Raw genomic sequence first — 55,357 nt, forward strand, 5'->3', positions numbered from 1 at the left:
GGCCCCTCGGTCCTCTTCGAGGGAGGCCCCGTCCAGACCGACAGCGCCCTCGCCCTCGCCGTCGTCATGAGCGGCGCCGAACCCCTCGGCTGGCGCCGCCTCCACACCGGCCGCCGGGGCGTCTCCCGCCTCGGCACCGTCGACCTCGACGCGCCCCCCGAGATCCTGGCCGGCGAGATCTCCCAGATGCGGATCTTCGCCGGCTACGCCGGCTGGACCCACGGCCAATTGGCGGGTGAGATCGCCCAGGGCGCCTGGTACATCGTCGACTCCGAACCGGGCGACACCTTCCACCCGCATCCGTCGTCGTTGTGGCGAACGGTCCTCAGAAGACAACCGGGCGAACTGGCCTTCGTAGCCAGCTACCCCGACGACCCCTCGCAGAACTGACCACGGAAGCCGGTCGAGGCTGCCGCCCTACGACCCGATGGCGCCCGAACACCCTGCCCAGGTCGACGGCCACGGAATCGCGGTGCCCAAGCTGCAGCCAGAGCGCACTGCTTGAGCCGAAGGCCGTGTCCGAGCCGAAGGCTGGAACGCCGTGCCGGAGCGGCGGCCAGAACATAATCCTCAAGCCGAAGGCCGTCACCGAGCCGAACACCGGAACGGGGTGCCCGAGCCGAAGGCCGAAACGCTGTGCCAGAGCTGCGGGCCAGAACGCGGTGCCCAAGCCGAAAGCCGGAACGCCGTGCATGAGCCGAACCCGGCCCGCCCGCCCTGGGTAGCCGCATCGTCGCTCATCCGACCGACGTTTCCGAAGCCCGCCTCGCCTCCTGTGGAAATCGTCAGCGGTCCCAGTTCGCCACCATCAGCTGGTCGACCAGGGTGAAGGTGTCTTCCAGGCGTCGGGTCATGCCGTCGATGTCGCTCAGTTCCTCCACGGTGCAGTTCTCCAAGCCGACCCGGATCGTGCTGGTGAACGTCGCCGTCACGAACTGGCTGCGGAGGTCGTCGGCGCCGCGGCGGCGGGCGACCTCTTCTAAGATGCGCTGCTCGTTGGCGAGCATCAGCCGCATCTGCCCCGCGAAGATGGTCGGGGTCGCCTCCACGACCTGGCGGGCCTTGAGGAAACGCTGCTTGTCCTCCGGTTCGCCGTCGCGCAGGACGGCCACCGCTCCCCGCATGGCCTGGGCGAGTGCGGTAAAGGGGGACTCGGCTTCGGGACGGGCGTGCAGCTCCGATAGAAATACGTCCTGCGCGTCGGTGGCGGGGGCCAGTGCCACCTCCTCCTTCGAGCCGAAGTAGCGGAAGAACGTGCGGGGTGACACGTCGACCGCCGCGGCGATCTGGTCGATCGTCGTCGACTCGTAGCCGTGCTCCAGGAACAGGTCGAGGGCCGCGTCGATGAGCGCGACGCGTGTCTTGAGCTTTTTGCGCTCACGCAGACCCATCCCTGTCACCTCCTCGAAACATCCAGTTCACCATCTGCCACTTGTCAGGATATGTCGGATAAAACACTTTGTCATCTGTCATGGACTGACATAATCTACGTCGCGTTGACTTTCTATCCGGGGGAGAACCCGTTATGTCACAGACCACCGCCCTGCCGAAGGAGGCGCAAGGCGAAGCCGGTCCGGCTCGGCCGTGGCTGACCCTCCTGGCCGTCTCGCTCGGCGTGATCATGGTGATGCTCGACGGCACCGTCGTCGCCATCGCCAACCCGGTCATCGGGGCCGAGCTCCAGGCCTCGCTCGCCGACCTCCAGTGGGTCACCAGCGGATATCTGCTGGCCCTGGCGGTCTTCCTCATCACCGCCGGCAAGCTCGGTGACATCTTCGGGCACAAGCGGGTGTTCCTGATCGGCGTCGTCGGCTTCGCGCTGACCTCGCTGGCGATCGGCCTCACCTCCTCGATCGGCCCGCTGATCGCCTTCCGCGTGCTCCAGGGTCTCTTCGGCGCGCTGCTCCAGCCCGCCGCGCTGGCGCTGCTGCGCATGGCCTTCCCCGGCGACCGGCTGAACATGGCGATGGGCGCGTGGGGTGGCATCATCGGCCTGTCGTCGGCGGCCGGCCCGATCGTGGGCGGCCTGCTGGTCGAGCACGTCAGCTGGCAGTCGGTGTTCTTCATCAACGTGCCCGTCGGCGTCGTCGCCCTCGCGGTCGGCTGGTGGGCGCTGAGCGAGAGCAAGGCCAAGTTCCTCTCGAAGGTCGACTGGCTGGGCGTCGTACTGCTGTCGATCATGATGTTCTCGCTGGTCTGGGCGATCATCAAGGCCCCCGAGTGGGGTTGGGGCGACACCGGCACGCTGGTCTCCCTCGCCGTCGCCGTCGTGTTCCTCGCCGGGTTCCTCTGGTGGCAGACCCGGGTCTCCCAGCCGCTGCTGCCGCTGGGCCTGTTCCGGAACGTGTCGTTCTCGGTCGGTACGACGCTGATGATCCTCACCGCGTTCTCCATGTTCGGCGCGATGTTCTTCCTGACCTTCTTCTTCCAGGGCGTGCACGGCCTGTCGCCGCTGGAGTCGGGGCTGCGCATGCTGCCGATGAGCGCCGGCATGATCGTCGCCTCGCCGCTGGCCGGGTTCCTCATCGGCAAGCTCGGGCCGCGGATCATGATCTCGGGCGGCATGCTCATCACCGCCGTCGCGATGTTCCTGATGTCGCGCCTGTCGATCGACGCGACGTTCGTCGACAGCGCCATCCCGTTCGTGCTGCTGGCCTTCGGCCTGTCGCCCGTCTTCGTCGGCGCCACCGAGATCATCGTCGGCAACGCCCCCGAGGAGCTGTCGGGTGTCGCGGGCGGCCTCCAGCAGTCGGCCATGCAGGTCGGCGGCGCGCTGGGCACCGCGATCCTCGGCGCCATCGTCGCGGCGAAGGTCTCCTCCGTGTACGAGGGCTACCTCGGCCCCGTCGCCCAGTCGTTCCCCCCGGAGCAGCTCGCGGGCCTGAAGGACGCCGCCTCCTACGGCGCCGCCCCCCAGGGCCTGCCCGAGCAGATCGCGGGCGCGGTCACCAACGCCTCGCACCTGTCGTTCATGGACGGCCTCCACCTCGGCTTCGAGGTCAGCGCCGGCGTGGCGGTCTTCGCGGCGCTCATCGCCCTGCTCGTGCGGGCCGGCCGCAAGACCGAGGGCGCCGCGGTGCACATCGGCTGAGAAACTCCCAAACAGTGGCTCCCTTCCCTTTTTGGGGTGGGAGCCCCTGGAGTTTGTAGACTCGGTTTCCGTGAGCAGTACGAAGATTCTTCCCGACCAGAAGACCGAGGTCGTCCCGCGCACGTCCCACGGCGGCGACGGCGACCACGAGCGGTTCAGCCACTACGCCGACCGGAACAAGGTCACCGAGAGCTACATCACGGGTGCGCCGGTCCGGGCGATCTGCGGCAAGGTGTGGGTGCCCAGCCGCGATCCGAAGAAGTATCCCGTCTGCCCCGAATGCAAGGAGATCTACGAGGGTCTCCCCAAGGGCGAGTCGGGCGACGACAAGTGACGGGTGTCACTACTTCTTGATCGACTCCGATGCGGCTAGCGTTCGAACTCTGGTCCGGACCGGTCGCATCGGGGGAATCGAATGGCCCGGCGTCTTCTCGCCGTCTCTTTGGCATGCCTTTTTTCACTGACGGCCCCACCTGCTGAAGGCGCCGATCACTCGCACGAGCACGACCACGACTGCCCGGCGCCCGGCCGCGCGTCCGGCCGCGCCGAGCCCCGGCCATTGACGGCGACCGAGTTCGCCCAGATGAACGCCGCCCTGCGCAACCACCCCGGGCCGATCCCGGCCACGGTGACCGTGCCGATGTGGATCCACGTGCTCACCGACGGCCAGACCGGCGCGCCCGACGCGGCGGTCCGCGAGCAGGTCAACGTGCTCAACCGGGCCTACTCCGGTGCGTACGGCGGCGCCGACACCGGCGTGCGGTTCGCGCTGCGCGGCATCACCCGCACCGACAACCGCGACTGGTTCCGCAACCCGCTGGGCCTGGAAGACCCCATGAAGGCGACCCTGCGCCGGGGCGGCTCCGAGACGCTCAACCTGTACGTCTCCCAGCTCAGCGAACTGGTGCTCGGCTACGCGACCTACCCCAACTGGTACGCCGGCAGCCCCAGCCAGGACGGCGTGGTGATCGACTGGCGCACCCTGCCCGGTGGGGCGCTGCGCAACTTCAACTTCGGCTTCACCGGCGTCCACGAGATCGGCCACTGGCTCGGCCTGGTGCACACCTTCGAGAACGGCTGCACCGAACCGGGCGACTCCGTCGACGACACCCCCTACCAGGCCACGCCCACCGAGGGCTGCCCCGACCGGCGCGACTCGTGTACGGCGGCCGGGGAAGACCCGATCCACAACTTCATGGACTACGCCCACGACCGCTGCATGAACCAGTTCACCGCCGGACAGGGACTGCGCATGCGGCAGGCGTGGGCGACCTACCGAGGCGGCGTGGCGGGCCTCCAGTCGCGGTCGAGCATGGGCCCCGGCCTGCTGGGCACCCAGGCGGGCCAGGCGCCGATCGCGCCCCCTCGGCCCTACACGTACTCGGTGTTCCTGCCTCGTGGCCGGGGCTGAGCCGTCGCGACCGGCCGGCGCCGGATGCGGCGGCCGCCGGGGCGGCGGTCGGTGCCGGGGTGGGCGGAGCCGTAACGGAACCAAGCCCTTCCCTCATAGCGAAAGCGTGATCTTTGTTGACGGCCGGGGCTCCGGCGTGACTGACTTGGCGGCATGGACGAGCGGAGGGTCTGGCCGCCCACCGAGCACGCCGACGATCTGCCTCCTTCGGCCCGCTGGTACGGCACGCCCGCTCCGCCGCCGCGCCGCATCCCCCGCTGGCTGCGCCGCCTCCTGCTGATCGCGCTGGCCTCACTCGGCGCGGGGGCGGTCATCGGCGGGGTGGTGTTCTTCGTGCTCAGCCGCCCCGAGGCGCCGGTCGAGACGGTGCTGGTCACCGACGAGCTGGCCGGGCTCAGCTACCCGATCCCGCCGGGGTGGCACGAGGGCGCGCTCGCGCCGGTCACCGGGTTCACCTCCGTCGCCGTCAACGACGACCGCGCCACCGTGATGGCCCGGCCGGGCGAGAAGCTCGACGCCGCCGATCCGCGGCCCGCGCTGCTGAAACTGGCCGAGACCTACTCGCGGCTGCTGCTCCAGGGCGACACCGTCGACGTCGTGGAGGACAAGAAGGTCGAGATCGGCGGACGCACCGGACACACCCGCGCGGTGCGGGCCGAATACCGCGACGTGGTGAACCAGCCGGCCTTCCTGCGGGTGACCGTGCTCACCGCCGAGGAGGGACGCAGCGTCGTGCTGCTGGGTCTCGCGCACCCCGACGACCCGGTTTCGCGGCGCGAGATAGACACGATCATGACGGGCGCGCGATAGCACTTACCAGGCACGATGGCGAGGATCTCGCGGCCTCGGCACGTCTTGTCGGTGGGTCCGGCTAGTCTGTGGCCACGTGAGGGGAACCGATAGATACGGCAATGTCCGAGTGACCGGCGGGAGGCGCGCGTGAGCACGTCGGCCGCGTCCCACCTGTCGCCGTCATATCCCGACCGCGCCGCATGGGGCACCGCCCCGAAGCTGCGCGCGTGGCAGCAGGAGGCGTTCGACCTCTACTTCACCCGCGAACCGCGCGACTTCCTGACGGTCGCGACCCCGGGCGCCGGTAAGACCACCTATGCGCTGCGCATCGCGAGCGAGCTGCTGAGCCGGGGCGTCATCAAGGCCGTGACGATCGTCACGCCGACCGAACACCTGAAGCGTCAGTGGGCCGACGCCGCGGGCCGGGTCGGCATCGGCATCGACCCCGAGTTCAAGAACAGCCAGGGCGCCACCTCGCGCGACTACACCGGCGTCGCGGTGACCTACGCCCAGGTCGCGATGCATCCCGCGCTCCACCGCGCCCGCACCGAGGGCCGCAAGACCCTTGTCATCTTCGACGAGATCCACCACGCGGGCGACGCCAAGTCGTGGGGCGACGGCGTGCGCGAGGCGTTCGAGCCGGCCACCCGCCGCCTCCAGCTGACCGGCACCCCGTTCCGCTCCGACGACAACCCGATCCCGTTCGTCGGCTACACCGAAGACGCCGAGGGCGCGCTGCGCAGCGTCTCCGACTACAGCTACGGCTACGGCCCCGCGCTGGCCGACGGCGTCGTGCGGCCGGTCATCTTCCTCGCCTACAGCGGCGAGATGAAGTGGCGCACCCGCGCCGGCGACGAGATCACCGCCACGCTCGGCACCCCGCTGACCAAAGACCAGCTCGGCCAGGCCTGGCGGGCCGCTCTCGACCCGAAGGGCGACTGGATCCGCCAGGTCATCCAGGCCGCCGACCGTCGCCTCACCGAGGTCAGGCGGGGCATGCCCGACGCGGGCGGCCTCATCATCGCCACCGACCACGAGTCGGCCCGCGCCTACGCCAAGCACCTGCGCGCGGTCACGGGCGAGGGCGCGACGGTCGTGTTGTCCGACGACCCCGGCGCGTCCTCCAAGATCAAGGAGTTCAGCGCGTCGCAGCAGCGCTGGCTCGTCGCGGTCCGCATGGTGTCAGAAGGCGTCGACATCCCGCGGCTGGCCGTCGGCATCTACGCCACGTCGATCTCGACACCGTTGTTCTTCGCGCAGGCCATCGGCCGTTTCGTACGTATGCGCAAACGCGGCGAGACGGCGTCGGTGTTCGTCCCGTCGGTGCCGCTGCTGCTCACCTTCGCGGCCGAGATGGAGGCCGAGCGCGACCACGTCCTTAACCGCAAACGCGACGAAGACGGCCTCGACGACCTGCTCCTGGAGCAGGCCCAGCGCGAGCAGAAAGCGCCTGACGTGCTCGGCGACGAGCTGCCGTTCCAGACGCTGGAGGCGTCGGCGACCTTCGACCGCGTCCTCTACGACGGCGGCGAGTTCGGCACCGCCGCGGCTGCGGGCTCGCCCGAAGAGGAAGACTTCCTCGGTCTTCCCGGGCTCCTGGAGCCCGAGCAGGTGGCGTCGCTGCTGCGCAAACGCCAGGCCGACCAGCAGGCGGCGGCCAGGAAGAAGCCCAAGGCCGGGCCGGTGGAGCTGGCGCCCCACGAGCAGATCGCCGAACTGCGCAAGGAACTGAACGGGCTGGTCGGGGCGTGGAACCACCGGACCGGTCAGCCTCACGGGGTCATCCACGCCGAACTGCGGCGGTCGTGCGGCGGGCCCGCCATCGCCCAGGCGACCGCCGACCAGATCCGCGAACGCATCGCGATGATCCGCAAGTGGGCGGCCGGGCGTAAATGACGATCGAGATCGGCCTGGCGCGCCCCTCCGACGGTGACGCGTTGGGGGAGATCCACGCTTCGGCGTGGAGCGCCTACGAGCCGTTCTTCGAGCCGTCGTTCTACGAGAAGGCGGTGGCGCACCGGCGGGGGAAGTGGCACGCGGCGCCGGCCGAAGGAACCGAGACGGTTCTCCTCGCACGCCTTGAGGAGCGGCCTCTCGCCTTCTCCTGCTACGGGGCTTCCGCTCATCGGGCGTCGGCGGCGGAGGTTTACGACTTCTTCGGTCATCCCGACGGGTGGGGGTCGGGTATCGCGGCGGCGCTGATGGCGGCGACGTTGTCGCGGATGGAACGGGACGGGTACGGGTCGGTTCACCTGTGGACGTTCCGGGATACTCCGCGGTCGCGGCGGTTCTATACGAAGACGGGGTTCGTGGAGTCGAGGGAGAGCCGGCGCTACGACTTCGGCGAGGGCGGGCTGATCGACCAGGTCGAGTACGTGCGGAAGGTGCCGTAGCGGGCCGGGGAGGCTCTTCCGGCCAGTGGTGGGTCTGTGCAAAGTGCTTGAGCGGGTCGGGGAGGCTCGGCGGGCTGAGCTCGGTCCGGTGCCTGAGCAGGACGCCGGGATGTCGTCTTCAGGCGTTGCCGAGGTCGGTGCAGTAGGCGATGGTGGCGTCGTCTGGTTCTGTCGCGTGGCGCTTCTCCGCCTGCCGGACCTGGCCGATGACGGCTGCGGGGCCGCGTGTGGACAGGATGGCCAAGGTCTGTGGCCAGTCGGTGAGGGCGAAGTGGTCCACGATTCGGCTGGCTCCGTTGCTGAGCAGGGCGGCGGCGGATAGATCCGCTGTCGGGTGGCGGCCGGTGACCGCTTCGTCCGCTGCTCGCGGGTTGTCTTTGGCCACCCAGAAGCCGCCCGGCTGGTTCCGGTGGGCGCGTAGCTCAGCGAGGAGGCGGTGGTGTTCGTCGCTCCCCGGGGTGGTCGCCGCCAGCCGGGATTCGTAAGCCCGGCTGATGGTCACCTCGCGGGGGTCGGTGGTGACGATCGGGGGGCCGGTGAGCCTGTCGAGGGCGATGACCGCGTCGCCCAGGACCAGGTGGTCGAGGTGGTCACCGCGCACTCGCAGGATGGCCACCGCCGCCGACGGGCTGATGGGGTTCGTCACGTCGCAGGTGTGCCGGTGCAGGTCCGTCACGCGGGTGATGGCTTCGGCCAGGAGCGTGGGCAGAGTCGAAGCCGGGGCTGGTGACAGGAGGGCGCCGCCCAGGGTGCGGGCGTACCAGGCCACGCCATGGCGGCAGGTCGGCTCGGCGCCGGGGATGCCGGCGCCGTCTACCAGGACCGCCGTCGTCGAGGTGGCTCCGGTGAAGTCCTCGTTGATCCGGCCGGGTCGTGCCGCGGCGCTCGCCGTCGTCACCTTCATGGCCGGCCGCCTTCCGCCGATCGGCTACCCGTGGGTGATGGTCGGGATGCGTTTGCCGCTGCGGCCGTCGACGGCGACCCAGTGGTGGCGGGCCAGTTTGCGGGCGACGTCGACGAAGGCCGTCGAGCCGTCGATGTTGACCGGGACCACCGATGCCTGGTGGTTGCCCACCAGGGCGCCCTCGTGCACCCACACCTTCAGGCGGTTGCCCTTCTCGCCGAGGACGACCGCCGCCGTGTCGCATTCGCCGACGACGGCGGGCCAGAGGATGGTGACGTGGGTGCGGGACAGGCGTACCTCGTCGGGGTGCGGTAGCCGGACCGGGCACGACACGTCGGTCGGCGACGGGACCGGGCGGGGCGGCATGACCGCCGCCACGGGCGGGGGCGCGGGATGCGGGGCGGTGGTGGCGAGGAAGATTGTTGCGCCTTCGAGGGCGAGGATCGTCGCGACGGCGCCCAGGCGATTGCGGAGCGGCTGACCGATCCCGAAGAGCAGCCAGACGCAGACGGGCGCCAGCACCAACCACGACACACCAAGAGCAAGAGCAAACATGACCAGCCGCCGACCTAGAGGATATGACGCTAGGTAAGCGTATCCCTACGTTGAGCAATGGCAACTCGAAGCGGGTCAGGCTTCCGATTCGTCCGCCACGATCGGGCGGCCCGTCAGTTCCACCCCGGCCGCCGCCATCTCCGTCATCGCCACTTCCGTGGTGATCGGCAGCACGCCCGCCGTCAGGTCGAGCAGCACCCGCACGTCGAAGCCCTGGGTCCGCGCGTCGATCGCCGTCGCGCGCACGCAGTGGTCGGTGGCGATCCCCACCACGTCCACCCGGGAGACCCCGCGCGTCCGCAACCACGAGGCCAGCGGCACCCCGTCGCCGGAGTGCCCTTCGAACCCGCTGTACGCGGCCGCGTGGGCGCCCTTGCTGAAGATCTCCTCGATCGGCTCGGTGTCGAGGTTGTCGTGGAACTCCGCACCGGACGTCCCCACCACGCAGTGGGCGGGCCAGGTCGTCATGTAGTCGGGGTCGAGGGCGAAGTGGGTGCCGGGGTCGACGTGGTAGTCGCGGGTCGCCACCACGTGGTCGTAGTCGCCCCGCGCGACGTGGACGCTGATCGCCGCGGCCACGCCCGCGCCGCCGGTCACGGGCAGGCTGCCGCCCTCGCAGAAGTCGTTCTGCACGTCGACGATCACAAGCGCGGTGGTCATACGTCCCAATCTAGAAGATCGCGGGAGACCGGCGTCGTCCTCATGCGCCGCTCTCCCGCGATCAGGAGAAAATAGTAGGCACAGCCGGGTCGCCGGGCGAGAGGCTGTGGGCGATTTGTGGCAATTCGCGCATCGACTCCTCATGACGGGCCCGCGCGTCGTCGAGAGGCTCGCGGCCGACGATCTCGCCTGCCCGCACCAGCGGGGTCAGCAGCGGGCGGCCCAGGGAGTCGTCGGGGTGGTTGGCGACGATCTCCCCGACCGCGAGCCCGCCCGACACGGAACGGTAGGCCCACTTGCGGCCGCCCCGGCTCGGCTTGCCGACCGAGGTCTTGGCGACCGGCTTCATGGCGCCCGTCGCGTCTTCGCGGTCGACCAGCTTGTAGACCAGGTTGGCCGTCGGCGCGCCCGAGCCGGTGACCAGTTTCGTGCCGACGCCGTAGCCGTCGACCGGGGCCGCGGCCAGGGCCGCGATGGCGTGTTCGTCGAGGTCGCCGGTGACCACGATGCGGGTGCGGTCGGCGCCCAGCGAGTCGAGCTGGCGTCTCACCTCGATGGCGACCACCCCCAGGTCGCCCGAGTCGATGCGGACCGCGCCCAGGTCGCCGCCGGCCAGTTTCACGGCCGTCCGCACGGCCTCCTCCACCGAGTAGGTGTCGACCAGCAGGGTCGTCGAGAGGCCGAGGGCGTCGATCTGGGCGCGGAAGGCCGCCTCCTCCGAGTCGTGGAGGAGGGTGAAGGCGTGCGCGCTGGTGCCGGCCGTGGGGAGGCCGTATTCCCGGCCTGCCTGGAGGTTCGAGGTGGTGGCGAAGCCGCACAGGTAGGCGGCGCGGGCGGCGGCGACGGCCGCCCTCTCGTGGGTGCGGCGCGAGCCCATCTCGATCAGCGGGCGGCCCTGGGCCGCGTGGGTCATGCGGGAGGCGGCCGAGGCGATCGCGCAGTCGTGGTTCAGGATCGACAGGACGACCGTCTCCAGGACCACCGCCTCGGCGAAGGTGCCCTCGACGACCATGATCGGGGAGCCCGGGTAGTACGTCTCACCTTCGCGGTAGCCGTACACATCCCCGGAGAAACGGAAGTCGGCGAGGAAGGACAGGGTCGGCGGGTCGACGACGTGTTGCAGGAACTCCAGCTCGGGCTCGCCGAAGCGGAACGCCTCGATGGCCTCCAGGACCCGGCCGGTGCCTGCGACGACGCCGTAGCGGCGGCCCGCGGGCAGGCGGCGGGCGAAGACCTCGAACACCGCGCGGCGATGGGCGGTGCCGCCGGCCAGCGCCGCCCGCAACATGGTCAACTCATACATGTCTGTTAGCAAGGCCGAGCTCATGGACGTTTGCACGAGTCGAGAGTACGACCGCGGTGAGGCAGGATTGGGGATGTGGGTAGCACCGCTCCGATCGAGGTTGAGCGTCCGATAGCTGACGTTCGCCCAGATTTGCCGTGGGTGACCATCGTCTGGAATGACCCGGTCAACCTCATGTCCTATGTGACCTATGTCTTCCAGAGCGTCTTCGGCTATGCCCGGGAGAAGGCCGAGAAGCTCATGCTCGACGTCCACCAGAAGGGCAGGGCCGTCGTGTCGAGCGGCACACGGGAGGAGATGGAGCGCGACGTCCAGACCCTCCACTCCTACGGCCTCTGGGCCACCCTGCAGAAGGACGGCTGATGGGCCGCGGCTTCAAGGCGACGCGCGAAGGCGTGTCCGTCCACCTCGACACGGCCGAGGCCAGCGTGCTGCGGTCGCTGGTCGCCTCGATGGTGCTCGACGTGGTCGAGCCGGGCGAGACCGGCGACGACCCGCTGGAGCGCGCCCTGCGCATCGGGCCCGCCACCGAGCCGACCGACCCGGTGCTGGCCCGCCTGTTCCCGTCGGCCTACGCCGACGACGACGCCGCCTCCGCCGAGTTCCGCCGCTACACCGAGGGCGACCTGCGCGACGCCAAGCGGGCCGACGCGCTCACCCTGATCGAGACCGCCGTCGGCGGCAAGGTCACCCTGACCCCCGAACAGGCGCAGGCCTGGTTGCGCGCCCTCAACGACCTGCGGCTGGTGCTGGGTGTACGTCTTGAGGTCACCGAGGAGATCCACGAAGAGATCGCCGAGATGGGCGACGACGACCCCCGCTACCCGGCCTTCGTCACCTACGACTGGCTGACCTACCTGCAGGACACCCTCGTTCAGGCGCTTTGGTAGGTTCGCGGGCATGCTGACGATCTCGCGCGAACTGGTCGACCAGATCATCGCCCACGCGACGGCCGACCACCCCGACGAGGCCTGCGGCGTCATCGCCGGGCGGGCCGGGGTGCCCGAGCGGTTCGTCCCGATGGAGAACGCGGAGCGCTCGCCCACGTTCTACCGGTTCGACTCGATGGAGCAGTTCCGCGTCTGGCGTGACATGGACGACAACGACGAAGAGCCCGTCGTGATCTACCACTCCCACACGGCCACCGAGGCCTACCCCTCGCGCACCGACGTCTCCTACGCCTCCGAGCCGGGAGCCCACTACGTCCTCTACTCCACCGCTCTCGCCCAGTTCCGGTCGTTCCGGATCGTCGACGGCGTGATCGAGGAGGAGGACGTAAAGATCCTGGAACCGGGCGTTTAAAATGGATGACATGTCCCTGGGCGTGCAACCGTACCTCTTCGCGCACTCTCCTTCCGTCGTGGTCTACGACTGTCATTGACGTTCACATTTCCCCGTACACCACAGACCTGAAGACAAGAAGAGAGAACGAGACATGGCCATCGAGGTCCGCATCCCGACCATCCTGCGCACCTACACCGACGGCGCCAAGGCCGTCGACGCCTCCGGCGCCACGATCGAAGAGCTGATCGGCGACCTGGAGGCCCGGCACCCGGGGATCAAGGCCCGGCTCGTCGAGAACGACAAGCTCCGCCGGTTCGTGAACGTCTACCTCAACGACGAGGACGTCCGGTTCCTCGGCGGTCTCGGCACCCCCGTCTCCGACGGCGACACGGTCACCGTGCTGCCCGCCGTCGCCGGTGGCTGATCAGCGATGCGTTTCGACTCGCTGATCGAGTCGGTCGGCCGCACCCCGCTCGTCGGGCTGCCCCGCCTCTCGCCGTCGGCCGACGTGCGGATCTGGGCCAAGCTCGAAGACCGCAACCCGACCGGCTCGATCAAAGACCGGCCCGCCCTGTGGATGATCGAACAGGCCGAGAAGGACGGGGTGCTCACCCCGGGCTGCACGATCCTCGAACCGACCTCCGGCAACACCGGCATCTCGCTGGCGATGTCGGCCCGGCTCAAGGGTTACAAGCTGATCTGCGTCATGCCTGAGAACACCTCCGAGGAGCGCCGCCAGTTGCTCCGCATGTACGGCGCCGAGATCATCTCGTCGCCCGCGGCGGGCGGCTCCAACGAGGCGGTCAGGGTGGCCAAGGGCCTGGCGGCCGAACACCCCGACTGGATCATGCTCTACCAGTACGGCAACCCGGCCAACTGGCGCTCCCACTACGAGTCGACCGGTCCGGAGATCCTCGACGACCTCCCGACGGTCACCCACTTCGTGGCGGGCCTGGGCACGACCGGCACCCTCATGGGCGTCGGGCGTTACCTGCGCGAGCACAAGCCCGACGTGAAGATCGTGGCCGCCGAGCCCCGCTACGGCGAGCTCGTCTACGGCCTGCGCAACGTCGACGAGGGCTTCATCCCGGAGATCTACGACGAGTCGGTGCTGACCACCCGCTACTCGGTGACCTCGGCCGACGCCCTCAAGCGCACCCGTGAGCTGCTGGCCACCGAGGGCATCTTCGCCGGCATCTCCACCGGCTGCGCCCTCCACGCGGCCGTCGGCATGGCCCGCAAGGCCGTGCAGGAGGGCGAGCCGGCCGACATCGTGTTCGTGGTCGCCGACGGCGGCTGGAAGTACCTGTCGACCGGCGCCTACGAGGGCACCCTCGACGAGGCCGAAGACCGCCTCGAAGGGCAACTCTGGGCTTAACGCCAGAAACACAGAAACACAAAGGAGAAGGACCCCGCCTCCCTGAGAGTTGAGGCGGGGTCCTTCCCGTATGTCAATTGAACAGCACGCGCAGAGAGAAGTTGGCGTCGCTCCCCGAAGTTCCGCCGCTCATGCCCACCGCGCGGAGCACCTGGAGGTTGGCCTTGTCCTCGTTCGACATGCCCTGCAGGTAGAGGTTCTCGATCTTGTCGAGGTCGACGAACAGTCCGAACCCGGCGGTGTCGGCGTTCGGGACCGCGGTCTGGAAGGTCTCGCTGTCGGCCAGCGTGCCGCCGGCGGCGAGCTTGTTCGCGTAGTCCTGGTTGGTGGCCACGACCAGCTTGCCGTCACCGGGGGCCTTGGCGAGCTGGAGCGGCGCGCCGGCCACGGCGAGCGCCTGCTCGACCTTGGTCAGCACCTCGCCGGCCTTGGCCGGGTCGGTGGCCAGCACGGCGCCGGCGTTCGGCATGTTGCCGTCGAGGCCCTGCGAGTCGATCGCGACGGTGATGCTGTCGCCGAGCAGGGTGGCCAGGTCGTCGGGCAGGTTCAGGCCGAACTGCTGCTGGGCCTGGGTGACGAACTGGCTGAACTGGGCGCCGCCGCCGGTGCTCTCCACCGACTTGAGGATCTGGTCCCAGCCGTTCTTGACGCCCTCGCCGAGGCCCGAGATGGCCAGCGCCCCGGCGGTGGTGTCGGGCAGTTCGCCCAGCTTCACCGGGCTGGTCTGCACGGTGACGGGGCTCTGCACGCCGCGGGTGATGGCGGCGAGTTCCGCGTACGAGCCGTCGAACCGCAGCGCCCCCGCGAAGCGGCCGTTCTTCAGCTGGTCGGTCAGCGCCGGGTCGGCGACGGCGGCACCGCCCATCGCGGCGAGCTGGCCGAGGTCGCCCCAGAAGGAGAGCACGCCGGGCTCGCCCAGGGCTTCCATGTCGGCGGAGAAGTTGGCCGACTCGGCCAGGGTGGGGCCGGTGGCGTACTTGTCGGCCTCCGCCTGGGTGGTGGAGACGATGGCGTAGTCGCCCCTGATGGCCACGCCGGTCTTGGTGTCCGAGCCGGCGTCGAGCTTGGCGATGCCGGCGCGGGCCGCGTCGGCGTCCTTCACCTGGATCGCCAGGGCGAAGCCGGGCTGGTTCGCGTCCTTGCCGGGCATGACGGCGAAGCCGATGCGGTCGCCGAGCCAGGGCTCGATGTCGGTCGCGTAGTTGATGTCCTTGAAGCTCTCGTTGTCCGACGAGATCGCCTTGAAGAAGGCCTCACGCGGGTCGTCGCCCGAGAATGCGTCCTGGGTGACGGTGAACTTGCGGGCGATGCTGAACAGGGCCAGCTTCTGGTTGGCGGCCGGGTCGAGGTCGATCCGGGCGTAGGCGAGGGCGCCGGCCGGGAGCGCCTCGGCGGGCTGCGCGCCGCCGCCGCTCAGGGCGGAGAAGGCCCACACGCCGCCGGCTCCGACGAGGCCGACGACCACGGCGACGATCACCGCGATGATGGCGCCCTTGGGGCCGCGCTTCTGGACCGGCGCGTGCACCACGGGGGGCAGGTCGTAGCCCAGTTCCTCGGGCTGGCGCCACTGGCCGGGCTGCGGGGGCTGCTGGGGGGCGTACATCTGCTGGGTGCCGCCGAAGTCGATCCGGGTCGGCTCTACGTGCGGCTGCGGCTGCGGTTGCTGCTGCGGCGTGCGGTAGTTGATGGTCCGGTCCGGGTCTCCGCCGCTGATGTCATAGGGGAAACCGGGGGGGTTCTCGGCAGGCATGGGGTCAACTCGCAAAGTGGGGTGATCTCCGACGAGTCTGAAAGTATGCCGTGCCGGTAGCGAACCGCTTGCAGGCTTCTTGACTATTGGCGCTGAAGGACATCTTTCGGCTCTTTGAGGTGCACTTCTCCGGTATCGCTGCTTTCGACCAGATCCCAGGGGACGACCAGGCTGCGGGCGTACAGGAGCCGGGTGAGCTGCTGGAGCGTTCCGTTGACGCGGCCGTTGGCGTCGCGGTGGACGCCGAGCAGGAACTGCGCCCGGGTGGCCGACACGACCAGCCCGGCGGTCTCGGGTTCGGCGGCCTTCTTGAACGGGTTGCGGCTGCCGGTGACCATGCGCACGTCGACCACGTGGCCGACCCACACCCCGCGTACGTCCCATACGCACTGACCGATCAGTTCCCGTCCCGTCATGGCCGGTGAATGCCCGGATCTCCCTGTACGGACGGCTATGGACCAGTCAAGATACAGTGTTCCAGAACAACATTCGGGAGGGTGTGTTGAGCGGTTTCGGGGAGGCGACCCGGGCGGTCCGGGCCGGCGAGGGGGTCTACGACGTGCGCCTCGACGACGGCTACTCGGTCGGGGGCCCGCTGAACGGCGGCTACCTGATGGCCGTGCTGCTGCGGGCGGCGGTCGACGACTCGCCGCACGAGCACCCGGTCTCGACCAGCGCCCAGTTCCTGCGGGCCGGCCGGTCGGGCCCGGCGCGGGTCAGGGTGGAGCAGGTGAAGACCGGCAAGACCACGACGATCAGCCGTGCGTCGCTCGTCGGCGCCGACGGCCCGATCCTGGAGACGCTGGTCACCACCGCGACCCTCGACCCGCTGGCCGAGCCCGTCTACACGGGCGAGCCGGCCCACGCGATGCCGCCGCCCGAGGCGTGCCTGCCGCTGCCCGAGCCCAAGCCCGAGTCGAACATGAACCTGAACGGCCAGATGGAGCTGCGGTTCGACCCGCCCACCGTGGGCTGGTTGACCGGCGAGCCGACCGGCCGTCCCGAGTCGCGCGCCTACTTCCGGCTGCGGCACGGCCAGGAGCCCGACCCCTACGTGCTGGCCCTGGCCGTCGACGCGCTGCCCCCGGTGGTCTTCAACGCGGGCCTGCGCGGCTGGGCCCCGACCGTCGAGCTGACCTGGCACCTGCGCGCGCTGCCCGCCCCGGGCTGGCTGACGGTGGTCGCCGCCGGGCGGCTGGTCGCCGACGGCTGGTTCGACGAGGACGTCGAGGTGTGGGACTCCGCCGGACGCCTCGTGGCGCAGTCGCGGCAGCTCGCGAGGGTCGGACGCGGCTGAAGAGTGTGCTCGGTGTCACGGGGACGCGCAGCATGATCGGCCATAAGCTGACTCCGTGGTGGAGAGTTATGGTCAGGGGTCCATCGGGATCTTCGACAGCGGTTTCGGGGGGCTGACCGTAGCCCGCGCGATCATCGACCAGTTGCCCAACGAACCGGTCTTCTACGTCGCCGACACGGCCCGCCAGCCCTACGGCCCCAAGCGCATCGCCGAGGTCCGGTCCTACGCCCTGGAACTGCTCGACCATCTGGTGTCCCACGACGTCAAGATGCTCGTGATCGCGTGCAACACGGCCAGCGCGGCGGTGCTGCGCGACGCCCGCGAGCGCTACCGGGTGCCGGTCGTCGAGGTCATCCAGCCCGCCACCCGGCGGGCGGCGTCGGCGACGCGCAACGGCAAGGTCGGGGTGATCGGCACCCAGGCCACCATCGCGTCGATGGCCTACCAGGACGCCTTCGCCGCCGCGCCGCACGTCGAACTCGTCGGGGTCGCCGCACCGCGCCTGGTCGAGTTCGTCGAACGCGGCGAGACCGAGAGCGAGGCCGTCATCGAGGCGGTGCGCGAATACCTGACGCCCATCCTCGACGCCGGCTGCGACACCCTGATCCTCGGCTGCACCCACTACCCCCTGCTGCTGGGCGCGATCTCCTACGTCGCCGGCGACGGCGTGACGCTCGTCTCGAGCGCCGAGGAGACCGCCAAGGACGTCTTCCGGGTGCTGCGCGACCGGGGCCTGGTGCGGGCCTCGGGCGTGCCCGCCCACCGGTTCGGCACGACCGGCGACACGCTGCTGTTCGAGACCCTCGGGCGGCGGTTCCTCGGGCCGGAGATCCAAGCGGTCGAACTGGCCGCGCCCGTGTTCGGAGGCACAGCGTGAAAGTGACCGTCGTCGGCTGCTCCGGCAGCTTCCCCGGCCCCCAGAGCCCGTCGTCCTGCTACCTCTACGAGGCCGAGGGCTTCCGGATGCTCGTCGACTTCGGCAACGGCTCGCTAGGGGCGCTGCAGCGGCACGTCAGCCCGTTCGAGCTCGACGCGATCTGCCTGTCCCACCTGCACGCCGACCACTGCCTCGACATGTGCAGCTACCACGTCGTGCGCAGCTACGGCCCCGGCGCTCCGCACCCCAAGATCCCCGTGTACGCCCCCTCGACGGCCGCCGCCCGGCTGAACGCCGCCTACGGGATGCCGCAGGAGCCGAAGATGGAGACCGCCTTCGACTTCACGGCGCTGTCGCCGGGCGCCTTCGAGATCGGCCCCTTCCAGGTCACCACCGCCCTGGTCAACCACCCCGTGGAGACCTACGGCTTCCGCGTCGCCCACGGCGGCCGCTCGGTCACCTACTCGGCCGACACCGGCGAGTGCGACGCCCTGATCGGCCTGGCCGGCGACACCGACCTGCTGCTCTGCGAGGCGTCCTTCCTCGACGAGCCCGGCAACCCGCCCGACCTCCACCTGACCGGCCGCCAGGCCGCCGAGCACGCCGCCAAGGCCGGGGCGGGCAAGCTGGTCCTCACCCACCTGGTGCCCTGGCACGACGACGCCCGCGTCCGCGCCGACGCCGACCGGGGCGGCTATTCGGGCGAGATCGAGTTGGCCCGATCCGGTGCGGTCTATGACCTAGGGTGAGGCCCATGGCTCGCACTGATGGACGTTCGCCCGACCAGCTCCGGCCGGTGACGATCACGCGGAACTGGCTGGCCCACGCCGAGGGGTCGGTCCTGGTCGAATTCGGCGGCACGAAGGTGCTGTGCGCCGCCTCCGTCGAGAGCGGGGTGCCGCGCTGGCGCAAGGGCAGCGGTCTCGGCTGGGTCACCGCCGAGTACGCGATGCTCCCGCGCGCCACCAACACCCGCGGCGACCGCGAGTCGGTACGCGGCAAGATCGGCGGCCGCACCCACGAGATCTCCCGGCTCATCGGCCGGTCCCTGCGGGCCTGCGTCGACTACAAGGCGCTCGGCGAGAACTCGATCGTGCTCGACTGCGACGTGCTCCAGGCCGACGGCGGCACCCGCACCGCCGCGATCACCGGCGCCTACGTCGCGCTGGCCGACGCGGTCGCCTGGATGCGCAAGAAGCGCATGTGCCCCGGCGACCCGCTGGTCGACTCGGTGGCCGCCGTCTCGGTCGGCATCGTCGGCACCACCCCGCTGCTCGACCTCTGCTACGTCGAGGACGTCAAGGCCGAGACCGACATGAACGTCGTGATGACCGGCAAGGGCGCGTTCGTCGAGGTGCAGGGCACCGCCGAAGGGGCGCCGTTCGACCGGGGCACCCTCAACGACCTGCTCGACCTGGCCACGCTCGGCTGCGCCGAGCTGACCGAACTCCAGAAGGCCGCCCTCGCATGACCAAGCTGCTGCTCGCCACCCGCAACCAGGGCAAGATCGTCGAACTGCGGCGCATCCTCGAAGAGGCCGCGCTGCCGATCGAGCTGGTCGGCCTCGAAGCGTTCCCCGAGATCGGCGACGTCGCCGAGACCGGCCTCACCTTCGCCGAGAACGCCCTGCTCAAGGCCCACACCGTGGCCCGGCAGAGCGGCCTGCCCTGCGTCGCCGACGACTCGGGCCTGTGCGTCGACGCCCTCAACGGCATGCCCGGCATCTTCTCGGCCCGCTGGTCGGGCGGCCACGGCGACGACCAGGCCAACCTCGACCTGCTGCTGGCCCAGATCGGCGACGTGCCCGACGACCGCCGCCAGGCCCACTTCGCCTGCGTGGCCGCGCTCGCCCTGCCCTCGGGCGAGGAACGGGTGGTCGAGGGGGTCATGCACGGCCACGTGATCCGGGAGCGCCGGGGCACGATGGGCTTCGGCTACGACCCGATCTTCGTGCCCGACGGCGAGACCCGCACCACCGCCGAGATGCCGCCCGCCGAGAAGGACGCGATCTCCCATCGCGGCATCTCGATGCGGGCGATGGTGCCGGTCCTGGCCGAGGTGTTCTCCGTTTCGTAAGAACTTGGGGCTCCCTTACGAACAGGGCGTTCGTAGGATCCAGGTGTGACTTCTCGCTCGACCGCGCCCCCCTGGGCCGCGGCCCTCGCCGGGCTGACCGCCGCCGCCGTGGCCGTCGGCGTCGGCCAGCTCGCGTCCGGCGTCATCGGCGGCGACTCCTCACCCGTCGTCGCGGTCGGCAACGCGGCCGTCGACCTGTCCCCGGCGTGGCTGAAGAACTGGGCCATCGCGACGTTCGGCGAGAACGACAAGGTCGTCCTCCTCGGCGGCATCTTCGTGGTGATCGCCCTGCTGGCGGCCGGTTTCGGGGTGCTGGCCCGGATCCGGCTCGGCTACGGCCGGCTGGCCCTGCTGGCGTTCGGCGTCCTCGGCGCCTGGGCGGCGGCCACCCGCCCCGACGCGGGCATGCTCGACGTGCTCCCGTCCCTGCTCGCCGCCTGGGCCGGAGCTTCCACGTTGTCCCGGCTCTTCCGGCGGCTCGAACCAGTCGAGGAACCGGGCGAGGAGCCGGTCGAGAATCCAATGGAGGAACCGGCCGAGGAAGCCGCCGGGCCCGAGCCGTTGGAGCAGCCGCCCGTCATGCTCGCCGGTGAGCGGCTTCGCACCATCGACCGGCGCCGGCTGTTCACCGGGATCGCCACGGGCGCCGGGGTGGCCGTGGTCACGGGGGCGGCCGGGGTGTGGATCGGCGATCGCAACAACGTGGCCGCCGAGCGGGCGCAGGTGGCGGCCGAGTTGCCGAAACCGGCCAAGCCGCTGCCGCCGCTGCCCGCCGGGGTCGACTTCAGGGTGCCGAACCTGTCGCCGTTCGTCACCCCCAACCACGACTTCTACCGCGTCGACACCGCGCTCGCGTTGCCCAACGTCGACCCCAACACCTGGACGCTGAAGATCCACGGCATGGTCGACCGGCCCATCGAGCTCACCTTCGCCGACCTGCTGAAACGCCCCATCGTCGAGGCCGACCTCACGCTCGCGTGCGTCTCCAACCCGGTCGGCGGCCCCTACGTCGGCAACGCCCGCTGGCTCGGCGTGGCCATGGCCGGGGTGCTGCGCGAGGCCGGGATCAAGGCGGGTGCCGACATGCTGCTGTCGACCAGCGCCGACGGCTGGACCGCCGGCACCCCCGTCGAGGTCGTCATGGACGGCCGCAACGCCCTGTTCGCCTTCGCCATGAACGGCGAGCCGCTCCCGGTCGCGCACGGCTTCCCGGTCAGGCAGGTCGTGCCGGGCCTCTACGGCTACGTCTCGGCCACCAAGTGGGTCGTCGACGTCAAGCTCACCCGGTTCGACGAGGAGACGGCGTACTGGACCGATCGGGGCTGGGACGCCAAGGGGCCGATCAAGACGCAGTCGCGCATCGACACCCCGCGCAACAAGACCAAGCCGGGCCGCAACGTGATCGCCGGGGTCGCCTGGGCGCAGACGAAGGGCATCGCGAAGGTCGAGGTCAAGGTCGACGACGGGCCGTGGCAAGAGGCGAAGCTGGCCGAGGTGCCGGGCCTGGACACCTGGCGGCAGTGGTCGATCGAGGTCGACCTGGCTAGCGGGCTGCACAATCTGTCGTGCCGGGCCACCGACGAGACCGGCGAGACGCAGACCGACCGGGGCGCGCCGCCCGAGCCTAACGGCGCCACCGGCTACCACCAGGTTCTCATCGAGACCACCTAGACGGCAGGATTCGGGAAAGCCGGTTGCTCATCGGAGTCACCCCCTTACCATCGGTCACATCGAAGGGAAGGGGTCGATGGCCGAGCGTCAGTCCCGGTGGCGGTTGCCGACCGGCGTCTACAATCCCGTCGTCACCGGTGACGGGCGCAGGTGGCGTGACTACGAGAAGGCCGCCGAGACCCCCGCGCCGTCCCTCGATCCGTGGCCGTCGCAGTTGCCGTCCCGGCTGCCGCCGACGGGCGACGACTGGTTCGACCGGGCCTCCCGGCCGCGCCACCTGGAGGAGTCGCGGCCCTACGGGGTGCCGGGCGGGCTGGCGAGACCCGACCCGGAGGCGCAACGTGATCTCGCCGAGGCGTTGGCCGGCAGGTTCCCCGATCCGCGCGGCACCTGGATCCGGCTGATCAACGCCGAAGGGCCGACCGACGACCCGTTCCGGTCGACCAACGCCATCGACTGCGCCCTGTCGGTCATGTCGTCGTGGCACGGCGAACCCGTCGTGGCGGCGGCCCGGCAGCCCGAGTACGACCGGGTGGGCAAACCCGTCCTCTCGGGGGAGGCGGGCGGGGTGGCCAGGGCCGAGCAGTGGCTCGGCCATCGTTTCGAGTACGTCGGGCAGGGCCGCCGCGCCTACGGGGTGGTGGCCGGGCGGTTGCGGTCGGCCGGGCACGGCGCCGCGACCGTGCTCATCACGCGCTGGCCCCAAGGGGGCAGCCACGCGTGGAACGCGGTGAACTCACTGGGGGAGGTGCTGTGGATCGACGCACAGCGGGGACACATGGCCATCGAGCCGCCGTACGAGAACGTGACGGGGGTGTTCTGCGTGGTCCTCGACCGCGCGGGGCAGCGGGTGTGAGCCCGGACACCGCCCGCGCGCTGGCCGAGGAGTGGTTCAACGGGGGGCGGGCCCGCTCGGCCGAGGTGGTCGTCTACGCCTTCGACGACGGGTTCGTGGCCTGGGCGCGAGACGACGAGCCCGACGACCCGAGCGTGTTGCCGTCGACCGTCGGGGGCGGCTGCATCGTCATCGACCGGCGGACCGGCGAACTGGCCGTCCGCCCCCTGCTGGGGCCGGAGTTCGTGGCCGAGCAGTGGCCCGACCACGTGCCCCGTTAACTGGCCGCGAGCGAGCCCACGATGGAGGCGTTGGCCGCGCGGCGGGCGGGCAGCACCGCCGCGAGCACCCCGGCCAGCGCCGACAGGACCAGGTAGAGCAGCACCTGCCCGACCGGCACGATGAAGACGGTCTCGTTCGGGATCGTCTGCAGCGCCGCCCACCCGAAGGCGACGCCGATGACGACGCCGACCAGCGCCCCGACCAGGCCCAGCACCAGCGCCTCGATCGAGAGCATGCCGCGCAGCTGCGGCCGGGTCAGGCCGAGGGCGCGCAGCAGCGCCGACTCCCGGGTGCGTTCGTGCACCGACAACGACAGGGTGTTGGCGATGCCGAGCAGCGAGATCAGGATGGCCAGGCCGAGCAGCGCGGCGAAGATCGTGAACATCATGTCGAACGCCTCGTCGAACTCGCCGCGCACGTCGGCCGCGCTGACCAGCTGCGCGGTCGGGTAGGCCGTCAAAGCCGCCTCGACGGCCCGCCGGGAGACGTCGGCGGCCGTGCCGTCCTTGACCTTGACGTACACGCGGACCGGCCCGACCGCGCCGAAGTACTTCTCGAAGTCGGGCGCGGCGATCGTGTAGGGCATGGTCCCGTTCAGGCCGTCCTGCCCGAGGAGGGCGGCCACCTTCACCTTGACCTTCCCGGCCTTGGCAGTGGTGAGGGAGACGGTGTCGCCGACCTTGGCGCCGAGGTTCTCGGCCTGCGGCTCCGACAACGCGACGGTGCCGGGGGTCAACGCGGCCAGCGAGCCCGAGAGGACCTCCGGCCGGAACACGGCGCGGTCGGGCAGGCTGGCGATCTCGCCGGTGTCGTCCTGGCGCATCTCGGCGACCAGCCCGACCTCGGGCAGCGTCCGCAGGGTGGCGGGCACCTCGGCGGGCAGCAGGGGCATGCCGTCGGCGCGGCCGTACTGCGCGGTGATCATGAAGTCGACGGGGAACTGGTCGTCGAGGCTGCTGACGACCGTCTCGCGGGTGCTGGCGGTGATCACCGAGATGAGGGTCATCAGGGTGACGCCGATGGTCAGCGCGACCGTCGTGGTGGCGGCCCGCTTCGGGTTGCGGCGGGAGTTGTCGACGGCCAGCCGTCCGGGCACGCCGAAGACCTTGCGCGGCACCCACCCGGCGAACGCGCTCAGCGGGCTCATCAGCACCGGCCCGATCACGATCACGCCGAGGAAGAACACCGCGCCGCCGCCCATCGCGACCAGCAGGCCGGTGTTGCCGTCGAGCACCCAGATCGCCACGGCGGTGAGCCCGAGCCCGCCCGCCAGCAGCAGACCCGCGATGAGCGAGCGGGCCAGCCCGGCGCGGAACGTCTGCTCCTCGACCTGGCTGCGCAGCGCCGCGATCGGCGCCACCCGGGTCGCCCCGCGGGCCGGCAGCACCGCCGCGACCACGGTCACCAGCAGCCCGACGACCAGCCCGAGCACGATCGTGCGCGGCGTCAGCGCGACGCTCGCCCCGGTCGGGACCGGCGCGTCGAACCGTCCCAGCGCGGCGAGGCCGAGCGCCCCCAGCCCGAGCCCGACCAGCAGCCCCAGCACCGACGAGACCAGCCCGACGACCGCCGACTCCAGCAGGATCGACCGGAACACCTGCCCGCGCGTCGCCCCGATGCAGCGCAGCAGCGCCATCTCCCGGGTCCGCTGCGCGACCAGGATGTTGAACGTGTTGTAGATGACCAGCGCCGCCACGAACATGGCCACGCACCCGAACAGCAGCAGCACGAGCACCAGGTAGTCGAGCTCCACGTTGCTGTCGAGGGCCAGCTTCCGGGCCAGTTCCTCCCCGGTCTTGACCGTGTACGTCTGCCCGAGCGCCGCCGCCACCGTCTGCTTGAGCGTCTCGGGGGAGACCCCGGCCGAGGCGGCCAGGTCGATCTCGTGGTAGCCCTTCTCGCCGGTCATCTCCCGCGCCGTGGCGGGGTCGAACCCGACCGCGCCGGTGTAGGCGAGGTGCTGGTCGACGCCCACGTCGATGAGGCCGACCAGGGTGAACTGGCGGCGCTTCTCGGCGAGGTCGAGCACGGTGACGGTGTCGCCGACCTCGAACTGCCGGGTCCGCGCGGTGTTCTCGTCGAGCACCGCCTCACCCGGGCCGCCGGGGGCGGTGCCGGTGACGTAGCTGGTCCGGTCGAGCGGCCCGGCCTCGACGGAGATGCCGCTGGTCGCGGTGCTGCCGGCGGCCCGGCCCGACTTGTCGAGCAGCGGCGCGGTGCCGCGGACGAGCCCCTGCGCGCCGGACACCCCGGGCAGCGCGGTGAGCTTGGCCAGCACCTCGTGCGGGATGTCCTCGTCCTTCGGGGTGACGGCGACGGCGACCTTGTCGGCGTCGGCCGTGAAGAGCTGGCGGAAGCCCTGCTCGATAGTGTCGGTCAGCACGAACGTGCCCGCGATGAAGCCGACGCCCAGGGTGATGGCCAGCGAGGTGAGCAGCAGCCGGAGCCGGTGTGCCACCAGCCCGGCCAGTGTGGTGCGCAGCACGGCTCAGGCCTCCAGCTTCAGCAGCATGTCGTGCACGCTCTGCGGGGTCGGCTGGGTCACTTCGCTGACCAGCAGCCCGTCGCGGAGGAACACCACGCGGTCGGCGTAGGAGGCGGCCACCGGGTCGTGGGTGACCATCACGATGGTCTGGCCGAGTTCGCGTACCGACCGCCGCAGGAAGGACAGCACCTCGGCGCCGCTGCGGGAGTCGAGGTTGCCGGTGGGCTCGTCGGCGAAGATCACCTGGGGCTTGCTGATGAGGGCGCGGGCCACCGCCACCCGCTGCTGCTGGCCGCCCGAGAGCTGGCTCGGCCGGTGGGAGAGGCGGTCGCGCAGCCCCACGGTCTCGACCACGCGGTCCATCAGGACCTGGTCGGCCTGCCGTCCGGCGATCTCCAGCGGCAGGCGGATGTTCTGCTCGGCCGTCAGGGTGGGCAGCAGGTTGAAGGCCTGGAACACGAACCCGATGCGCTCGCGGCGCAGCAGGGTGAGCTGCTTGTCGGACAGGGTCGTGATGTCGGCGTCGCCGATGTGCACGTGCCCCGAGCTGACCGTGTCGAGCCCGGCCAGGCAGTGCATCAGGGTGGACTTGCCCGACCCCGACGGCCCCATGATCGCCGTGAACGCCCCCGTGGCGAAGCTCACGTCGATGCCGCGCAGCGCGTGCACGGCGGCGTCGCCCTGGCCGTATGTCTTGCTGAGCCCCCGTGCCACGACGGCGGCGCGGACGTCGGTAGTCATCGTCATGGTCAGCAACGCTATTGACGCGCGCTTGACCTTTCTTCGGTCGCCCGGACGGCTTTCGCCTGGTTCTCCGGTCGCCTCCGGGGCCGGTGCTGCTACCGGGGAGGTAGCCGGGTGTCAGACTTTCGGCCGACCATGCCGGTCTCGTACGCGTAGACCACCACCTGCGCCCGGTCGCGCAGCTCCAGCTTGGCCAGGATCCGCCCCAGGTGGGTCTTCACGGTGGCCTCGGCGAGGGTGAGCCGGGTCGCGATCTCGGCGTTCGACAGACCCCGCGCCACCTGGACGAGCACCTCCCGCTCCCGAGCGGTCAGGCTGTCGGGTTCGGGGGCGGTGGGCGCCTCGGGCAGGTAGGCGGAGACGAGGTCGAGCAGCCGCCGCGTGGTCGACGGGGCCACCACGGCGTCGCCGTCGTGCACCGACCTGATCGCGCTCAGCAGGTCGGCCGGGGGCACGTCCTTCAGCAGGAAGCCCGACGCGCCCGACCGGATCGCCGCGAAGGCGTACTCGTCGAGGTCGAACGTGGTGAGGATGAGGACCTTGGGCGGGTTCGGCAACGAGGTGATCAGCCGGGTGGCCTCGACCCCGTCCATGCGCGGCATCCGCACGTCCATCAGCACGACGTCGGCGGCCAGGCCGCCCTTGACCAGCTCGACGGCGGCCGACCCGTCGCCGGCCTCGCCGGCCACCTCGATGTCGGGCTGCGCGCCCAGCACCATCCGGAACCCGGCCCTGACCAGCTCCTGGTCGTCGACGAGGATGACCCGGATCATCGTGCGCCCCCCGCCGGGATGCGCGCCACCACGAGGAAGCCGCCGCCGGGCTTGGGGGCGGCGTGGACGTCGCCGCCGTACATGGAGACCCGTTCGCGCATGCCGATGAGGCCGTGGCCGCCCTCTCCCGTGGCGGAGGCGGCGCCCCGGCCGTCGTCGGCGATGCGCAGCAGCACGTCGCGGGGGCCGTAGACGACCTGGACCGTGGAGCTGACCCCGGGCCCGCCGTGTTTGAGGGTGTTGGTCAGCGCCTCCTGGACGATCCGGTAGATCACCAGCTGTAGTCCTTCCGCGAGATGATCGGGCGTGCCCTCCACCCGGATGTCCACCGGCAGCCCGGACGCGCGCACCTGACGTACAAGATCGTCAAGTTGCCCGAGCCCCGGCTGGGGCGCGTACTCCTCCGACTCGGCCCCGTCGTCGCGCAGCACGCCGACCAGCCGCCGCATCTCGGCCAGCGCCTGCCGCCCGGTCGCCGAGATCGCCTCGACCGCCCGTTTGGCCTGGTCGGGATCGCTGTCGATGGCGAACCCGGCCCCGTCGGCCTGGACCACGATGACGCTGACGTTGTGGGCGACGACGTCGTGCAGCTCCCGCGCGATCCGGGCGCGTTCGGCGGCGGTGGCGATGAGCGCCTGCTGGTCGCGTTCCTTCTCGGCCCGTTCGGCGCGGTCGACCAGGTTGGCGACGAAGCGCCTGCGCATGTTGAGGTAGATGCCGCCGATCCAGATGGCGACCACGAACACCGAGGCGCTGAAGAAGAGCTCCAGGTCGAGGTCGCCCCACGACTGCAGCACCATCGCGGTCCCGACCTCGGCGACGAGCCCGGCGCCGATCGCCCACGGCAGCGGACACGACGCGGCGACCGTGAACATCGCGATGAGCACGGCCTGGTTGGCCGGCAGGGCGCCGATCCCGGTGACCCACTGGACGAGACTGACCGCCGAGATGAGCGCCATGACGTGGAGCGGGAAGCGCCGCCGCCAGAACAGCGGCCCGACGAGCACCGCCGAGAGCCCGAGCACCCCCCAGAGCCCGATGGCCTTGCCGCCGCCGATGTAGGAACCGTTCGCGAACTCCGAGGCGCTCAGCAGGCAGTAGAGCACCAGCGGCGACACCAGCAGCGCGTCGATGGACGCGAGATGTCGCCGCCGTAGGGCGCGTAGCTTGCCGAGCACGCCTCAAGAGTACGTATGCGCAGTTCCCGGCACCTTCCGCCTAGCGGCGGATTCGGTCCTACGACCCAGGTCGCAGACCGGAATGTGCTTACACGCCTCTTACGGGCGATCAGGCAGTATCAATCCCGGGAGCTGCATCCTTGGGGTGTTAAAGGGAGAAAAGATTCGCGATGACGGATCACGACGCCGGGCCGCGCGGCACTGAAGACACGAACACCGCGCCGCGCGACCCGGCCGACTCCCCCACCAGGGAGATCCCCGCAGTCGACACCACCGGCGCGACCTCTTCGGGTCCCGGCGCCGTCCCCTCTTCAGGCGCCTTCGCCTCTCACGGCACGGAGTCCGTCGTTCCCGACCCGGCCCGCGCAGGAGCCTTCGGCACCACGGATTTCTCGGTCCCGGCCTCCGCCGGAGCGGTTCCGTCCGGTGCGGCTTCCGCCGGCCCGGGTCCTGCCCGGACCGCCCCCGCGACCGCTTCCGGTACGGCGTCCGCTTCGCCTGGTGCGGGCGCCTTCGCCTCGCCCGCGCCGCCCCGTTATCGGTTCCGCGGCCAGACCGCCGCGAAGAAGCCCCCCGCCGGATACGCCTTCGGACCCGGCGGGGCCGGATGGGACGCCCCCGGGTGGCGTACCGTCTCCGCTTCCGAACCGGCCCCCCGCCGTCGCTTCGGCCTGGTCGCCCTGCTGGCCGCGGGCCTGGTGGGCGTCGTCGTCGGCGCCCTGCTCGTGGTCATGGTCGATCGGCCCTGGCGGGACGACCGGCCCGAGTTCGGGGTGGTCGTCGACCAGCCCGGTCCGCGGCAGAACGTCCCCCGGTTCTGCGAGCGGACCGACACCGGTTTCCGCTGCGAGTTCCCCCGCTCGTAAGCCGCTCAGGCGGCCACGCCCGCGCGCACCTGACGCAGGGCCCCCGCCCACGCCTCGAGCTGGTCGAACAGGGTGTCGGCCGAGGCGTCGTGGATCTGCGACGGCTGGAAGCTGGTGAAGTTCTCGAAGTCGTGGAACAGCGAGAACGAGACCTGCTGCCGCACGTGGGCGACCTGGAGCTCGCTGAGCATCGCGCGCAGGTGCTCGATGGCGCGGGCGCCGCCGAGGGAGCCGTATGAGACGAAGCCGGCGGCCTTGTTGTTCCACTCCTTGTAGAGGTAGTCGATGGCGTTCTTCAGCACGCCCGAGGTCGAGTGGTTGTACTCGGGGGTGACGAAGACGAAGCCGTCGTAGGCGTCGATGGTGGCCGCCCACGCCTTGGTGTGGTCGCCGCCGTAGTTGCCGAAGCTCGGCGGGTAGGCCTCGTCGAGGTGGGGGAGCGGGTGGTCGGCCAGGTCGACGAGCTCGTAGTCGGCGCCGGTGCGGTCCTTGGCGCGGGTCATGACCCAGTCGGCCACCGCCTTGCCGTTGCGGCCGGGGCGGGTGCTGCCGAGGATCACAGCGATCTTCAGCTTGCTCATCTCGTACTCCTCAGAAGTTGAATCTTCAACGAGTTGAGACTAGACCGAGATGACGTGAACGTTCAAGTCATAGCCTAGACTGTGAGTATGACCACATCAGACGGGGTGCGCTGGCTGAGCAGCGGCGAACTGGCGGCGTGGCGGTCGTTCAGTCTGATGCTGGCCCGGCTGCCCGCCGCCCTGGAAGATCAGCTCCAGCGCGACGGCGGGCTCAACTTCGTCGAATACCACGTGCTGGCCGGGCTCTCCGACGCCCCCGACCGGACCATGCGCATGAGCGGCCTGGCCGTGCTGGTGAACTCGGAGTTGTCGCGGCTCTCCCACCTGATGCGGCGGCTGGAGAAGCGCGGCTTCGTCCGGCGCGAGCCCGACCCGTGCGACGGCCGCTACACCAACGCGATCCTGACCGACGAGGGCTTCGCCCATCTCGTGAAGCTGGCGCCGGGCCACGTCGCGAAGGTGCGCGAGTTCGTGATCGACGTGCTCGACCGGCACCGGCTGGCCGCGCTGCACGCGTGTTCTGAGGACATCCTCCGGGCCGTCGACGCCTGCGACCGCGAGTAAACCCATCTGTTTCCCGCGGGTTAGACTGGTGACCATGACGATCCCCTCCGACGACGTACGCGACCGGGTGCTCACCAGCGCCCGCCGGCTGTTCAACGGCCGGGGCATCAACGTGACCGGGGTCGACCTGCTGTCGGAGACGGCCGGGGTCTCCAAGCGCAGCCTCTACCAGCGGTTCCGCACCAAGGACGACCTGATCGAGGCCTATCTGGCCGAGGAGATGAGCTGCGTCCTGGCCGAGCTGCTGCCCCCGGCCGACGCCGGCCTGTCTCCGGCCGAGCGCATCATGGCGGTGTTCGTCACCTCGCGCCGCCTGTCGGAGGTCGAGGAATACCCGGGCTGCCCGGTGCTCAACGCGGCGGCCGAGATCCGGGACCCCGCGCATCCGGTGCGGGTGGCGGCGGTGACGTACAAGAAGCGCATGCAGGCCCACTTCGAGGCCGAGGCCCGGCTGGCCGGGGCCGCCGACCCCGGCCAGCTCGGCGAGCAGCTGATGATGCTCTTCGACGGCGCGATGACCTACGCGTCGGTCCGCAAGGTGCCCATGCCCGAGAGCCTGCTGGCCGCCGTGCGGACCCTGCTCGACGCTCAGCTTCCGTAGAGCGCGCTCGGGTCGAGCGAGAGCGCGGCCTTGACCTGCCGCGACGTCCCGTCGACGAGCACCTCCATGGCGTCCTTCTCGATGCCGTCGAACGCCTCGCGGGCGACCTCGACCGGCGCGACCTTGGAGTCGGTGATGTGCGCGGCCATGTCGGTGTCGACGTAGCCGACGTGGAGGCTGGTCACGCCGACCTTGGGCAGCTCCAGGCGCAGCCCGTTGGCGAGCATCCACGAGGCGGCCTTGGTGGCGGCGTAGGGGGAGGTGCCCGGGATCACGGCCCACGACAGCGCCGAGTTGACGATCAGCAGGTGACCCTCGCGGGCGGTCAGCGTGGCCGCGAAGGCGCGGCTGACCTGGAGGGGGCCGTAGTAGTTGACCTCCATCTCCCGGCGGATCGTCTCGAGGTCGTCGTTCACGATCGAGGTGCTGAGCGCGACGCCGGCGTTGTTGACGACGATGTCGACGTCGGTGAGCAGCGCGGCGAGTTCGGCGATCTGGGCGGGGTCGGTGATGTCGAGCTTGACGGGCACGACGCCGGGCGTGGTGACGGTCTTCGGGTCGCGCGCGGCGGCGTAGACCTTGCCCGCCCCCCGCGCGAGCGCCTCTTCGGCGAGGGCCTTCCCGATGCCCCGGTTGGCACCGGTGACCAGCACGGTCGCGCCTTGGATCTTCATGGGAACCTCCGGTAAACAGGTCTGTTTCCAGCAGCGTAAACCGATCTGTTTACCGGGGGCAAATCGCCGGGCCGATCGGCCGGTCGCGGGCGCCCGGAGACGGGAGGCGCCAGCCGTGACGGCTGGGGTGTCCCGCCCTTCGTGGTGGACGCTGCTCTCGAAGGCGCCCGGGAGCTCCAGGACCGTCCGGGCGAGGTCCGGCCGCGGCGGTGACCTGGGTGAACGCGCCATTGACGTACTGGGAGATGTAGGCGGCGGCGTTCGCGCTGCCGGGCTGGGATTGTGCACCCGGCCCGGCTTGAGTGTGTGCTGGCTGACGATGCAGGTCTGGTTCTGGGCGGGCGTGGCGATGTCCGTCGGCTTGGCTTCGCGGAGGGAGCGGGTGGGCGTACAAGACCGGAGCGTCGGCCGAAGCGGGTGAGGGCGGCTTTACGGCGGCGGCCGGTCCAAGGCCGCTGCGCTCGGCTTAAGGGTTTCTTGGCATTTCTGATTTCTGCGGGAATTGCGGCTGTCGGAGATTGGCGGTTAATTCGTCCCGCTAAGATCGCTTTCTATGCTTTTATGGCGGATTTATAGAATTGTCATAGTGGGCCTGGTTCTGGTGTTGGCGGCCGCGGGGGCGGTGTCCAGTGACGCCCTGCTCTGGACGGCCGCTGAATGGGAGCCGGCGCCGCATATGGAGCTGGAGTTTCTCGCCCGGGACGGCTTGGACGCCACGGCCAAAGCGGCGCTGATCGCCGCCGCCGTGGTGAAGGCCGCGTTTCTGTGGCTGATTCTGCGACCGCTCGCGCCGGGGCCGTTGAACGGCAGGGAGAGGGCGCTGCGGTGGCTGCTGTACGTCGCGGTGGCGCACGCCCTCGTGTTGTGGTTGCCGCTGGGGTGGCTTCCCGACGAGGTCGGCCTGACGTTCAGCCTCGTGTTGTGGGGCGCGATCAACGTCCTCTTCCTGCTCGTCATCCGCTGGAGGTCGCGCCCGCTGCGGGTGGCCGCCGGGGCGATGTTCGCGATCATGACGGCCACGACCGTCAACGAACTGCTCGACGAGGTCAACCTGCTCGACCTCGAACCGGGCCTCGTCGTCGGCGTGGTCCTGGTGGTGTGCGGAGTGGCCGCGACCGTGCTGACGATCGTCGGGCAGCACCGCGACGGCCGGTGGAGCCGCGGCACCCTGATCGCCGGATGGGTGTCGCTGGGTGACTCCGTGCTGGTGTATCCGGTCGTCATCGTCTTCGAGAGCGCCGACGCCGAGATCTTCTCGGGCCCGGCCCTTCTCCCGCAGATCGTCATGGACGTGTCGGCGCTCGTCTACACCGTCTGGCTCGCGGCGACCGCCAGGCAGATGCCCGGCGGCGGCCTGCCCGCCGAGCCGCTCTCGCCCGCCGGGCGGCGGGTGGTCCGCGTCGTGGTGGCGTCCGTGACCGTGCTGCCCCTCGCCGTGCTGATCCAGCCGGAGTCCACCCCGCGCATCACCTTCAGCGCCGGGTCGATGGGCTGCGACGAGTGGGACACCAGCTTCGGCGACCTCAAACCCGAGGAACGCGACGACGTGTTCGTCTGCCTGGCCCGCGACGAGATGGGCGGCGTCCCGCCGATGTTCCCCCACACCGCCTCCGACCAGCAGATCCTCGGATACGGGCGGGCGTTGTGCCACGCGAGGTCGCGCGAGGAGCAGGAGGCCCTGCTGCGGCAGGCCGGGAGCGAACGCGCCTCGTGGGGCGTCGACTCCTCCGACCTCGTCTACGTCTGCCCCGAGATCGTCGGCGCGACCCAGCCGGAGCTGCTGCGCTCGTCCGAAGAGGAGGAGGCGGACCACAAGGCCTACATCGCCGAGCAGAACGCCAGGTGCCGCGACCCCTGGCCCCGGACGAAGGGCGTCGTCCAGGCCACGGCCAACTACTCGCTCTTCGCCGACGGCGACTACGGCTATTTCGTCCACGACCCGGAGGACAAGGCCGGCGAAACCTGGGCCGACCAGGCGGTCGAGCGGCTCTACGACGACAAGGCGCAAGTCGGAGCGGCCGGCAGCGCGGTGCTCGTCGGACACCTGGAGGACGTCAGCGACCTGTGCCTCACGGTGAAGGCGTTCCGCACCGCGCCCCCGCTGCGGCTGGCCGGCTGGGACCAGGTCACCGAGGTGCCGATCACCACCCCCAACGGCCACCTCACCGTGCCGGAGGCGACCTGGGAGGGCGTGGGCGCCAACGCCCCGATGCCGAACCTGGCGATCAAGGGGAAGGGCCGCTACCGGCTGCGTGTGTACGTGCGGATCACCGGAGACGAGGAACACCTCGTCGTGGTCTACCCGGGCACCTCGAAGAAGCGGCTCAAGCTGAAGACGTGGGAGTACGCCAGTGAATGAACCGACAAAGAAGCGAGCGAAGCGAGTGCTGTCCGAGCGAAGGGAGGCCTGTCCAGGGAGCGCGAGGGGCGGAGCCCTTCGCCCGGAGCGGGAGCGACCCGGAGCGTAGCGACGCGAGGACGCGAAGCGGCCAGGGGGAGCGCGAGGGGGCGCCAGCCCTCTCGTATCGGGGGTCCGGGGGTCGCCCCCCGGAGTGAATGAGGAACGGCTCGCGAAAGGCGCCAAAGGCGCCGCCCACGAGCCGTTCCGAGAGTGGGGTTGGCGGGACTCGAACCCGCGCTGGCATGATCCTAAGTCATGTGCCTCTGCCAATTGGGCTACAACCCCGCTGGGCGGAAGTGATCCTACCTCCCGCCGTTGGGCATCAGGAAACCCCGAGTTCCTTCAATAGCCGGGCGACGTGTCCGGTCGCGCGGACGTTGTAGAAGGTCTTCTCGATCTTCCCGTCGGGGTCGATCACGAAGGTCGACCTGATGACGCCCATGATGGTCTTGCCGTAGTTCTGCTTTTCGCCGTAGACGCCGTAGGCCTTGTGGACTTCGAGGTCTTCGTCGGAGAGCAGCGGGAAGGTGAGCGCGTCGCGGTCGGCGAACTGGCGGAGTTTGGCCGGTTTGTCCTTCGAGACGCCGAGGACGGTGATGCCCTTGTCGGTGAGGGCGCTCAGGTTGTCGCGGAAGTCGCAGGCCTGCTTGGTGCAGCCTGGAGTCATCGCCGCTGGGTAGAAGTACAGGACGACTCGCTTGCCGTGGAGCGAGTCGAGCGACACTTCGTCGCCGTCGGCGCTGGTCAGGGTGAAGCCGGGGGCGGCGTCGCCGGGTTCGAGTCGCTGGGTCATGTCGCCTCCGATGGGGTGTGTCTCGACCCGAACAAACTACCGGTTCGGCCGCTGCGGGATGCGCGGCCCGCACCTGGCAGACTTGATCGAACACACCCTGTGACAGGAGGCGACCCCATGGCCGAGCCCGATCCGGACACGCTTGAGCGGCGCATAGAGCGCACTCGCGCCGAACTGGCCAAGACGGTCGACGCGATCGCCGACCGGGTCAGCCCGAAGAAGGTCGCCGGTCGTAGCGTGGCCAAGGTGAAGTCCCAGGTCAGGGCGCAGACCGAGCAGGTCGTGTCGACCATAGGAGACATGGTGGGGCAGGCGCAGAGCCCCAACGGCCACCGTCCGGCGGCCGACGAGCCGTGGGACGACGACTATCCGGCGTCGCCGATCGCGCCGGTGCTGATCGGGATCGGCGTGGCGGTCGCCCTTGGCGCGGCCATCGTGATCATGCGGCGTCGCCGTAGGCGGTAGGTCGTTTCCGCCCGAGCTCCGCTGCCGGGTTGGTGTCCCTTCCCGGCGTCGCCGGGCGAACCGGGCGCGGCCGGTTGTGCGCCGGTCGCGGCGGGGGGCGGAGGCGGCGGGCGGGGTTGGGGGGGCGGAGCCGTAACGGAAAAAGCGCTTGTAGCAGCCGCGAGGTCGTTACAGGAAGGTTTGGCCTTCTCCCCTGTAGGTGGGGGCGGTGGCGGTGATTTTTTCTCCCTCGATCAGGTGCAGGGTGTCGAAGCGTTCGCAGAGTTCGCCTGCTTTCGCGTGGCGGAACCACACGCGGTCGCCGATTTCGAGGGTGTCGGCGGCTCGGCCGTGGAGTGGGGTCTGCACTTCGCCGCCTCCCTCGTCGCCGTTGTGGCGCAGGCCCTCCGGCAGATAGGGGAGGGCGGCGCGGCCGGGGCCCGCGCCTGAGGCGGGGTAGCCGCCGCCGAGGACGGTCACGACGCCGGGGGCGGGGCGGCGGACGACCGGGAGGGCGAAGAGGGCCGCGGGGCGGCCGGTGAAGTTGCTGTACGTGTCGAAGAGGGTCGGGTGGTAGAAGCCCGAGCCGGCGGCGACCTCCGTGATCGCGGCCTCGCGGGCCGTGGTCTCCAGGCTGCCGGTGCCGCCGCCGTTGACGAACTCCAGGTCGGTCACCTCGCGGACCGCTGCCACGATCTCTGCTCGCCGGACGGCCAGCTCCCGGCGGGAGCGGCGCTGCACGAAGCGGACGGCCATGCCATAGGGGCCGGGGATGCGGTCGCCCAGGCCGGCGATCTGCGCCTCGTAGGCCATCAGGCCCACCAGATGCAGGGACGGGGTTCTGGTGATCAGGCGGGCCAGGTCTGCGGCTTGTTCCGGGGTGCGCACGGGTGAGCGCAGGACGCCGGCGCGGAGCGGGCCGGCGACGTAGGCGGCGTCGAGGTCGAGGCAGACCCTGATCGGATGGCGGCCGGTGAGCAGGGGGAACTGCTCGGGGGAGTCGACCATGAGGGTGATCTCGCGGCTCAGGTGCTCGTCGGCGGCCAGGGTCGCGATGGCGGCGCGGTCGGTGGTCGGGTAGGCGACCAGGATGTCGCGGAATCCGCCGGCGGCCAGCCACAACGCCTCGGGCAGGGTGAAGGCCATGACGCCCCGGTAGCCGGGCAGGTCGAGGACGCGGTGGAGCACCTCGCGGGAGCGGATCGACTTCGAGGCGACCCTGATCGGGGTGCCGGCGGCGCGGGCGGTCATCGAGCGGGCGTTGGCGGCCAGCGCGTCGAGGTCGACGACGGCGAGCGGGGGGTCGAGATGGGCCGTGGCCCGGTCGTATCGCTGCCGGTCGCTCATGGGCAGCACTCTAGCCTTTTGTGAGCATGTTTCATATTTGCCCGGCAAAACCTGTCACAAGATCGAGTCATCCGGGCCCGGCGGGCTGATCGCGGCCGTCCGGGCGTGTATCCCTGGGTGACCATGAGCGCGGTAGACGAGATCCGGACGACCAAGGACCGCCGCCGGGCCCGCCGCCGCACGGCCATGCGCGCCCTGCGGCCGGGGCGGACCCCGGCGGGCGCGGGCGTGGCGGGGGCCCTGGTGGTGCTGGGCACGGCGCTGGTGGGCGAGATGGTGTGCGCGTTCGCGGGGTGGCCGACGGGCTGGTCGGGGCTGCCCGGCGTGCTCGGGCTGGCCTGGGGCGAGCCGCTGGTCGCGCTGACGGGGTCGCTGATGGTGGTGACCGGGACCGTGCTGGTGCTGCTGGCGATGATCCCGGGACGGCCCCGGCTGGTGCCGCTGGAGGTGTCCGACGACGGGCTCGTCATGGGGCTGACCCGGGCGGGGCTGAAGCGCACGCTGGTCGCCGTGGCGATGACCGTCTCGGGGGTCGACCTGGCCTTCGTGCGGCTGCGCCGGGGGCAGATCGAGGTGACCGTGCTGACCAGTGGGAACCGGACCGGCGGGCTGCTCAAGGAGGTCGGGGCCGCCGTCGGCGACCGGCTGGAGGGCCTGGGCGTGCACGGCCGCCACGAGGTGGTCGTCCGGCTGCGCCGGAAGAGCTCATGAGGAGTGGCGGAATGCAGGTTGCGGAGAAGATGCGCACCCCCTACGGCGACCGTCTCGGGCTGGCGGTGGTGGGCGTCGTGCTGGTGACCGGCGGGAACTACGTCCTGTTCGCCTCCGACGCGCGGGCCGAGTACAAGATCGGGGAGCTGGCGGCGTTCACCGCGCACCCGTGGGCCCGGTCGATCGCCGCCGCGCTGGTCGTGCTGCTGCTGTCGGTCGCCGCCCGCTGGCTGGTGTGCTCGCTCGGGCTGGGCAAGGACGGGGTGCGGCACGGCTACGGCACCGCCACGCTGGCCATCGCGCTGCGGGACCTGCCCGGGGTCGACAAGATCAGCGTCCGGGCCGTGGGGGAGGAGCGGCTCCGCGTCTCGGTACGCTGCCTCCCCGGCGCCCCCCTCGACGAGGTCGTCACCCGGGTCGACACCGAGGCGGTGTCACGCGTGCGCGGCGCGGCCGGCCGGGACCCGCTCTTTCCTGTCCTGGTCACGCTGCACGTTCGCCGAGGGTGAGCGCCACCCCACCGCGCAGGCCGCCGCCAGGCAGGCCAGCGGGACGACCGGGACGACGTACCGGTGGTCGAACGCGGCGACCAGCGGGGGCAGCAGCAGCAGGGTGAGCGCGAACCCGAGCGGGAGCAGGGTCGCCACCCGGAACCTGATGATCATCACCAGGAACGTGAACACGAAGACCGCCCCCAGCAGGGGGCCGCGCAGGTAGACGAACCGCTGGTAGGCGCGCGTCCACGACGCGAACGGCTCGACCACCTGGGTGTCGGCGCGGCTGCCCTGGTACTGCTGCATCAGTTCCGGGGCCGACCGTCCGGCCGAGGCGAGCTTGTCGGTGAGCGGTTTGACGTACTCGGGGAACAGGTAGGCGCTCTGGGTGCCCGGCGACGGGTAGACCACCCGCTCCCAGCGGAACGCCCACATCGCGTCGCCGAGGCCCGTCATCAGGAAGTCGAGCGGCTGGCTGCGCAGGGCCAGCATCGAGAACTCCGAGGCCATCTCGTCGCGCTGCTTGCCGGTCTTCATGATCGGCGAGTGCGGATCCCAGATGTACGCCGGGGCGGCCAGCCGGGGGCCGATGTCGGGGCACAGGACCTTCAGGTCCTCCGGCGGGTTCATCCGGCCGCAGTCGGCGAAGGTCATCGTCCGCGACCACAACCACACGCTGCTGCTGCCCAGGCCGTAGCTGCCGTAGGCGGCGTTGTACCAGAACGCGTATCCGGCCACCGCGACCCCGGCCGCGCCGGCCCCGGCCAGCACCTTGCGCCAGCCCGCCCGCGCGATCAGCAACCACACCGCCGCCACCCCGATCAGCGGCAGGCCGAGCGTGCGGGTCATCGCCGAGAACGCCAGCAGCAGGAACGCGGCGATCACCATGACCCAGCTGCGCGGGTTCAGCAGCAGCAGCGTCACGCCCGCCACCACGAGGAACGTGAACAGCAGGTCGGCCATCACGAGGTGTTCGAGCTGGATCTGGTACGCGTCCAGCAGCACCGGCGCCGTCGCCAGGGCGGCGGCCCAGGCCGGCAGGAAGGTGCGCCGCCGCAGGACGGCGTACAGGCAGACGGCGATGCCCAGCCCGAGCAGGTGCTGCACGGTGATGAGGGCGACGACCGAGTGGAACGGCGCGAGGAACACCGAGTAGCCCGACGGCCGCGACTCCAGCGGCCGCAGGTCCAGGGCCGAGCTCAGATAGGAGAACGAGTCGGCCCAGAACCAGAGCGCGGGACGGTAACCGAGGCTCGTGATGACCCGGATCACAATCCCCGACACCATGAGGGCGACGAAGAGCCAGTGGGTCCGGATGAACTTGCCTGCGGAAATGATGTCCACCGCCTTTCCGGTGGACATTTCAGCACTGTCGGGGTTTCACCGCCAGTCCCAATGGGAACACCCAGAACTTTCTCAGCACTCGATGACGTTCACCGCGAGCCCGCCACGGCTGGTCTCCTTGTACTTGGCGTGCATGTCCCGCCCGGTGTCGCGCATCGTCTTGATCGCCTTGTCGAGCGACACGAAGTGCTTCCCGTCGCCGCGCAGCGCGATCCGGGCCGCCGCGATGGCCTTCACCGACGCGACCGCGTTGCGCTCGATGCACGGGATCTGCACCAGCCCGCCGATCGGGTCGCAGGTGAGCCCCAGGTTGTGCTCGATGCCGATCTCGGCCGCGTTCTCCACCTGTTCGGGCGTGCCGCCCAGCACCTCGGTCAGCCCGGCCGCCGCCATCGAGCAGGCCGAACCGACCTCGCCCTGGCAGCCGACCTCCGCGCCCGAGATGGAGGCGTTCTCCTTGAACAGCACCCCGACCGCGCCCGCGGTGAGCAGGAACCGCACCACCGCGTCGTCGTCGGCCCCCGGGATGAACCGGGTGTAGTAGGACAACACCGCCGGGACGATGCCCGCCGCGCCGTTCGTCGGCGCGGTCACGATGCGCCCGCCCGCCGCGTTCTCCTCGTTCACGGCCAGCGCGAACAGCGTCACCCAGTCCATCGCCTGGAGCGGGTCGCCGTCGGCCGGTTCGCTCTGGAGGCGGCGCTGCAGCTGGTGGGCCCGGCGCTTCACCTTCAGCCCGCCCGGCAGCACGCCCTCGCGGGACGACCCGCGCCGCACGCACTCGTCCATCACGTGCCACAGGTGCAGCAGCTGCGCCTTGATCTCGTCGTCGGTACGGCCGAAGGCCCGCTCGTTGGCCATCATCAGCCCCGAGATCGACAACCCCGTCTCGGCGCACTGCGCCAGCAGCTCACCGGCCGTCGTGAACGGATGGGGGAGCGGGGTGTCGTCGGGCTTGATGCGGTCGGCCCCGGTGGCGTTCTCGTCGACGACGAACCCGCCGCCGACCGAGTAGTAGACCTTCTCCCGCAGCACGTCGCCGCTGTCGCCCCAGGCGGTGAACCGCATGCCGTTGGGGTGGTGCGGCAACGAGATCTTGCGCTCGAACACCAGGTCGTCGCCGATCACGAACGGGACCTCACGCTGCCCCATCAGCGAGACCGTGCCCGCCGCCCGCATCGCGGCCAGCTTGCCGTCGACCGCGTCGACGTCGACGAGCTCGGGCTTCTCCCCCGACAGGCCCAGCAGCACGGCCTTGTCGCTGCCGTGGCCCTTGCCGGTCAGGCCGAGCGAGCCGTAGAGGATGACCTGGACCCTGACGGTCTTCTCCAGCAGGCCGTCGTGGAGCAGGCCGCGCGCGAACTTGTGCGCGGCCGCCATCGGACCGCCCGTGTGGGAACTGGACGGCCCGATGCCCACCTTGAACAGGTCGAAGACGCTGATCGCCATGGGCGGACGATCAGCTGTCGCCGGAGATCAGGGCGGTGTACTCCTCGGCGGTGAGCAGGTCTTCGGGGGCGCCGGCCACGCGCACCTGGAACAACCATCCCTCGCCGTAGGGGTCGGAGTTCACCAGCGACGGGTCGTCGACGACGGCCGAGTTGACCGCCGTGACCTCGCCGCCCACCGGGGCGTAGATGTCGCTGACCGACTTGGTCGACTCGACCTCGCCCACCGCGTCGCCCACCTCGATGCTCGACCCGACCTCCGGCGGCTGGACGTACACCACGTCGCCGAGCTGCTCGGACGCGTAGGCGGTGATTCCCACCGTGACGGTCAGCCCGTCATCGATCCCGGCCACCCACTCGTGCTCCTTGGTGTAGCTGAGCTCGTCGGGAATGCTGCTCACTTCTTCCTCCTGTAGAAAGGCAGGTCAACGACGTCGACCGGTTCGTGGGAGCCGCGGATGTCCACGGCGGCGGGGGTTGCGGTCACGTAGGCCATGGCGATCGGGCGGCCGATCGACGGCGACGGGGCGCCGCTGGTGACCTCGCCGACCACGGCGCCGTCGGCGTCGACGACGGCGAAGCCGTGGCGGGGCACCCGGCGGCCCTTCATCACCAGGCCGACCAGGCGCTTGCCGGGCTCCGCCCCGTCGAGCGCGGCGCGGCCGACGAAGTCGCCCGGCTTGTCGAACCGCACCACCCTGCCGAGACCGGCGTCCATGGGGGTGGTGGCGGAGGTGAGCTCGTTGCCGTACAGCGGCATGCCCGCTTCGAGCCGCAGGGTGTCGCGGGCGCTCAGCCCGGCGGGCACCAGGCCCTCGGCGGCGCCGGCCTCCATCAGCGCGTCCCACAACGTCACGGCGTCGCCGGCGGAGACGAACAGCTCGAAGCCGTCTTCGCCGGTGTAGCCGGTGCGGGCGATCAGCGCGCCGACGCCCGCGACCGTGCCCGGCAGGCCGGTGTAGTACTTGAGGTTCGCCAGGTCGGCGTCGGTGAGCTTGGCCACGATCTCCTGGGAGCGCGGGCCCTGGACGGCCAGCAGCGCGTAGGAGTCGGAGCGGTCGTCGACCACGGCGTCGAGGTCCTTGGCGCGGTCGGTCAGCTCCCGGGCCACGCGCGGGTAGTTGGAGGCGTTGGCGCAGACCATGAACTCGTCGGCGGCCAGCCGGTAGACGATCAGGTCGTCGACGATGCCGCCGTCGGCGTCGCACATCATCGTGTAGCGGGCCCGGCCCGGCTCCAGCGCGCCGAGGTTGCCGACCAGCGCGTAGTCGAGCGCGGCGGCGGCCCCCGGGCCGGTCACGTGGATCTCGCCCATGTGGGACAGGTCGAACAGCCCCGCGGCGGTGCGGACGGCGGTGTGCTCGGCCGACTCGCTGCCGTAGCGCAGCGGCATCAGCCAGCCGGCGAAGTCGGTCAGGGTCGCGCCGAGGCTCTTGTGCACCTCGTGCAGCGGGGTCGGTCGGGACATGAAGCGCACCTCGAATAAGGTCGGATGTCAGCATCCTCCCCCTCTGTCATGGGTGCCTGAGAGCTTCGCCCGAGTTTTGCCGGACTTTCACCTTCGGCGAGGCCATCGGCCTGCTTTCCAGAGGACACCTCGCCCGCACGGTCCTTTGCCTTGAGAGGTTCGCGGGGAGGGCTTGCTCCTTCAGGGGCCCTGGCCGGCTGCCAGGGCGCTCTCCCGCGCGGGATCAATGGTGTGCGGTCAGCCTATCTGCCCCGTATGGCCGGGCGAAACCCGGCGCGGGTGACGAACGACCCGAACACCGGCGCCTCCTCGTCGGCCTCCGGATGCCACTGGACCGCCCAGACCGTGTCGTCGAGCATGACCGCCTCGACCGTGCCGTCGTCGGCCCGCGCGATCGTCTTCAGGCCGGGCGCCAGCCGGTCGACGGCCTGGTGGTGGTAGTGGGCCGGGATGATCAGGTCGGTGCCGTAGAGGCGGCGCAGCGGGTCGTCGAGACGTACCGGGACCCGGCCGTAGACCCCCGGCGCGGGGGAGTGGCGGTCGGTGCCGCAGACGTCGGGCAGGTGCTGGACCAGCGTGCCGCCGAGCGCGACGTTGAGCACCTGGAGGCCCCGGCAGATGCCGAGGATCGGGAGCTTCTCGGCCAGGGCCGCCTTGACCAGCGAGAACTCCGCGTCGTCGCGGAAGTCGCGGACGTAGGACACCCGGTCATGCGGTTCGGCGCCGTAACGGCCGGGGTCGACGTCGCCGCCCCCGGCCACGATCAGGCCGTCGAGACGGCCGACGAGCTCGCCCGGGTCGCCGGCGGGCGGCAGGATCACCGGCTGCCCCCCGGCCCGTTCGACGTGCCGAACGTAGTCCCACGGCAGCAGGGCCGCGGGGGTGTCCCAGACCGTGAAACGCGCGGGCTCGGCGTAACACGTGATGCCGATCACGGGCCTCACAGGGGCGTCACGTACGCCCCGGAGATGCCGCCGTCGACGAGGAACTCGGCGGCGGTGACGAACGACGCGTCGTCGGAGGCCAGGAACGCCACGGCGGCGGCGATCTCCTCGGCCCGCGCGAACCGGCCGAGCGGCACGTGCACCAGGCGGCGCTGGGCCCGCTCGGGGTCCTTGGCGAACAGCTCCCGCAGCAGCGGGGTGTCGACCGGGCCGGGGCACAGCGCGTTGACCCGGATGCCCTCGCGGGCGAACTGCACGCCCAGCTCGCGGGTCATCGCCAGCACGCCGCCCTTGGACGCGGTGTAGGAGATCTGCGAGGTCGCCGAGCCCATGACCGCCACGAACGAGGCGGTGTTGATGATCGACCCCTTGCCCTGCCGCCGCATGTAGGGGATCACGTGCTTGCAGCACAGGTAGACGCTGGTGAGGTTGACCTCCTGCACCCGCCGCCAGGCGTCCATGCCGGTGGTCAGGATCGAGTCGTCGTCGGCGGGGGAGATGCCGGCGTTGTTGAACGCGATGTCCACGCTGCCGAACTCGTCGTGGGCGGTGGCGAACATCCGGACGACGTCGTCCTCCTGGGCCACGTCGGCCCGGACGAACAGGCCGCCGACCTCCTCGGCCGCGCGCCGCCCGGCGTCTTCGTCGAGGTCGGCCAGGACGAGCTTGGCGCCCTCCTGGGCGAACCTGCGCGCGGTCGCCAGCCCGATTCCCCCGGCGGCGCCGGTGATGACGGCGACCCGGTCCTGCAAGCGTTGCATGTGCTTCCTACTCCGTTGCGATGAAGACGTTCTTGGTCTCGGTGAAGGCGGCCAGCGCGTCGGGGCCCAGTTCACGGCCCAGGCCCGACTGCTTGAAGCCGCCGAAGGGCGTCCAGTAGCGAACCGACGAGTGGGAGTTGACGCTGAGGTTCCCGGCCTCGACCCCGCGCGCCACCCGGAACGCCCGGCCGACGTCGCGGGTCCAGATCGAGCCCGACAGGCCGTAGGGGGTGTCGTTGGCCATCCGGACCGCGTCGGCCTCGTCGTCGAACGGCACCACCGACACCACCGGGCCGAAGACCTCTTCCCGGTACGCCGGGTCGTCGCCGCCGGTGAGGATCGTCGGCGGGAACCAGTAGCCGGGGCCTTCCGGGCAACTGCCCTGGAAATAGGGCTCACTCACATAGGAGGCGACCCGGGCCAGGTGCTCGGCGCTGATCAGCGGGCCCATCTGGGTGTCTTCGGCGGTGGGGTCGCCGGTCTTCACGGCTTTCACCGCCTCGGTGAGCTTGGCGAGGAACTCGTCGTGGACGGACCGCTCCACCAGGATCCGCGAGCGCGCGCAGCAGTCCTGGCCGCTGTTGTCGAAGACCGCCATGGGCGCGCTGGCGGCGGCCCGGCCGAGGTCGGAGTCGGCGAACACGATGTTCGCGGACTTGCCGCCCAGCTCCAGCGTCAGCCGTTTGACCTGGGCACCGGCCTTGGCCGCGATCAGCCTGCCGACCTCGGTCGACCCGGTGAAGACGATCTTGGCGACGCCGGGGTGGTCGACCAGGCGGGCGCCCGCGACCTCCCCCTCGCCGGGCACGACCTGGAGCACGCCCTCGGGGAGACCGGCCGCCAGCGCCAGCTCGGCCAGCCGCAGCGCCGACAGCGGGGTCCATTCGGCCGGCTTCACGATGACGGCGTTGCCCGCCGCGAGCGCCGGGGCGGCCCCCCACATCATGATCACCATGGGGAAGTTCCACGGCACGATGATGCCGACCACGCCCAGCGGTTCCTGGAAGGTGAGGTCGACGCCGCCGGGCACCGGGATCTGCTTGCCGTGGTTGCGCTCGGGCGCCCCCGCGTAGAAGTTCAGCACGTCGCGGACGTTGCCGGCCTCCCAGCGGGCGTTGCCCGCGGTGTGCCCGGCGTTCGCGATCTCCAGCCCGGCGAGCTCCTCGGCGTGCTCCTCGACCAGCGCGGCGAAGCGCCGCAGCAACCGCGCGCGTTCGCCGGGGGCGACGTCCTTCCAGCTCCGGTACGCCGTGCGCGCCGTCGCGACCGCCCGGTCGACCTCGGCGGGGTCGGCCAGTTCGACGTCGGCCAGGACCTGCTCCGTCGCCGGGTTGATGATCTTCACAGCCGTTCGAACCCCCGATAGAGCTCCCAGTCGGTGACCGCCGCGTCGAAGGCGGCCAGTTCGACCCGGGCGTTGTTCGCGTAGTGGTCGACGACCTCGTCGCCGAAGGCATCCCTGGCGAGCGTAGAGCCCTCGAAGACCGCCAGCGCGTCACGCAGCGTCGAGGGGACCGTGTCGGCGCCGGAAACGTAGGCGTTGCCGGTGAAGGCGTCCTCCAGCGGGAGTTCGTCGTCGATGCCCTTCAGGCCCGCCGCGATGAGGGCCGAGACGGCCAGGTAGGGGTTGACGTCGCCGCCGGGCACCCGGTTCTCGATGCGCAGCGAGCCGCCGTGGCCGACCAGGCGGAGCGAGCAGGTGCGGTTGTCGACGCCCCACTTGACGGCCGTGGGGGCGAAGGAGCCCTCGACGAACCGCTTGTAGGAGTTGATGTTGGGGGCGTACAGGAGCGTGAACTCGCGCATCGCGCGCAGCTGGCCGGCGATGAAGTGCTCGCCGACCTTCGACAGGCCGTGGGGGCCGTCGCCGGCCATCACCGGCGTGCCGTCGGCGTCGCGCAGCGAGATGTGGACGTGGCAGGAGTTGCCCTCGCGCTGGTTCGGCTTGGCCATGAACGTGAGGGACATGCCCTCCTCGGCCGCGATCTCCTTGGCCCCGTTCTTGTAGACGGAGTGGTTGTCGCAGGTGGTGAGGGCGTCGGCGTACTTGAAAGCGATCTCGTGTTGACCAAGGTTGCATTCGCCCTTGGCCGACTCCACGTACAGGCCGGCGCCCTCCATGCTGAGACGGATGCGGCGCAGCAGCGGTTCCACCCGGGCGGTGCCGAGCAGGGAGTAGTCGACGTTGTAGAGGTTCCCCGGGACCAGGTCGCGGTAGCCCGACCGCCACGCGTCCTCGTAGCTGGTGCGGTAGACGCAGAACTCCAGCTCGGTGCCGACGAAGGCGGTCCAGCCCCGCTCGGCGAGCTTGGCGGTCTGGCGCCTGAGGATCTGGCGCGGCGACGGGACGACGTCGGAGCCGTCCTCCCAGACCAGGTCGGCCAGCAGCAGGGCGGTGCCCTCCTGCCACGGGACCCGCCTCAGCGTCGCGAGGTCGGGCTTCATGACGAAGTCGCCGTAGCCGTGCTCCCACGACGACATCGCGTACCCGCCGACCGTGTTCATCTCGACGTCGACGGCCAGCAGGTAGTTGCAGCCCTCGGCCGCGTGGTCGAGCACCTCGTCGAGGAAGTGCCGCGCCGACAGGCGTTTGCCCTGCAGCCGGCCTTGCATGTCCGTCACGGCGAGCAGGACGGTGTCGATCCGGCCCGCTTGCACATCTGCCCGTAGTTCGTCGACCGTCAGCACACGCGCCTCACCTTCTACGGTATGAAAAAATACCAATGAAGGTGCCCAACTGGGGAGGGTGGGGTGAAAGAAACACAACTCGGATCTTTGTTGCGTCCGGTCCGGGCCGGGAACGCGTTCGAGGAGACCGTCGAACGGCTGCTCCAGGCCATCAAACTCGGGGTCGTCCCGCACGGGGAGCGGCTGCCGTCGGAGCGGGACCTGGCCGTCCACCTCGGCATCAGCCGGGTCACCCTGCGCGAGGCGATCCGCTCCCTGCAGGAGGCCGGCTACCTCGACGTGCGGCGCGGACGCTACGGCGGCGCGTTCGTCGTCTACCTGCCGCCCGAGCCGGGGCACGGCGACCTCGCCGAGGCGGTCAACCAGATGGGCGCGGGCGACCTGGCCGACGCGCTGACGTTCCGGATGGCCGTCGAGTGCGGCGCGGCGCAGATCCTGGCGACCGTGACGCTCGACTCGGCGCAGCGCGCGATGCTGCTGCGGCGGCTGGCCGAGGTGAACGCGGCCGCGCCCGCCGACTACCGGCGTCTCGACACCGCCTTCCACCTGTCGATCGCCGAGCTGACCGGCTCGCCGCTGCTCGCCGCGGCCTGCGCCGACGCGCGGCTGCGCGTCACCGACCTGCTCAACGCCATTCCGGTGCTCGGCCCGAACATCGCCCACGCGGCCACGCAGCACCAGGCCATCGTGTCGGCGATCCTGGCGGGCGACCCCGACGGCGCCGCGCGGGCGGTGGCCGAGCACCTCGAGGGCACCGCCGCGCTGCTGCGCGGGTTCCTGGCCTGAGGAGATCACCTGGGTAGAGTCGGCCCGGGGGGCGTGCCGATGGGTGAGGTTTTCCAGCGGGCCGTGGTCGACACCCACCGGCTGCCGCTGTTCTGCTTCTTCGTGGCGTTGATCGTGACGTTCGTGTTCACGCGCATCAACGTGCGGCTGATCCGGGCCGAGGTCCGGTGGTGGTTCAAGAACGTCAGCGTGGGCGAGACGCACGTCCACCACGTCGTGTTCGGTGTGATCCTGATGATGGCCAGCGGCGTGACCGCGCTGCTGCTGTGGCCCGCCTCAGAAGGCTGGCTGGCCGTCACGGCGGCGGTGTTCGGGGTGGGCTCCGGGCTCGTCCTCGACGAGTTCGCGCTGCTGCTGCACCTGCGCGACGTCTACTGGGCCGAAGAGGGCCGCACCTCGGTCGACGCCGTCTTCGTCGCGGTCGCCGTCACCGGCCTGCTGCTCCTGGGGGCGCGGCCGCTGGGGTGGGACGACGTCACCGGCGACTTCTGGCTGGCCGTCCTGCTGCTGGCCGTCAACCTCGTCTTCGCCGTCGTCACCCTGCTCAAGGGGAAGATCTGGTCGGGCCTGCTCGGGGTCTTCGTGCCGGTCTTCGGGTACGTCGGCGCGCTGCGCCTGGCCCGCCCGGGATCGCCGTGGGCCCGCTGGTTCTACGAGACCCGGCCGGTGAAGCTCGCCAAGGCGCTGCACCGGGAGGAACGCTGGCGGCGGCCGGTCATCAAGGCGAAGATCGCCGTCCAGGAGTTCGTGTCGGGGCGCCACATGGGTTAGCCGGCCGCCTTGCCGGGCAGTCCGCAACGCCATGGGACTCTACGCGAAACTCCGTGAGATGAAGGCGCGGGCCAAGCAGCAGATCGGCCGGCGTACGGGCAACCGCACGATGGTGGCCGCGGGCCGCACCGAACAGGCGGAGGCCAAACTGCTCCGCACCCAGGACCGCATCCGGACCGTCGCCAACGAGATCCGCCGCAGGTACCGGTGATACTTGGGCGGGTGACCTTCCTGGGCGTCTTTCCCGACCGCATCCTGGCCGCCATCCGCCCCGCGCGCCTCGACCTGGCCCTCATCGGAGGGCCGGCGCTCCGCCTCCACGGCATGCGCGCGGCGCACACGGCCGAGTTGCGGCTGGCCACCACCGTCAAGCTCGTCGAACCGGCCTGGCACGCGACCGAGTCGCTGCACCGGGCCGGTTTCGACGTCGCCGTCGAGGAGGTCTCGGCCCGCGCGACCCGGCTGACCGTGCACGACCCCGTCACCGAGCAGACCTTCGCCGTCGACCTGCTGCGCGAAGACCTGGCCGACCCCGCCGAGGAGGTCGACGGCACCCCGGTGGTCGCCCTGCTCGACGCCGCCGGGCTGGCCATGCGCGACCTGCACGAACGCGGCACCGCCGACGACGTGCTGAACGTGGCCTCGGTGCGGGCGCTCTACTCGTACCGGGAACTGGAGACCCTGGGCCGCGCCCACCTCGACGACTTCGCGGCCGAGGAGCTCGCCGACCGCCTCGACGCGGCCGAGATGATGCCGCTGCCGCGCGAGATCCGCGCCTGGGCGCTGGCCTGGGCCGAGGACATCCGCCTGCGCCGCCCCGAGGAGGGCGACACCGACTGGTGAGTGGCAAGGTGCACTGTCCGTAATTCGCCGCAGATGGAGCCATAACCGGATTTCTATGGTCTGAGCCGATCACCTTCCCTAAGGAGTTGGCTCCACATGGACTTCACCGGCGAACTGCACGGACGCCTGGTGCTCCCGCGCGACCCCGACTGGCACACCGCCCGCATGGCCTGGCAACTCGCCGTCGACCAGCAGCCCCGCGCCGTCGTCTTCGCCGCCTCGCCCCAGGACGTCTCCGCGACCGTCCTGGCCGCCCGTCAGCTGGGCCTGCGGGTGGCCCCGCAGGGCACCGGCCACAACGCGGCCCCGCTGGGCCGGCTGAACCGCACCATCCTGCTGCGCACCGACCGCCTCGTCGAGATCTCCGTCAACCCGCTGACCAGGATCGCCCGCGTCGGCGCCGGCGTGCGCTGGGTCGAACTCACCGACGCCGCCTCCAAGTTCGGCCTGATGGCCCTGGCCGGCAGCGCCGCCGACGTCGGCGTGGTCGGCTACACGCTCGGCGGCGGCGTGTCGTGGTTCGCCCGCTCCCACGGCCTGGCTTCCAACCAGGTCGTCGCCGCCGACGTGGTCTTGGCCGACGGCACCCTGGTCAGGGTCGACGCCGACCACCATCCCGACCTGTTCTGGGCGCTGCGCGGCGGCGGCGGGATCGCCGGCATCGTCACCGCCCTGGAGTTCCGCCTCTTCCCGAAGACCGAGGTCCAGGCGGGCATGCTGGCCTGGCCCATCGAACAGGCCGCGACGGTGCTCTCGGCCTGGCGGCGCTGGGTCGACGACGTGCCCGACCAGGTCACCTCGGTGGCCCGCATGCTCCGCCTGCCACCCCTGCCCGACCTGCCCGAACCCCTGCGCGGCCGCTCGCTGGTCGCGATCGAGGCGGTCTGCGACCTGCCCGCCCCGCAGACCGACACCCTGCTCCTCCCCCTGCGGGTGCTCGCCCCCGAACTCGACACCTTCGGTACGACCGCCGTCGGCGACCTGCACCTCCTGCACATGGACCCGCCCTACCCGGTGCCCGCCGCCGGCGACGGAATGCTCCTGTCGGGCCTGCCCTCGGGCGCACTGGCCGCCTTCCTCGGCATGACCGGCGCCGGCCGCGACCTGCCGCTGCTGTCGGTCGAACTCCGCCACCTGGGCGGCGCGCTGCGACCCGGGGCGGTCCGCGGCGGCGCCGTCGACGGCCTCGACGCCGAGTTCGCGCTGTTCGGCGCCGGGATCACGCCCGACGCGGCCGGCGTGGTGGCCGCGCACGCGGCCTTGGACGAACTCCGCATGGCGATGTCACCGTGGGAGGCGGCGACGGGCTACCGCAACTTCGTGGAGCGCTCACGGGACGACTTCGACACACCGGAGGTGGCGGCCCGGCTGCGAGCGGTCAAAGCGGCCTACGACCCCGACGACCTGATCCACGCCAACCACCCCGTGCGGGTCAGCCGAGCGACCGAAGAGCCAGGCCGAGGCCCAGGACGATGACGACCAGGGCGGTGCCGATCGGGGCCAGCCGGGTCGCCGTCGTGGTGAGGCGGCCCAGCCTCAGCAGGGATTCGGCCCGGTCGGCGAGCCTGACCAGGAGGAGGCCGGTGGCCGTGAGGGTGGCGGCCATGCCGGCGCCGTAGGCGAGCACCAGCGCGACACCGAACCAGGTCCGGCCCAGGGCGACGGCTCCGAGGAGCACGACCAGGGCCGAGGGGCTGGGAACCAGGCCGCCCGCGATGCCCATGCCGATCAGGCCGGCACGTGACGGTTTGGGGGCGGGGGTGGTCTCGACGCGGTCGAGAACGGCAACCGCATGTCCCGAAATTTCGGCATTCGCGCGAGCGGGGTGGCCATGGTGGTGGCCGGGCTCATCGTCATGGTCGTGGTGGAGGCCGTGGTCGTGGTCATGAGTGTGCTCAAGGACGCGGCTCTGCCCGCGGCTGGTCTCGTGGTCATGCGCGTGCCCAGGCCCGTGGTTGTGGGTGTGCTCATGGAGGTGGCCCTGCCGGGGGCTGTTTTTGTGGTCATGCCCGTGGCCGTGCCCATGCCCGTGGCCGTGGCCGTGGCCGTGTCCATGGCCGTGGTCTGGGGAGTCGCCTCTTATGGCGGTTTGCAAAAGGCGGAGGCCTATTGCTGTGACCAGTAAGCCGCTGGCCACGCCCAGCCATGTCAGCACCCGGTCGCCCGACAACGACGACACCGCCGTCAGGGTCAGACCCACGACCAGGACCCCCGCCGTGTGCGTCGCCGTCACCGTGAAGCCGACGACCAGGGCGTCGCGGGGGCGGCCGCGGCGGCCGGCCAGGTAGGCGGCCATGATGGTCTTCCCGTGGCCGGGGATGAGGGCGTGTCCGGCTCCCAAGATCAGGGCGAGGGCCACGCCCAGCACCCCTACGCCGACCGTCAGGTCGCGCGCTCCGACCAGGTCGGTGAAGGTGCGGTCGAGGCCGTCGAGCCAGGTGCCGATGGGGCCGGGGACGGTGGTGGCCGACGGGAGGGGGAGCACGCCCGACGGGTTCACCGTCAGCGTCACGGTGCGCCGGTCGAGCGGGGAGGCGAGCAGGTCGTCGGGGTAGGCGCGCAGCTCGTCGCTGACGCTCGCGGCCGGCACGTCGGGGGGTGACACCCGTACTTCGCGGGAGGTCACGGTGATCTCGCGCCAGCCGATCCGGTCGGCGGCGTGGTCGTCGGTGAAGACGACGGTCCCGGCGGGGGGCGTGTCGGCGCGGAGTTCGCACTCCAGGCGGGTGGTCTTCAGGCCGCCCTGGCCGTCGGGGTGGGTCAGGTCGGTGCCCACCACTCGCCACGTCGTGCGGCGGCCGTCGACTTCCAGGGTCTGGGCGGCGGCGACGGCCTCGCAGGTCGGGCGGTCGCCTTGCAGGGTGGGGAGTTCGGCCACGTCGACGACGGCCGTGTTCTCCATGTGGTCGGCGTACAGGCGCAGGCCGTTGTAGTGGTTCACGGTGAAGTTGCCCAGCGGGTGGGCCACGGCCGCCGGGGCGAGGGCGACGAAGGCCGCCAGGCCGGCGAGGACGGCGGGCACGAGCTTCATGATGACCTCTGCAGGGCCGGGAGGGCGGGGGTGAACCGGGGGTTGTAGTCGCGGACCAGCGACGCCGAGGCGGTCGTGCGGCCCAGGGTCTTCTCGATCTCGGCGCGGTGGTGCATGACCAGGGCGTTGCGCCAGCCGGTCGCGGTGGCCTCCTCGGCGTAGTGCAGCGCCTCTTCCGATCGGCCCGCGCGGTGCAGGGCCCAGGCGAGGGCGTCGGCGGCCACCACGTTGGGGTTGCGGGCGTATTCGGCCTGGGCGTGGGTCACGGCCTCGGCGGGGTCGCCGTGGTCGGCTTCGAACTCGGCCCAGGTGAGGTCGTCGCGCACGCCGTTGAGGCGCATCAGGTCGCGTTGGGCCGTCAGGGTCGTCCAGCCGGGGTCGCGGCCCAGGGCCTTCAGCACCTCCCCCTGCTCGACCAGGGTCTGGGTGAGCGGGAGGCGGGCGGTGACGGCGGCGTACAGGGAAGCGGCCTTTTCGAGGTCGCCCGTCAGGGCGGTGACCCGGGCCAGGCCCGCGTGGGCGGGGTCGAACGTGGGGTCGGCGGTCAGCGCCTTCGCGTAGTGGGCGCGGGCCTGGTCGTACAGGCCGCGGCGGAGGGCGAGTTCGCCGAGGTAGTGCTCGCAGAAGGCGACGTCGGCGGGCTGGTAGGCGTCGCGGCGGGCGTATTCGAGCATCTGCTGCGCGGTCTTCAGGTCGCCGCGCAGTTCGGCGTCGTAGGAGGCGCGGGTGAAGGACGACACCCCGGGCGCCAGGGCGATCATGTCGTCGATCGCCTCGGTGGCCTCGGGGTAGCGGCCCAGCTGGTGGTAGGAGTCGGCGAGCACCCCGTAGGCCGGAGCGCCGTAGGGGTTGACCGCGATGGCCTGCCGCGCGGTGGCGGCGGCCCGGCTGAACTCGTGGCGGCCGGCCTCCAGGGCGGCCCGGCCGGTCAGGCCGGCCGGGTTGCCGGGGCGGACCCGCAGCGACGTGGCCACGGCCTGTTCGGCCTTGCCGTACCAGCTAGGGTCACCGGTCAGCCGGGCCCTGTCGACGTAGACCGAGCCGAGCGCGGCCCAGCCGGCGTAGTCGCCGGGCAGCCGGCGCAGCCGTTCTTGCAGCGGGTCGGACGCGACCGCGACCACCTCGGCGGAGGGACGCGGGGAGAGCATGGCGGCGGCCGTGATGGCGATGGTCGCGGCCAGGATCCCGGCCAGCGCCACGCCGCCGCGCTTGGTGAAGCGCATGGCAGGGCTCCAGAGGAAGAGAAGGAGGACGCGGGATCAGGACCCGGAGAAGGTCCGGTTCACGGCCACGTTGCTCGGGCCGGGGATGTACGGGAACGTCGACAGCGCGGGCTGGTCGTTGGCGTCGACCTTGTCGCCGGCCGCCAGCGCGGGCACCAGCTGACCGGTCTGCGCCGCGCCGGCCATGGCCTGGATCGCGATGTCGACCACGTCGTCGCCCAGCCGCCGCCCGTTCGGGAAGCCCTGGAGGTCGCCGCCGAGCACGCCGAGACGGTTCGGGTTGGCCGTCACCGGCACGGCCATGTTCAGCCGCAGCATCTCGGCCGGGCGCAGCTTGCCGGCGTCCTTGTTGAGCGTCTGCGAGTTGAGGTCGGCGTCGATGGGGCCGTTGCCCTTCGCGATGCCGGTCAGGAAGATCTCGACCAGGTCGTTGCGCGGGGTCTTGGGCGCCTTCAGGCCGTAGATGCCCTCCAGCAGCTTGGGCAGCTCGGGCTCGGTGACCCGCTTGACCACCTCGGGGATCGAGGCGTCCTTGTCGGGGCTGATCGAGTTGAAGGCGTCCTTCAGGCCCGCGGGCACGACGACCTCGTTGACCAGCGGCTGGCCGAGGCGCGACACCTGCACGTAGCCCTTCGGCGACCACTTGTCGGTGGTGGCCCAGATCCCGACGACCGGGTTGCGCCCGACGTTGCCGCGCAGCGCGATCTCCTTCTTCGGGACCTGGAGCGCGAGCGTGTGCACGTTGTAGCCGCGGGTGGTGTCCTGGCCGACCTCCGACAGGTCGCCGCCGTAGAGCAGGTCGAAGACGCGCAGGTCGAGGAAGAACGCCTCGTCCGACTGGCCGGCGAACTGCTTGCCGCCGCCCCTGATCGAGTCGACGGCCTGGTTGCGGAGCACGGAGTAGTCGGGCATCGAGGCGCGGCCCACGTTGCTGGGGGCGACCGTCCCGGTGCCGACGACCGTCGCGCCGCGGTGGGTGATCTTCCTGAGGGTGTACGTCTGCTTGAACAGCAGGTTGGGGTCGTTCAGCGACGTGACGGGCCCGTTGTTGAACAGGAACGTGGAGTTCCCGCGCTTGTCGACGTTCTTGAACGTCCACTGGTAGACGACGTCGGGCTTGGCGTCGCCGTTGTTGTCGATCTTGATATTGTAGCGCGAGTTGACGTCGAAGAAGTAGAAGTTCGGTCCGCCGTTGGGCTCCTCGAACGGGATCCAGTTGGCCAGCAGCGTGACCGTGTCCTGGTTGTCGGGGCTGGTGAAGGCGTACACGTCGGTGTTGTCGTTGCGCGGGTCGCCCGCGATCAGCGGGGCCTCGCGGTGGGAGGAGGCGCTCGGGGCCTCCGGCCGGAGAATGACGAAGGACGCGGCGGCGAGGGCGCCCGCCACACCCACGGCGACCATCGATCGCGGGGTGATCCGGAGCTCCATGACGATGAAGTCCTCTCGGGACGTTGGGACGGTTTCCAGAGGGTCCGGCCGGAGTCCTCGCCCGCCTATTCGCCCCATCGCCGCGATCGGATTGGTGCCGATTCCGAAAAAAGACGGCCCCCTCCGCCGGAGGGGGCCGTCTCGGGGACTACGCGCAGGTGTACGACGTCACCGTCGCCGTGTTCCCGTTGGGCCGCGACACCTGGAACCCGAACGACGTGCTCGCGCCGGAGCCGAGCGCGCCGTTGTAGCCCATGTTCGTCGCGGTCACCGTCTGCCCGGAGACGGTGACGTTCGCGTTCCACGAGCCCGACAGGGTGTGCCCGGAGGGCAGCGTGAACGTGACCGTCCACGACGTGCGCGCCGTGGTCCCGTTGGTCACGGTCACCGGCTGGACGACGTAGCCGTTGCCCCACTGGCTCTGCACGGTCCCGGTGGCGGTGCAGCCGCCCGACGTGCCGCCGGTGGTGGTGAACGTGACCGACGACGAGTTCGCCGACAGGTTCCCTGCGCCGTCGCGGGCCCGGACGTAAACCGTGTAAGCGGTGTTGGCCGAGAGCCCGGTCAGGGTCGCCGAGTTGGTCGTCGTGGTGGCCAGCTGGGTGCCGTTGGAGCGGTAGACGTTGTACCCGGCCAGGCCCGACCCGCCGGAGTCGGTGGAGGCCGTCCAGGTGAGCGAGGCGCCCGAGGCGGTGACTCCGGACACGGTCGGGGTGCCCGGGGTGGTCGGGGCGGTGGTGTCCGACGGCGCGGCGCTCGTGGTGAACGTGACCGACGACGAGTTGCCCGACAGGTTCCCGGCCCCGTCACGGGCCCGGACATAAACCGTGTAAGCGGTCGACGGCGTCAGCCCGGTGAGCGCCAGGGAGTTGGTCGTGGAGGTGCCGAGCTGGGTGCCGTTGGAGCGGTAGACGTTGTACCCGGCGAGGCCGGAGCCGCCCGAGTCGGTGGAGGCCGTCCACGACAACGACGCGCCGGTCGAGGTGATCGACGAGGCGGCCGGGGTGCCCGGCGTGGTCGGCGGGGTGGTGTCGGTCGGCTGGCCGCCGCCGCACATCGTGCACTCCACGGCCGTGGACGCGATGCCGTTCGCCCCGTTGAACAGGCGGGTTCCCCAGGAGGTGAGCTGGTTGGGATTGAAGTTCGTCACCTGGTCGAGGTACTCGACGCCGCCGCCGTTGCCCGACCACGACCAGCCCAGGTAGCCGAGGCCGCGCGCCTGCGCCTCGGCCATGATCGTGTCCTCGTCGGGGTTGCCGTCGGAGTGGTTGAACCCGAACTCGCCGATGACCAGGGGCAACCCGGCGGTCTGGAAGGCGTTCAGGTAGGAGGTGATCTCGGCGGCGGTGTCGAAGACGCCGTACATGTGCACCGAGAAGACCGTGTTGCGCTGCGGGTCGGCGGCGG

The 55,357-nt window shown here is 70.8% G+C and carries 59 protein-coding genes, 1 tRNA gene and 2 riboswitches (2 of these 62 only partly in view); of the genes, 32 read left to right on the forward strand and 28 right to left on the reverse strand.

Annotation, left to right across the window (positions count from 1 at the left end; all coding sequences use genetic code 11):
- Positions 1-390 carry the 3' portion of a YqgE/AlgH family protein gene (locus AW274_RS29975; protein WP_062439010.1) on the forward strand. It extends 189 nt beyond the left edge of the window, so only the last 390 of its 579 coding nucleotides appear in the window; its start codon lies beyond the left edge, outside the window; it ends in the stop codon at positions 388-390.
- Positions 391-785: 395 nt separating this feature from the next.
- Here AW274_RS29975 and AW274_RS29980 read toward each other — a convergent pair whose 3' ends face one another.
- Positions 786-1,391, reverse strand: coding sequence for a TetR/AcrR family transcriptional regulator (locus AW274_RS29980; protein ID WP_062439012.1), 606 nt, complete (start codon positions 1,389-1,391; stop codon positions 786-788).
- Positions 1,392-1,525: 134 nt separating this feature from the next.
- On the opposite strand from AW274_RS29980, the gene AW274_RS29985 reads away from it, so the two are divergent.
- From AW274_RS29985 to AW274_RS30010, 6 genes are all read left to right on the forward strand, one after another.
- Complete coding sequence (locus tag AW274_RS29985) at positions 1,526-3,091, forward strand: DHA2 family efflux MFS transporter permease subunit (RefSeq protein ID WP_062439015.1); 1,566 nt, start codon at positions 1,526-1,528, stop codon at positions 3,089-3,091.
- A gap of 70 nt (positions 3,092-3,161) precedes the next feature.
- Positions 3,162-3,425 (forward strand): DUF3039 domain-containing protein, encoded by a 264-nt coding sequence (locus AW274_RS29990; RefSeq protein ID WP_030455569.1) that lies wholly within the window; start codon positions 3,162-3,164, stop codon positions 3,423-3,425.
- 225 nt (positions 3,426-3,650) lie between these two features.
- A complete protein-coding gene (locus AW274_RS29995) occupies positions 3,651-4,502 on the forward strand; it encodes a zinc metalloprotease (protein WP_062439017.1) in 852 nt (283 codons plus the stop codon).
- A gap of 153 nt (positions 4,503-4,655) precedes the next feature.
- On the forward strand, positions 4,656-5,312 hold the full coding sequence (locus AW274_RS30000; protein ID WP_062439019.1) for a hypothetical protein: 657 nt from the start codon (positions 4,656-4,658) through the stop codon (positions 5,310-5,312).
- A 129-nt stretch (positions 5,313-5,441) separates the two neighbouring features.
- Complete coding sequence (locus tag AW274_RS30005; protein WP_083975024.1) at positions 5,442-7,190, forward strand: DEAD/DEAH box helicase; 1,749 nt, start codon at positions 5,442-5,444, stop codon at positions 7,188-7,190.
- Positions 7,187-7,687, forward strand: coding sequence for a GNAT family N-acetyltransferase (locus AW274_RS30010; RefSeq protein WP_062439022.1), 501 nt, complete (start codon positions 7,187-7,189; stop codon positions 7,685-7,687). Before AW274_RS30005 ends, AW274_RS30010 begins: the two co-directional genes overlap by 4 nt.
- A 118-nt stretch (positions 7,688-7,805) precedes the next feature.
- Here the strand turns inward: AW274_RS30010 and AW274_RS30015 are convergent, their stop codons facing one another.
- The 4 genes from AW274_RS30015 to AW274_RS30030 form a co-directional block, all read right to left on the reverse strand.
- Entirely contained in the window at positions 7,806-8,591 is a 786-nt protein-coding gene (locus AW274_RS30015) for a hypothetical protein (RefSeq protein WP_062439023.1), read from the reverse strand.
- Between the two features lie 24 nt (positions 8,592-8,615).
- Positions 8,616-9,125, reverse strand: coding sequence for a hypothetical protein (locus tag AW274_RS30020; RefSeq protein ID WP_062439026.1), 510 nt, complete (start codon positions 9,123-9,125; stop codon positions 8,616-8,618).
- A gap of 96 nt (positions 9,126-9,221) precedes the next feature.
- Positions 9,222-9,806 carry a nicotinamidase gene (locus AW274_RS30025; RefSeq protein WP_062439028.1) on the reverse strand — a complete coding sequence of 195 codons (585 nt, stop codon included), beginning with the start codon at positions 9,804-9,806 and terminating at the stop codon, positions 9,222-9,224.
- A gap of 61 nt (positions 9,807-9,867) precedes the next feature.
- The gene (locus AW274_RS30030) at positions 9,868-11,109 is read right to left on the reverse strand and encodes a nicotinate phosphoribosyltransferase (RefSeq protein ID WP_232320492.1); all 1,242 of its coding nucleotides are present in this window, start codon (positions 11,107-11,109) and stop codon (positions 9,868-9,870) included.
- Between the two features lie 75 nt (positions 11,110-11,184).
- Here AW274_RS30030 and clpS point away from each other — a divergent pair, with 75 nt between their 5' ends.
- The 5 genes from clpS to AW274_RS30055 all read left to right on the forward strand — a co-directional run bounded on the left by clpS (position 11,185) and on the right by AW274_RS30055 (position 13,771).
- Entirely contained in the window at positions 11,185-11,472 is a 288-nt protein-coding gene (gene clpS, locus AW274_RS30035) for an ATP-dependent Clp protease adapter ClpS (protein WP_062439033.1), read from the forward strand.
- Positions 11,472-11,999 (forward strand): DUF2017 domain-containing protein, encoded by a 528-nt coding sequence (locus tag AW274_RS30040; RefSeq protein ID WP_062439035.1) that lies wholly within the window; start codon positions 11,472-11,474, stop codon positions 11,997-11,999. Before clpS ends, AW274_RS30040 begins: the two co-directional genes overlap by 1 nt.
- Before the next feature lie 10 nt (positions 12,000-12,009).
- A complete protein-coding gene (locus AW274_RS30045; RefSeq protein WP_062439040.1) occupies positions 12,010-12,411 on the forward strand; it encodes a M67 family metallopeptidase in 402 nt (133 codons plus the stop codon).
- 133 nt (positions 12,412-12,544) lie between these two features.
- Positions 12,545-12,817 (forward strand): MoaD/ThiS family protein, encoded by a 273-nt coding sequence (locus tag AW274_RS30050; protein ID WP_030455581.1) that lies wholly within the window; start codon positions 12,545-12,547, stop codon positions 12,815-12,817.
- A gap of 6 nt (positions 12,818-12,823) precedes the next feature.
- On the forward strand, positions 12,824-13,771 hold the full coding sequence (locus AW274_RS30055) for a PLP-dependent cysteine synthase family protein (protein ID WP_062439044.1): 948 nt from the start codon (positions 12,824-12,826) through the stop codon (positions 13,769-13,771).
- 73 nt (positions 13,772-13,844) lie between these two features.
- Here AW274_RS30055 and AW274_RS30060 read toward each other — a convergent pair whose 3' ends face one another.
- Both AW274_RS30060 and AW274_RS40655 read right to left on the reverse strand, forming a co-directional pair.
- Positions 13,845-15,521: a DUF3352 domain-containing protein gene (locus AW274_RS30060; protein WP_062439047.1), complete on the reverse strand. Its 1,677-nt coding sequence runs from the start codon at positions 15,519-15,521 to the stop codon at positions 13,845-13,847.
- 83 nt (positions 15,522-15,604) lie between these two features.
- Positions 15,605-15,937 (reverse strand): hypothetical protein, encoded by a 333-nt coding sequence (locus AW274_RS40655; protein WP_157520796.1) that lies wholly within the window; start codon positions 15,935-15,937, stop codon positions 15,605-15,607.
- An 83-nt stretch (positions 15,938-16,020) separates the two neighbouring features.
- On the opposite strand from AW274_RS40655, the gene AW274_RS30070 reads away from it, so the two are divergent.
- From AW274_RS30070 to AW274_RS30105, 8 genes are all read left to right on the forward strand, one after another.
- Complete coding sequence (locus tag AW274_RS30070; protein ID WP_369408683.1) at positions 16,021-16,818, forward strand: thioesterase family protein; 798 nt, start codon at positions 16,021-16,023, stop codon at positions 16,816-16,818.
- Between the two features lie 55 nt (positions 16,819-16,873).
- The gene (gene murI / locus AW274_RS30075; RefSeq protein WP_232320494.1) at positions 16,874-17,695 is read left to right on the forward strand and encodes a glutamate racemase; all 822 of its coding nucleotides are present in this window, start codon (positions 16,874-16,876) and stop codon (positions 17,693-17,695) included.
- Complete coding sequence (locus AW274_RS30080; RefSeq protein WP_062439057.1) at positions 17,692-18,444, forward strand: MBL fold metallo-hydrolase; 753 nt, start codon at positions 17,692-17,694, stop codon at positions 18,442-18,444. The genes murI and AW274_RS30080 overlap by 4 nt, the downstream gene beginning before the upstream one ends.
- Before the next feature lie 5 nt (positions 18,445-18,449).
- On the forward strand, positions 18,450-19,166 hold the full coding sequence (rph, locus tag AW274_RS30085) for a ribonuclease PH (protein WP_062439060.1): 717 nt from the start codon (positions 18,450-18,452) through the stop codon (positions 19,164-19,166).
- Positions 19,163-19,771 (forward strand): RdgB/HAM1 family non-canonical purine NTP pyrophosphatase, encoded by a 609-nt coding sequence (gene rdgB / locus AW274_RS30090; RefSeq protein ID WP_062439067.1) that lies wholly within the window; start codon positions 19,163-19,165, stop codon positions 19,769-19,771. Before rph ends, rdgB begins: the two co-directional genes overlap by 4 nt.
- Positions 19,772-19,816: 45 nt before the next feature.
- Positions 19,817-21,442 (forward strand): molybdopterin-dependent oxidoreductase, encoded by a 1,626-nt coding sequence (locus AW274_RS30095; RefSeq protein WP_062439072.1) that lies wholly within the window; start codon positions 19,817-19,819, stop codon positions 21,440-21,442.
- A 76-nt stretch (positions 21,443-21,518) separates the two neighbouring features.
- Complete coding sequence (locus AW274_RS30100; RefSeq protein ID WP_062439078.1) at positions 21,519-22,298, forward strand: toxin glutamine deamidase domain-containing protein; 780 nt, start codon at positions 21,519-21,521, stop codon at positions 22,296-22,298.
- Positions 22,295-22,558, forward strand: coding sequence for an SUKH-4 family immunity protein (locus AW274_RS30105; protein ID WP_062439081.1), 264 nt, complete (start codon positions 22,295-22,297; stop codon positions 22,556-22,558). Before AW274_RS30100 ends, AW274_RS30105 begins: the two co-directional genes overlap by 4 nt.
- Here AW274_RS30105 and AW274_RS30110 read toward each other — a convergent pair.
- From AW274_RS30110 to AW274_RS30125, 4 genes are all read right to left on the reverse strand, one after another.
- A complete protein-coding gene (locus tag AW274_RS30110) occupies positions 22,555-25,044 on the reverse strand; it encodes an ABC transporter permease (RefSeq protein ID WP_062439088.1) in 2,490 nt (829 codons plus the stop codon). The two genes, AW274_RS30105 and AW274_RS30110, sit on opposite strands and share 4 nt — an antisense overlap.
- 3 nt (positions 25,045-25,047) lie before the next feature.
- Positions 25,048-25,791: an ABC transporter ATP-binding protein gene (locus AW274_RS30115; RefSeq protein ID WP_062439508.1), complete on the reverse strand. Its 744-nt coding sequence runs from the start codon at positions 25,789-25,791 to the stop codon at positions 25,048-25,050.
- A gap of 92 nt (positions 25,792-25,883) precedes the next feature.
- A complete protein-coding gene (locus AW274_RS30120; RefSeq protein WP_062439091.1) occupies positions 25,884-26,561 on the reverse strand; it encodes a response regulator transcription factor in 678 nt (225 codons plus the stop codon).
- Entirely contained in the window at positions 26,558-27,739 is a 1,182-nt protein-coding gene (locus tag AW274_RS30125) for a sensor histidine kinase (protein ID WP_063813700.1), read from the reverse strand. Before AW274_RS30125 ends, AW274_RS30120 begins: the two co-directional genes overlap by 4 nt.
- A 170-nt stretch (positions 27,740-27,909) precedes the next feature.
- On the opposite strand from AW274_RS30125, the gene AW274_RS30130 reads away from it, so the two are divergent.
- Complete coding sequence (locus AW274_RS30130; RefSeq protein ID WP_062439097.1) at positions 27,910-28,605, forward strand: hypothetical protein; 696 nt, start codon at positions 27,910-27,912, stop codon at positions 28,603-28,605.
- Between the two features lie 5 nt (positions 28,606-28,610).
- Here AW274_RS30130 and AW274_RS30135 read toward each other — a convergent pair whose 3' ends face one another.
- Positions 28,611-29,186 carry an NADPH-dependent FMN reductase gene (locus tag AW274_RS30135; protein ID WP_062439104.1) on the reverse strand — a complete coding sequence of 192 codons (576 nt, stop codon included), beginning with the start codon at positions 29,184-29,186 and terminating at the stop codon, positions 28,611-28,613.
- Positions 29,187-29,273: 87 nt separating this feature from the next.
- Between AW274_RS30135 and AW274_RS30140 the strand changes: the two genes are divergently transcribed.
- Both AW274_RS30140 and AW274_RS30145 read left to right on the forward strand, forming a co-directional pair.
- Positions 29,274-29,750 (forward strand): MarR family winged helix-turn-helix transcriptional regulator, encoded by a 477-nt coding sequence (locus AW274_RS30140; RefSeq protein WP_062439106.1) that lies wholly within the window; start codon positions 29,274-29,276, stop codon positions 29,748-29,750.
- Positions 29,751-29,784: 34 nt separating this feature from the next.
- Positions 29,785-30,351 carry a TetR/AcrR family transcriptional regulator gene (locus AW274_RS30145; RefSeq protein WP_063813735.1) on the forward strand — a complete coding sequence of 189 codons (567 nt, stop codon included), beginning with the start codon at positions 29,785-29,787 and terminating at the stop codon, positions 30,349-30,351.
- Here the strand turns inward: AW274_RS30145 and AW274_RS30150 are convergent.
- On the reverse strand, positions 30,339-31,025 hold the full coding sequence (locus tag AW274_RS30150; RefSeq protein WP_062439112.1) for an SDR family oxidoreductase: 687 nt from the start codon (positions 31,023-31,025) through the stop codon (positions 30,339-30,341). The genes AW274_RS30145 and AW274_RS30150 overlap by 13 nt on opposite strands.
- A 586-nt stretch (positions 31,026-31,611) precedes the next feature.
- On the opposite strand from AW274_RS30150, the gene AW274_RS30155 reads away from it, so the two are divergent.
- A complete protein-coding gene (locus tag AW274_RS30155; RefSeq protein ID WP_157520797.1) occupies positions 31,612-33,384 on the forward strand; it encodes a hypothetical protein in 1,773 nt (590 codons plus the stop codon).
- A 253-nt stretch (positions 33,385-33,637) separates the two neighbouring features.
- Here AW274_RS30155 and AW274_RS30160 read toward each other — a convergent pair.
- Positions 33,638-33,711, reverse strand: a tRNA-Leu gene (locus AW274_RS30160).
- A gap of 37 nt (positions 33,712-33,748) precedes the next feature.
- Positions 33,749-34,219, reverse strand: coding sequence for a thioredoxin-dependent thiol peroxidase (gene bcp, locus AW274_RS30165; RefSeq protein ID WP_062439121.1), 471 nt, complete (start codon positions 34,217-34,219; stop codon positions 33,749-33,751).
- Positions 34,220-34,336: 117 nt separating this feature from the next.
- On the opposite strand from bcp, the gene AW274_RS30170 reads away from it, so the two are divergent.
- Positions 34,337-34,684, forward strand: a complete 348-nt coding sequence (locus AW274_RS30170; protein ID WP_062439123.1) for a DUF3618 domain-containing protein — start codon at positions 34,337-34,339, stop codon at positions 34,682-34,684.
- A 168-nt stretch (positions 34,685-34,852) separates the two neighbouring features.
- On the opposite strand, the gene AW274_RS30175 is transcribed toward AW274_RS30170, so the two are convergent.
- On the reverse strand, positions 34,853-36,010 hold the full coding sequence (locus AW274_RS30175) for an amino acid deaminase/aldolase (RefSeq protein ID WP_062439126.1): 1,158 nt from the start codon (positions 36,008-36,010) through the stop codon (positions 34,853-34,855).
- Positions 36,011-36,133: 123 nt separating this feature from the next.
- Here AW274_RS30175 and AW274_RS30180 point away from each other — a divergent pair, with 123 nt between their 5' ends.
- Positions 36,134-36,721, forward strand: a complete 588-nt coding sequence (locus AW274_RS30180; RefSeq protein ID WP_157520798.1) for a DUF6286 domain-containing protein — start codon at positions 36,134-36,136, stop codon at positions 36,719-36,721.
- A gap of 11 nt (positions 36,722-36,732) precedes the next feature.
- Positions 36,733-37,230: a hypothetical protein gene (locus tag AW274_RS30185; protein WP_062439131.1), complete on the forward strand. Its 498-nt coding sequence runs from the start codon at positions 36,733-36,735 to the stop codon at positions 37,228-37,230.
- Here AW274_RS30185 and AW274_RS30190 read toward each other — a convergent pair.
- The 8 genes from AW274_RS30190 to AW274_RS30225 all read right to left on the reverse strand — a co-directional run bounded on the left by AW274_RS30190 (position 37,156) and on the right by AW274_RS30225 (position 45,865).
- Positions 37,156-38,577: a hypothetical protein gene (locus tag AW274_RS30190; protein ID WP_062439134.1), complete on the reverse strand. Its 1,422-nt coding sequence runs from the start codon at positions 38,575-38,577 to the stop codon at positions 37,156-37,158. The genes AW274_RS30185 and AW274_RS30190 overlap by 75 nt on opposite strands.
- A gap of 54 nt (positions 38,578-38,631) precedes the next feature.
- Positions 38,632-40,008 carry an L-serine ammonia-lyase gene (locus AW274_RS30195; protein ID WP_062439137.1) on the reverse strand — a complete coding sequence of 459 codons (1,377 nt, stop codon included), beginning with the start codon at positions 40,006-40,008 and terminating at the stop codon, positions 38,632-38,634.
- A gap of 10 nt (positions 40,009-40,018) precedes the next feature.
- Positions 40,019-40,408 (reverse strand): glycine cleavage system protein GcvH, encoded by a 390-nt coding sequence (gcvH, locus tag AW274_RS30200; protein WP_062439149.1) that lies wholly within the window; start codon positions 40,406-40,408, stop codon positions 40,019-40,021.
- Positions 40,405-41,475: a glycine cleavage system aminomethyltransferase GcvT gene (gene gcvT, locus AW274_RS30205; RefSeq protein ID WP_062439516.1), complete on the reverse strand. Its 1,071-nt coding sequence runs from the start codon at positions 41,473-41,475 to the stop codon at positions 40,405-40,407. The genes gcvH and gcvT overlap by 4 nt, the downstream gene beginning before the upstream one ends.
- 33 nt (positions 41,476-41,508) lie before the next feature.
- Positions 41,509-41,603, reverse strand: a riboswitch (glycine riboswitch).
- Positions 41,604-41,701: riboswitch (glycine riboswitch) on the reverse strand.
- 16 nt (positions 41,702-41,717) lie between these two features.
- Entirely contained in the window at positions 41,718-42,410 is a 693-nt protein-coding gene (locus tag AW274_RS30210) for a gamma-glutamyl-gamma-aminobutyrate hydrolase family protein (protein WP_083975070.1), read from the reverse strand.
- A gap of 5 nt (positions 42,411-42,415) precedes the next feature.
- Positions 42,416-43,180 (reverse strand): 3-oxoacyl-ACP reductase, encoded by a 765-nt coding sequence (locus tag AW274_RS30215; protein ID WP_062439175.1) that lies wholly within the window; start codon positions 43,178-43,180, stop codon positions 42,416-42,418.
- A gap of 7 nt (positions 43,181-43,187) precedes the next feature.
- On the reverse strand, positions 43,188-44,525 hold the full coding sequence (locus tag AW274_RS30220; protein ID WP_062439178.1) for an aldehyde dehydrogenase family protein: 1,338 nt from the start codon (positions 44,523-44,525) through the stop codon (positions 43,188-43,190).
- Entirely contained in the window at positions 44,522-45,865 is a 1,344-nt protein-coding gene (locus AW274_RS30225) for a glutamine synthetase family protein (protein WP_083975073.1), read from the reverse strand. Before AW274_RS30225 ends, AW274_RS30220 begins: the two co-directional genes overlap by 4 nt.
- Before the next feature lie 66 nt (positions 45,866-45,931).
- On the opposite strand from AW274_RS30225, the gene AW274_RS30230 reads away from it, so the two are divergent.
- From AW274_RS30230 to AW274_RS30250, 5 genes are all read left to right on the forward strand, one after another.
- The gene (locus tag AW274_RS30230; protein ID WP_062439184.1) at positions 45,932-46,654 is read left to right on the forward strand and encodes a FadR/GntR family transcriptional regulator; all 723 of its coding nucleotides are present in this window, start codon (positions 45,932-45,934) and stop codon (positions 46,652-46,654) included.
- 39 nt (positions 46,655-46,693) lie between these two features.
- Positions 46,694-47,425, forward strand: a complete 732-nt coding sequence (locus AW274_RS30235) for a hypothetical protein (RefSeq protein ID WP_062439520.1) — start codon at positions 46,694-46,696, stop codon at positions 47,423-47,425.
- 31 nt (positions 47,426-47,456) lie between these two features.
- Positions 47,457-47,636: a CsbD family protein gene (locus AW274_RS30240; RefSeq protein WP_062439187.1), complete on the forward strand. Its 180-nt coding sequence runs from the start codon at positions 47,457-47,459 to the stop codon at positions 47,634-47,636.
- A gap of 11 nt (positions 47,637-47,647) precedes the next feature.
- A complete protein-coding gene (locus AW274_RS30245; protein WP_062439190.1) occupies positions 47,648-48,268 on the forward strand; it encodes a hypothetical protein in 621 nt (206 codons plus the stop codon).
- A gap of 96 nt (positions 48,269-48,364) precedes the next feature.
- Positions 48,365-49,744, forward strand: a complete 1,380-nt coding sequence (locus tag AW274_RS30250) for an FAD-binding oxidoreductase (RefSeq protein WP_062439193.1) — start codon at positions 48,365-48,367, stop codon at positions 49,742-49,744.
- On the opposite strand, the gene AW274_RS30255 is transcribed toward AW274_RS30250, so the two are convergent.
- From AW274_RS30255 to AW274_RS30270, 4 genes are all read right to left on the reverse strand, one after another.
- Positions 49,701-51,290 (reverse strand): nickel/cobalt transporter, encoded by a 1,590-nt coding sequence (locus AW274_RS30255; RefSeq protein WP_232320496.1) that lies wholly within the window; start codon positions 51,288-51,290, stop codon positions 49,701-49,703. The two genes, AW274_RS30250 and AW274_RS30255, sit on opposite strands and share 44 nt — an antisense overlap.
- 5 nt (positions 51,291-51,295) lie before the next feature.
- The gene (locus tag AW274_RS30260) at positions 51,296-52,522 is read right to left on the reverse strand and encodes a tetratricopeptide repeat protein (protein ID WP_062439198.1); all 1,227 of its coding nucleotides are present in this window, start codon (positions 52,520-52,522) and stop codon (positions 51,296-51,298) included.
- 36 nt (positions 52,523-52,558) lie between these two features.
- Positions 52,559-53,950, reverse strand: a complete 1,392-nt coding sequence (locus AW274_RS30265) for a DUF4331 domain-containing protein (protein WP_083975028.1) — start codon at positions 53,948-53,950, stop codon at positions 52,559-52,561.
- A 148-nt stretch (positions 53,951-54,098) separates the two neighbouring features.
- Positions 54,099-55,357: the 3' portion of a cellulase family glycosylhydrolase gene (locus AW274_RS30270; protein ID WP_062439200.1), read on the reverse strand. Its footprint extends 625 nt past the window's final position; only the last 1,259 of its 1,884 coding nucleotides appear in the window; its start codon lies beyond the right edge, outside the window — the gene reads right to left on this strand; the stop codon is at positions 54,099-54,101.

This window comes from Herbidospora daliensis (genome assembly GCF_001570585.1).
Taxonomy (GTDB): domain Bacteria; phylum Actinomycetota; class Actinomycetes; order Streptosporangiales; family Streptosporangiaceae; genus Herbidospora; species Herbidospora daliensis.

Bases quoted from the DNA above. Each gene is read 5' to 3' on its own strand.
- AW274_RS30045 (WP_062439040.1), top strand. From the start codon at position 12,010: ATGCTGACGATCTCGCGCGAACTGGTCGACCAGATCATCGCCCACGCG.
- bcp (WP_062439121.1), bottom strand. From the start codon at position 34,219: ATGACCCAGCGACTCGAACCCGGCGACGCCGCCCCCGGCTTCACCCTG.
- AW274_RS30130 (WP_062439097.1), top strand. From the start codon at position 27,910: ATGACGGATCACGACGCCGGGCCGCGCGGCACTGAAGACACGAACACC.
- AW274_RS30030 (WP_232320492.1), bottom strand. From the start codon at position 11,109: ATGTATGAGTTGACCATGTTGCGGGCGGCGCTGGCCGGCGGCACCGCC.
- AW274_RS30240 (WP_062439187.1), top strand. From the start codon at position 47,457: ATGGGACTCTACGCGAAACTCCGTGAGATGAAGGCGCGGGCCAAGCAG.
- AW274_RS30145 (WP_063813735.1), top strand. From the start codon at position 29,785: ATGACGATCCCCTCCGACGACGTACGCGACCGGGTGCTCACCAGCGCC.
- AW274_RS30265 (WP_083975028.1), bottom strand. From the start codon at position 53,950: ATGGAGCTCCGGATCACCCCGCGATCGATGGTCGCCGTGGGTGTGGCG.
- AW274_RS30195 (WP_062439137.1), bottom strand. From the start codon at position 40,008: ATGGCGATCAGCGTCTTCGACCTGTTCAAGGTGGGCATCGGGCCGTCC.
- AW274_RS29985 (WP_062439015.1), top strand. From the start codon at position 1,526: ATGTCACAGACCACCGCCCTGCCGAAGGAGGCGCAAGGCGAAGCCGGT.
- AW274_RS30025 (WP_062439028.1), bottom strand. From the start codon at position 9,806: ATGACCACCGCGCTTGTGATCGTCGACGTGCAGAACGACTTCTGCGAG.
- AW274_RS30135 (WP_062439104.1), bottom strand. From the start codon at position 29,186: ATGAGCAAGCTGAAGATCGCTGTGATCCTCGGCAGCACCCGCCCCGGC.
- AW274_RS30100 (WP_062439078.1), top strand. From the start codon at position 21,519: ATGGCCGAGCGTCAGTCCCGGTGGCGGTTGCCGACCGGCGTCTACAAT.
- AW274_RS30115 (WP_062439508.1), bottom strand. From the start codon at position 25,791: ATGACGATGACTACCGACGTCCGCGCCGCCGTCGTGGCACGGGGGCTC.
- AW274_RS30000 (WP_062439019.1), top strand. From the start codon at position 4,656: ATGGACGAGCGGAGGGTCTGGCCGCCCACCGAGCACGCCGACGATCTG.
- AW274_RS30060 (WP_062439047.1), bottom strand. From the start codon at position 15,521: ATGCCTGCCGAGAACCCCCCCGGTTTCCCCTATGACATCAGCGGCGGA.
- AW274_RS30190 (WP_062439134.1), bottom strand. From the start codon at position 38,577: ATGTCCACCGGAAAGGCGGTGGACATCATTTCCGCAGGCAAGTTCATC.
- AW274_RS30215 (WP_062439175.1), bottom strand. From the start codon at position 43,180: ATGCAACGCTTGCAGGACCGGGTCGCCGTCATCACCGGCGCCGCCGGG.
- AW274_RS30175 (WP_062439126.1), bottom strand. From the start codon at position 36,010: ATGAGCGACCGGCAGCGATACGACCGGGCCACGGCCCATCTCGACCCC.
- AW274_RS40655 (WP_157520796.1), bottom strand. From the start codon at position 15,937: ATGACGGGACGGGAACTGATCGGTCAGTGCGTATGGGACGTACGCGGG.
- gcvT (WP_062439516.1), bottom strand. From the start codon at position 41,475: ATGTCCCGACCGACCCCGCTGCACGAGGTGCACAAGAGCCTCGGCGCG.
- AW274_RS30260 (WP_062439198.1), bottom strand. From the start codon at position 52,522: ATGCGCTTCACCAAGCGCGGCGGCGTGGCGCTGGCCGGGATCCTGGCC.
- AW274_RS30140 (WP_062439106.1), top strand. From the start codon at position 29,274: ATGACCACATCAGACGGGGTGCGCTGGCTGAGCAGCGGCGAACTGGCG.
- AW274_RS30050 (WP_030455581.1), top strand. From the start codon at position 12,545: ATGGCCATCGAGGTCCGCATCCCGACCATCCTGCGCACCTACACCGAC.
- AW274_RS30185 (WP_062439131.1), top strand. From the start codon at position 36,733: ATGCAGGTTGCGGAGAAGATGCGCACCCCCTACGGCGACCGTCTCGGG.
- AW274_RS30055 (WP_062439044.1), top strand. From the start codon at position 12,824: ATGCGTTTCGACTCGCTGATCGAGTCGGTCGGCCGCACCCCGCTCGTC.
- rph (WP_062439060.1), top strand. From the start codon at position 18,450: ATGGCTCGCACTGATGGACGTTCGCCCGACCAGCTCCGGCCGGTGACG.
- AW274_RS30010 (WP_062439022.1), top strand. From the start codon at position 7,187: ATGACGATCGAGATCGGCCTGGCGCGCCCCTCCGACGGTGACGCGTTG.
- AW274_RS30040 (WP_062439035.1), top strand. From the start codon at position 11,472: ATGGGCCGCGGCTTCAAGGCGACGCGCGAAGGCGTGTCCGTCCACCTC.
- AW274_RS30015 (WP_062439023.1), bottom strand. From the start codon at position 8,591: ATGAAGGTGACGACGGCGAGCGCCGCGGCACGACCCGGCCGGATCAAC.
- AW274_RS30150 (WP_062439112.1), bottom strand. From the start codon at position 31,025: ATGAAGATCCAAGGCGCGACCGTGCTGGTCACCGGTGCCAACCGGGGC.
- AW274_RS30180 (WP_157520798.1), top strand. From the start codon at position 36,134: ATGAGCGCGGTAGACGAGATCCGGACGACCAAGGACCGCCGCCGGGCC.
- AW274_RS30250 (WP_062439193.1), top strand. From the start codon at position 48,365: ATGGACTTCACCGGCGAACTGCACGGACGCCTGGTGCTCCCGCGCGAC.
- AW274_RS30120 (WP_062439091.1), bottom strand. From the start codon at position 26,561: ATGATCCGGGTCATCCTCGTCGACGACCAGGAGCTGGTCAGGGCCGGG.
- AW274_RS30170 (WP_062439123.1), top strand. From the start codon at position 34,337: ATGGCCGAGCCCGATCCGGACACGCTTGAGCGGCGCATAGAGCGCACT.
- rdgB (WP_062439067.1), top strand. From the start codon at position 19,163: ATGACCAAGCTGCTGCTCGCCACCCGCAACCAGGGCAAGATCGTCGAA.
- AW274_RS29980 (WP_062439012.1), bottom strand. From the start codon at position 1,391: ATGGGTCTGCGTGAGCGCAAAAAGCTCAAGACACGCGTCGCGCTCATC.
- AW274_RS30235 (WP_062439520.1), top strand. From the start codon at position 46,694: ATGGGTGAGGTTTTCCAGCGGGCCGTGGTCGACACCCACCGGCTGCCG.